We start from the raw sequence: 57162 nt of genomic DNA, 5'->3' as shown, positions 1-57162 counted from the left end.
ACGGGACCGGGGCGGTACCTCGGCTCCGCGCAGCGCCGCGACGATGTCCACCTTCGAGGCCCGCAGGGCCACGAGCGCGAAGACCACCGCGATGACGCCCACGCCGATGAGGTAGGCGGTGGCCATGGCCGCGGGGTCGAACTCGAACTCCAGGCGCGGCGGAGGCAGGGCCGGGTCCGCGACCCGATCGCTGAGCACACGCGACGCGCCCGCTCCGACCGCCCAGCCCAGGAGGGTTCCGGCCGTGGACGCCAGGATCGCGTACCCCAGTCCCTCCAGGGCCAGGACGAAGGCGAGCCGGCCGCGGTTCATGCCCATGGCCCGGAGGACGCCGAACTCCGCCTGGCGCTCGCCGGCCAGCATCATCACGACGAGGACGATGAGGAGCACGCCCGCCACCATGGACAGCTGGCCGAACAGCAGGAACAGGGTCGACAGGTCGGCCGCGAGCCGGTCCGCGCTCTCGTGCGCGAAGGCGCGCAGGGGGTCGGCCTCCCAGCCGTTGGCGCGGGCGAGGGAGGACAGTTCACCGTGGACGGGGTCCTCCCGCTCCTCCCAGGTGACTTCGCGGTCGTAGGCCAGGGTGACGATGTTGACCTGGCCGGGGAGGTCGGTGATCTCCTGGAGTTCGCGCAGGGACACGACCGCGGAGGCGGGAGGCGCCAGGGGGGCGCCGGTCTCGTACACGCCGACGACGCGCATGGCGCGGCCGGCGACGGTGAGGACGTCTCCCCGGTCCGCGCGCAGGTCGCGGGAGGCGGCCCCGCTGAGCAGGATGTCGTCCTCGCGGAGACCGTCGCGCGCCAGCGGTGCGCCCGACGAGTCCACGAGCCGGATCGCGTCGTCGTCGTTCGCGGCCCCGATCACGGTGAGCCCCGGTTCGCCGCGCTCGGTGCGCTCGTGCTCCACGGGGACGGGGAGGTTGAGCAGTGAGGAGACCGTGGTGCCGGGTTCGTCCAGGGCGTCCTCGATGGAGCGGACGTCGTCGGAGTCCAGGGCGGACGGCCCGGTGCCAGCGGCCTCCCCCGGCTCCTCCTGGTCGTCCGTCCCCACCGTGGTCACGACCGCGTCGACCCCGCCCAGGTCCGCGGTCTGCTGAGCCCGCATCGCCTGGTGGAGTGCGGCCTCCAGGGTGAAGGAGGCGGAGAACAGCAGGGCGGCGAGGGAGAGGCCCAACGCCACGAGAAGGGTCTGGGCCGGTCGGCGGAAGGCGTTGCGCATGGCGATGCGCACGCTCAGCCGGCCTCGCGGGGAGAGTGTCACCAGGGCGATCAGCAGCAGCGGAGAGGCCACCGCGACCGCGAGGGTGATTCCGTGGCTCATCCGTCATCCCCCGGCGAGGCGTCGGAGGGGTCGGAGGCCGGGCGCGCGGAGTTGTCCTCGACGCGGTCCACCCGGCCGTCGGCCATGTGGACCTCGCGGTCCCCGTAGGCGGCCACGTCGGGATCGTGCGTGACCATGATCAGCGTGAGGCCGTCGGCGTGGAGTCCGCGCAGCAGGCGCAGCACCTCCGAGGTCGAGGCGGAGTCCAGGGCGCCGGTCGGTTCGTCGGCCCACACGATGGCGGGATCGTGCACGATTCCGCGGGCGATCGCCACCCGCTGCTGCTGGCCGCCGCTCAGTTGGGAGGGGAGGTGGCGGGAGCGGTCGGCCAGGCCCACCCGCTCCAGGGCGGAGAGCGCTCTGGAACGCGCGTTGCCGGGGCGGGCGCCGCCGAGGAGGAGCGGCATCTCCACGTTCTCCAGTGCCGAGAGCACCGGGATCAGGTTGTACCCCTGGAAGACGAATCCCATCCGGCGCGCGCGCCGGACGGTCCGCTTGCGCTCGGAGAGGGCGTGGATGTCCTCGCCCTCGACGAGCACCGTGCCGCCGTCGATCCTGTCCAGGCCGGAGGCGCAGTTCAGCAACGTCGACTTCCCGCAACCGGAGGGTCCCATGATCGACACCCATTCGCCTTCGGTGACGGTCAGCGAGACGTTTCTGAGCGCGGAGGAGGAGGCCTGGCCCTCTCCGTACGTTTTCGTTATGTCCTTCACATGAATGACTGGGGTGGTCACAGATCGCCTCGCGGTCGTCGCGGTCGGTATGAGCATTGCCGTGGAAGGAATTGCTTTGTCGCGTGAATCATCGGCGCTCTCGCAGGTCTCAGGCTTCGTGGCAGGCGTACTTTGCTCTCCGTGACTTCTTGTATTCGTTTCGGTGGTCCTACTGTCAATGTGCTGTTACGGGCGTATTGATAATCAACTCCACTGTGCCATGATGGGCGGATGCCAAAAGTTGTGGACAAAGTGGGAAGACGCCGTCGGATCGTCGACGCGCTGTACCGGATCGCCGCCAAGGAGGGTTTGGAGGGGGTCAGTATTCGCGCTGTCGCAGCGGAGGCGCAGATATCGGCGGGTGCGGTCCAGAGAGAGTTCGGCACCAAGGAGGAGCTGCTCCACTTCGCTTTCCAGGTCGTCACGGACGAGATCACTGCATGCTTCGGGGTTTTCCAGGACGGGGTCGGGCGCCCCGCTTTTCCGGAGGTCCTGCGACAGGTGCTCGTGGATCTGCTGCCCACTGACGAACGGAGGCTGGCCCAGGTGCGGGCCTGGAGCGTCCTCTATGCGCGCGCCGCGGTCGATCCCGCGTTCGGGGAGATGCTCTCGGTGCTGGACGACAGGCTCCGCGCCGGATTCCTGCGGGCCCTGGAGCACGCGCACGACGAGGGTGAGCTGACCTCCGTGAAGGACCCGGAGGCCGTCGCCGAGCTGCTCCTGGTGGCCGTCGACGGGCTGTGGGCGGGGTGCGCGAGGCTGTCCGAGGGCGACCGTCCGGACCGCCAGCTGGCCGCGGTCGAGGCCGCGGTGTCCCTGCTGGCCCGGTGACGCCGCCGACCGTCCTCGGCGTGCGCGACCCCCGGGCGTCCTGAGGCGGGTCGGAGGTGGTGGGCGCCGAAGCGCGCCGGGGGGATGGCCTCCATCAGGGCAACTCCTTACTTTCTCCACGTGACCTGCGGCCGTGTGGACGGGCGCAGGGGACGCCGTGGTCTACCGCCTGTTCGCGAGCATGGAGCAATCTTCCAGCGGGGCCTTGCGTGTTCCTTGCGCGAACCTTGAACGGGGTTCGGTCGCGCGTTCCCCGGCCCCTCGCACCGCCTGGCCTGCCCTACCCGCCCCGGGCGGGCCCGTGCGGTCGGAGAGTGGGCGGAGAGCGCGCGGGGCGGGCCCACGTATTCGGCCCGGATGCCGGAGAACGTCCCCGAGAACGCGTACGGCGGCAGGGCGGTTTCATCCTTGGTGGGCAGTGACGTTCGTGCTGTTCGGGGAAGCCCGATCACATCCAGCGGGCGGGTGAACGCCTCATACGACACCCATCGGGTGGCCGCGTACGGTCCTGACCACCATCGTGGGCGAGGGTGCCAAGACCCTGGTCGAGGTCACCGTCCACACCGCCACGCAGATCGACGCCCACACCCTGGACGTGGGAGGCCTGCCGGACGGTCCGTCGCGCCCGGGGCCGGCGGTGCTGGGCGACGCGATCACCGCGACCGACGGTCACCCCTTCTGGGCGAGTGGGTCGACGCCGCCGACCTCGTCCCCGGGATGTGGTTCCTCTCCTCCGAGGACACCTTGGTCCAGGTCGCCGGCATGCGGGTCCGGACCGAGCCGGAACGGGTCCACAACCTCACCGTCCAGGACCTCCACACGCACCATGTGAGGGCGGGGGACGCGCCGGTACTCGTCCACAACTGCAGTGTGGCGCCAACGGATCACTATCTCCCCATGCCGGACGCAGCTCAGGCTTTTGGGCTCCGCTTGAGCCGACTCCGGCTATCCCGAGGACATGGGGGATTTGATATATCCAGAAGGCGGGATGCCTTCGCATCTAGATCCTGGAGCAGGGGATAAGGCCCTGGGGGAGTTTGTGGAAAGATGGCGGGAAAGTCTGGCTCGACGCCTGCCCAAGTGTCGGACTTCGGTCAACTGAGAGTGTTTCGTGCCGAGTGTGATGGAGACTCTGGTGTGTGCCGGGATCGCTTCCCGTCACTCCCATCGGGCATCAGAAAAGGGTGAGGCCGTCAGGGCCCGCATCACTCTCCGCCTCGGGGCGACAGAGCGGCCTCGGGCAGATCGTGTGCGCTTTCGAGACGCTGATGACCCCACCCGCCCGAGGACACAGGTCCAATCTGCTGCGGGTGGCCCGGGCGTCCCCTGCTGATCGCAAGGGGCTTGGCGTCGGTGAACGCCTCGTGCAAGGTCGTGCTACTCGGACCGCTGGTGCGTCTTCCACGCACGGTGGACTTCTCGCCGGCGCTCGTATTCCTTCTTCGCGCGGAGCCGCGGATCGTTTGCGGGGGTCTGGTCCGCCGGGCCCATCACCTGCAGGAGCGCGTAGTTGATGCGGAACCCCGTCCTGTACAGCAACGAGAACGAGTCTTTCCCACGCGGCTTGTCCATGGCCGTCCACCTCACTGTTCGCCGGGATCGCGGTCGCACGCCGCGAGAGTGCGATCGAGCAGAAAATCCATCGCCGTGAAATCCGCGGTCTTCCCCGCCAAGCAGCGTACTTGCCAGGTTTTCGCCGTCCCGGTCGGCCCGCCCTACACGAGCACGGCCACCGAACGGCTTCATGGTTCCAGAGCGCCGCAGCGTCCAGCCTGACTGGTCAACAGCCCAGTCAGCGCAGCTCAGGGCAGGCCCCTGAGACGTTTCGTTCCGGGTGCGAAGGAGGCTACCGCGCGTGCCGGGGCCGCCTCCCGGCACTCGTCTTCTCTGATCCTCAGGATGAGACTTGGGCCGGAGGTGGGGGAGGCCGGGGCCTGGTCGTACTGACCTGAGTGGTTAGGTACGCGGGAGGCAGGAGGGTCGACCGGGTTCGCCCTCAGCCCGGGGTGAGGACACAGAACTCGTTGCCCTCGGGGTCGGCCAGAACCGTCCACGGCACGTCACCCTGCCCCAGGTCGACGTCGGTGGCACCGAGGGACCGCAGCCGGTCCGCCTCCGCCGCCTGGTCGTCATCGGGGTAGGGCCTCAGGTCGAGGTGGGTGCGGTTCTTCACGGTCTTCACCTCGACGGAGCGGACGAACTCCAGGTACGGGCCGACCTTCTCCGAGGAACGCAGGAGCGCGTGTTCGTCTGTCACCTCGTGCACGGTCCAGTCCGTCGCATCGCTCCAGAAACGGGCCATGGCCCGTGGATTGGCGCAGTCGAGCAGCACTGCGGCCATCGGGCCGGTGTCCCGGTAGAGCGCTCGGGGCTCCAGCACGCGGAACTCGTTGCCCTCGGGGTCGGCCAAGGCGGCCCAAGGGACATCTGCCTGCCCCCGGTCGGCGGGGGTCGCGCCGAGATCCTTCAATCGCGCGACCAGCTCAGCCAGATGGGTCGTGGATGTGGTGGCGAGGTCCACGCGCACGCGGTTCCGCACCGTTTTGGGTTCGGGAACGCGAAGCACGTCGACACAGAGTGCGATGGGATCGGGGTAGGAGAAGCCCTCAGGTTCGAGGTTGGTGACGCCGGGCCCCTCGCTGGAGGCCTGCCAACCGAGTGCCTGTGCCCAGAAACGGCCGAGCGCGGCGTCATCCTGGGCGTTCATCGCGATCTGGACAAGTCGAGTGGCCATGGCGCCGATCGTAGGCCCACACGGGTCGGGCCGCCCAGCCCTTTCCGCCGGCTCAGAGCTCATCTCCTCTGGTGGGTCGGCGGTAGCGGATCAGTGTGCAGGCGATGCCGGCGAAGGCCAGGAAGCGGTCGGCTTTGCGCTCGTAGCGGCGGTGCGGGCGGCGGCATCCGGACAGCCAGGCCATGGTTCGCTCCACCTGCCACCGGTGTTGCCGCAGGTGGCGCGGAAGGCGGCGAGCCCCGCGCCTGGCATGAGCACGTGCTGTGCGTGATGTGTTGCCCGACGGGCTCTGAAGATCGTCCAGACCCTACTGCCTCCCGCACCGAAAACCGGCCGGCCCCGTGCGGACCCCAGAGCCGTGTTGACCACGGTGCTGTTCGTCCAGGCCTCGGACTGCTGTAGGGAGAAGGCCGACGGCTTGTTCGGAACCGCACGCGCTACCGCGCACCGCTGGTCTCAGACCTGGGCCCAGACGGGCCTGCGGCCCACGATCTACCAGGCCGTCCTTGACGAGTTGGGCAGAGGCGCCCTGTTGGACCGGTCCCGCGCCACCGCCGACTCCCCCTCGATCCGCGCGAGAGAGAAGGAGGACACGGGGCCAAACCCCGCTGACCAAGGCAAACTCGGCTCCAAGCTCCACCTGCTGTGCGACAACCAAGGGTTGCCGCTGATCCGCGCGATCTCCGCGGCCAACGTCAACGACGGCGAAGCACTCCCATTCCTAGGATGGGGTATCCCCGCGGTGCGGTCGCGACGATGCCCCGCAGGCGGCGTCCAGGCATGCTCCACGGTGACAAGGCCGACCACTTCCGAAACCAGCGCTGGTGGCTGCGCGAACGCGGCATCGGTGCGTGCCTGGCCCGTTCCGGCATCGAGTCCTCCCACGACTGGGACGGTACCGGTACAAGGTCGAGTGCTCGATCGCCTGGCCGGGCTCTTGCCGAAGGCTGAACGTGCGCTGGGAGCGCAAGGCCTCCACTTTCCCTACCATGCTCGGCATCGCCTGCATGCTCATCTGCTATAAACACCTGACCAAGCATGCTGATGGATTCTGAGATGAGCTCTAAGGATCACCCACACAATCCAGGCCCCATCTCGACTTCTACCCCTCTATCACTAAGAAGCTTGGCTAGAAGGTCGACCTCCACGCGCGTTCCCTCATATCCAGAGGAAGTCACGTTCTGACCAAATTCCTTGGCCTCGCTGATGGATGTGCCAAAAACTTCCCTGAAAACCTTTAGTAGCACACCTTTTCTTTGCACCTCCCCCACAACCTTCAAGCACTCCACGCCATGCCGCTCAATCAACAAGGCACGCACATGGGCAGGGGCAGGACCCCATACCCATTGGTGCGAGACCTGGGTTCCGGGGCACTCCCACTCGATCTCCCAACGGAGCTTGTCGTTTTTAGCCAGTTGAACCACCCAGCCTTCCCGAGCGCCACCGCACTCCTCACACGTGTCAGTCAAGCGAACAGCTTGCTCGACCATCACCACCCCCGCATACTCTGATACCTGTGTTTAGCCACCGCCATGGCCCAGATTCGGTTGAACATCAAGAACCCGAGCGGGCCTCAATCCAAGCGCGATCAAACTCTTCAGGGGCGATCTCCTCGGCAATAAATTCTGCCTTGCTAGAAATTTCTTCCAATGGGGGGAACGGTATTTCTGCGAGGCCGACGGTCGCGGTCTCGAAATCTTCACTCGCCCACTCGGGCCTCCCGTCTCGATATACTTGAACCTTCCGGGTTTCGCATCTGTCGTCATCAATCTCGCTGAAATAAAGTACAGGTTCATCGGAAGATTCATGAAACCACACAACCTTGACGTACATCATTTAATTCCTCTCAGGGTCCAGAATTGCATTAAACAGGGAAGCCAAGCTCTCGGTACCCCATTACTCGCCCGATCCCCATGAATTTACACCTCCCAGTTTTCCTGTCGACCTCGATGGGCACATTGCCGATCATGCGCTCCTCCCACTTTCCCTCTTTGAGGAAGGCGGCAGAATCCCAGGGTACGATGACGTAGTTCTCGTGGCAGAAAATGTCTCGCTCGGAGATTATTCCTTTTTGAATGATTGACTTGCTGATCGCATCCTCAAAGAATTCCCTGGCGAGATCGACGGCTTCTTCTCTTTTCATCACGGTGTATGTGTCCTTATTAAAATATAGTAGTGCCAGTTTGCCACATGGCCCGCTATCCTAAACCGTCCGTCCAAGAAGACCACACGTCCATGATCATTGATGGCATTGAAAACGTATCCTGTTCCCACCCTGGGATGGGGTATCCCCGCGGTGCGGTCGCGACGATGCCCCGCAGGCGGCGTCCAGGCATGCTCCACGGTGACAAGGCCGACCACTTCCGAAACCAGCGCTGGTGGCTGCGCGAACGCGGCATCGGTGTGTGCCTGGCCCGTTCCGGCATCGAGCCCTCCCACGACTGGGACGGTACCGGTACAAGGTCGATCGCTCGATCGCCTGGCCGGGCTCTTGCCGAAGGCTGAACGTGCGCTGGGAGCGCAAGGCCTCCACTTTCCCTACCATGCTCGGCATCGCCTGCATGCTCATCTGCTATAAACACCTGACCAAGCATGCTGATGGATTCTGAGATGAGTCCTAAATCGAGTACCCCATGTCCCTGTAGTCCAGGACCTTCATGATGTCGATGAAATCGCACGCTCCGTTCTCCAGGTCGACCTGGATGGGGACATTTCCCACGAGGCCATCCTCCACCTTCCCTGTCTTCAGGTAAGAAACGGTGTTGTAGGGGGCAATGAGATGCCCTTCATGTTGAAATGCCTCCTCGCGCATGACCTTCACATCATTGTGCTTCCATTCTCTTGATTCTGACTCAAGAAATTCCTCGGCCTTGGCGAGGGCGATTTCTCGATCTGCTTTCGACACCTAGTTCCCCCTGATGAGATAGTAGTAGCGCCACCTGTCGGCATGGTCGGCGACGCCTCGTTGTGCGTCAAGGAACACGACGTGGCCTTCGTTGTTCCTGACGTTGAAAGCGTGACCTGTCGTCCCCCACATTTGAAATGCTCCCTCTCATACGTGGAGTTGACGTGTTCGAAGGCCTGGTTCTTTGGAGAGCGGGCGCACCATATCCTCTTGAGCCCCAGCTCGTCGAAGCCGAGCCGGAGCAGGAGTTCGACGAGTTCGCTACCGAACCCCTGCCCCCACAGGTTCGGTCGCAGGGCGAAACCGACCTGTGCTCTGTGGGGCCGCTCGTCCACGGCCACGCGCGCGGCGCCGACAAGCTGGCCTTGCCGCGCGACAGCGAGCATGTAGACGCTTCTGTCCAGCCGCTCGGAACCGGTAATCGCGGCCTTGGCCACCGCCGCTCTCCTGTGCGGCACCCCGGTCCCGGTGAGTAGTCCCGTTCCAGCGCGGTAGCCGGATCGCCGAGCACACCAGGAGCTGTACGGCTCTGTTCGCCCCGGGCGATGAGCCGGTTGTACCAGTCTCTGGACTGGTGTTTTCTCGTTGTCGGCGAGGGTCGAACATCGGATCAAAGGTCCACTACTGAGTTTTTCGTTAGTTGTGTGGGGGTGAAGGGTGGATCTCCAGCCCGGCGTGGGCCAGGAAGGACCATGGGAACCGGTCATCTTCGCAGACCCGGTCGATACCGCGCTCGGCGGCATCGGCGACGTCGGCCGGGTGGTCACCGGCCACGTTGGCCGGCTCACGTGTCCTGATGGCCGGCCACAGCATCTCCACGGAGTTGAGCTCAGGGGCACCATCGGGCGCCGCGCCCGGCATCGGCGGCGTGGTAACCCGATGCGGCGGCCATTACGGCCCGCTTCCAGTGCCCGCAACGAACGGGTGAGATGACCAGCACGATCCGCGACCTTCAGCTACGAAAAAACGAACAAAAGGCACCCTTGTCTCCAATTCGGGCTCCAGGCCTGTCTCCGGGGGCAGATATTCACCCCGACTCGCCTTCTGTCCAAAGGCCGACGTCTTCTTTCGGTAGAAACTAAATCAGATCACCCGCCGTCGTCGCGTTTCATCCCTTCGAGCTCCGGGCAGAAAACGCTCATGGCACGCATAGAAATCAACGGATTCTCCTTCGACCCTGTGGCCCAGGCCGAGCAGGTCGGCCTGGCCTCCCGGGAGGCCCCCGACGCCTCCCAGTCCAACTACGTATTGGTTCAGGCGCAGGAGCCTCTGTCCGAGGAACAGAGGTCGCAACTGGCCGCGCTGGGTGCCGAAATTCACGAATATGTTCCCGATAACACGTATATGTGCGGCTACCAGCCCAGTGGCCTGGGGGAGATCCGCGCCCTGCCGTTCGTGGTGTGGGCCGATGTCTACTTTCCAGGGCTGAAGATTCCGCCATCGCTGCGCCCCGAAGCGGCCGAACCTGTATTCACGGAATCGTTGGCTTCGGTTTTCGTGCCGCCCTCCAACACCCTCCGGGAAGTCGATGTGGTCCTCCACCAGGACGTCAGCCCCGGAACGGAGGGGGTCAGAGAGCACATAGCTGCCGTTTCCCACCAGGACGCGAGCGATCTTCGGTTGGGAAACCACAAGGTACGGATCACGGTCGAGGAGGGGAAGCTCGGTGACCTCGCGGCCCTCGACGAAGTCCGCAACATCGAGGAGGTTCCCCAGTGGAAACTGTTCAACAATGTGGCGTCCAAGATCCTCGAAGCCGACGTCAGCATCGACGGAACGCCTTACAAGGGCGAGGGAGAGGTCGTCGCGGTCGCTGATACCGGATTCGACAAGGGGTCCACCACGGACGCGCATCCGGCGTTCCACGGGAGGGTGGCCAAACTGTACGCCCTGGGGCGTCCACAGCAGAACAAATCCGACGATCCGCAGGGGCACGGCACGCACGTGGCGGGATCGGTCCTGGGAGACTGCGAATCCGCCACGATGGGCGGAAGTATCCGGGGGACCGCGCCGGAGGCCAGGCTGGTTCTGCAGTCCCTGTGGGGTTCGGATTTCCTGGGGCGTGTTGGACTCGTCGGCATCCCCGCCGACCTGAACGACCTGTTCCTGCCGCCTTACCGCGACGACGGTGCCCGGATCCACACGAACTCCTGGGGTGACAGCACGCCGGGGAGGCCCTACAACGCGAGCGCGCACGAGATCGATGAATTCGTGTGGAACCATCCCGATATGGTGATCTGTTTCGCCGCTGGAAACAGCGGAAATGATCTCAACGCGAACGGGGTCGTCGACGCCGGTTCGATCGGATCACAGGCAGCGGCCAAGAACTGCATCACGGTGGGTGCCAGCGAGAGCGACCGCCCGAATTTCCAGCCGAAATACGGCGATTTCTGGCCTGCCGATTTTCCCGCTGACCCGCTCAAGTCCGACCAGCAGGCCGATTCCCCCGCAGGGCTGGCGGCCTTCAGTAGTCGTGGGCCGACGAAGGAGGGACGGATCAAGCCTGACGTCGTGGCACCGGGGACGTGTATCCTTTCGGCGCTTTCACGCGCTGTTACCAGAGTGGATGGGACATTCGGTTCGTCCAGGGACCCGAAACTGTTCTTCAGCAGCGGTACGAGCATGGCCACCCCGCTCGTCGCCGGGTGTGTCGCCGTCCTGCGCGAGACCCTGGTGAAGAACGGCGTCACCGATCCCAGCGCGGCGCTGATCAAGGCACTGCTCATCAACGGTGCCGCGGAGCTGGCCGGACAGTACTCGCCTTCCGAGAGCGGGACTTCTCCCAACAACAACTCCGGCTTCGGACGTGTCAACCTCGCGGACTCGATCATCATCCCGGGCGCCGATGCCAGTGCCGGATGCGAGCAGGGGCAGCCGCTGGAGCAGGGAGAGGAGCACACCGTCACGATCCGGGTGCCCCGGCCCGCCACCAACGGCGGTACCTCGCTCAGGGCCACACTGGTGTGGACCGACCCGCCGGGCGCCGCCTTGCAGAACGACCTCGACCTGATCGTGCGGTCCTCCGACGGCGAGGAACGGCACGGGAACATGGGTACCTCGGAGGGTTTCGACCGCTCGAACAACATCGAGCAGGTGGTGTGGACCGACCTTCCCCCAGGAGAGGTGATGATCACCGTTCGGGCTCATCGCATCACCCGCTTTCCCCAGCCCTACGCCTACACGTGGCGGATCAGCTGACGGTGGGGCATCGAGGCTCCCACACGCTGGTGCGTCGGGAACAGCACGTGATCTGACGACTTGCTGGTACTCAGCCTGAACTCGTGGTGTCCGCCGGCTGGTGACGTGTCGTGATCCTCGCGGTATCGAGGACCTAGGAGATACGCGCAAGGGGGCGGATTGACGCCCAGAGAGCAGGTACAGCGGGAGCGGCCGCGTTTGGAGGCGGCTGGGCGGTTCGCGCGCGGTGAGAAGACCGAGGCCACCACGAGGGAGCTGCGGGTGACGCCGGGGTCGGTGCGACGCCGGTGGCGCGTGTGGGAACAGGGCGGCACGGACGCGCTGCGCTCGAAGGGCCCGGTCTCGGCCGAACGGCTGAGATCGGGACAGCGGGAGCGCCTGGGAAGGGAACTCGGGAGCGGTCCGCCTGCGCGCGGCTGGAGCGATGAGTCCCAGGGGTGGACGCTCACACGGGTCAAGCTGTTGGATCCGGCCGGGGGGTCTGGCCGCTGCTCAAGCGGTATCTGGTCGACGGCTGTCTCCTGCCCATCGGCCTGGCCATGGAACCCGGCACGCTCACGCCATCGGACACCACGAGTTCAAGCTGAGCAGTCCCGTACACCTTCGCCGGGCCACGCGTGGTGTATCCGCTGAATCACCCAGTCATCCATGAGCCGGTCGCCAGGCTCGGGGCAGGTGTCCGGCTTGGCGACTCCCCAGTCGCGGCGAAGCTGTTCCTCAACGAGCTTGTCGAACTTGGAACTTCCCCGGAGGCAACGTAGATCGGGGTCGACTATCAAGAGCTCGGAAGGACGATAGTGTTCACACACCGAGGGGTGCAGGGCATCGCGCATGACGTCCACCACTTTGGAGATCGCGGCCTCCTTGTCCCCGGTCATGGTCACACCGCTGTCGCAGAACGGTTCGACTTCCCGTACAGCACACAGGCATGCTTGGTTGTACAGCTCGTTTCCTTGCGGTGGTGGCTTCTTCCAGAGCTCTTTGGCTGCAGATCCGCACGGCTCCGGAACGCGGCCGAGCGCCAGATCGATGCGCGCGTCTATGCCCTGCTTCAGTACCTCGATGCTTCGTCTCATGATCTTGTTCCTGGCCACCATTTTTTCGTTGTGGTAGCTCTCGGCATTGAGTGTCCCGTGCCGCCTCCTTTCCTTGTTGAGTATGCCCTCATAAACCATTTTCGGCCAAGATTGATGTTTCTCGGCTCCAAGGGCTTCTGATCTCGCAACATGCAGCAGCACCAGCCGAATCCGACGCACATGATCTCCGGATGGATCACCCCCGGGATCCGCGACGAACTCCTGTTCGTTGGGGAACTCAGCAGTGGAGTTCGACACAGGCACAGGCAATGTCCCTTCCATCGGATAGATTCCTGCCCTCCTGAGGGCGTGGAAAATATCCTGCCGATCCGCCTCTGTCGTCCTCTCCCACACGTTCGCAAAATCGTAGTTCGCGATCATTTTGAGTAGAACCACCATGCGGTACTGGCTCCGTTCGAACGGCTCCTGCCGGAACTGAGCACGGTTCAGGGCGTGCAGGCGTAATGCCTTGACGTGTTCTCCCTCAAGCTCGTACAGAGATGCCAGTTCATAGCGGACCACACCCGCGACACGCCGTGAGGACGCGACTCTTTCGAGGCGCTCAATGCACCTGCGGCGTTCTTCACGGATCGGATCGTAGTCGTGAGCGTAGTCGCGATCTTCGCCGTCTCGACACCTCCAGCAGCTGAAGGGAGACTTCACGGTCAGGTAGGCAGATAGATCCTCGCCGTCGAACCTCGCCCTGGCCCACTCGCGGGTCGATGGATCGTTCAGAAAGATACGGGAAGCAACGAAACCTGCTACCCGTGTGGCTGCCGAGTCCGCACGAAGGGGCGGCAGCGTGATCTGGTGTTCGCTCTTGCCGGTGATGTTCTCGTACACATCGACGGTAACCGATATCAGGCGCTCCCTGCTCGATGCCGGTGTGTCCTTGTCCGGCCCGGGTTCGGTACTTTCGTGCGCCCGCACACGCACCGTGTAGGACGGTATGATCACTATCCTGGCGAACAGTCTGGTCAAGGCCGAGACCAGTTTGTTGCCCTTGATGTCACTGCTCTCGACGATGGTCGCGACGGCTTCTCCCGGTTCTCCTCCTGGTTTCCACGCGGGCGTGACCACCTCGATCGCCGGAAGCAGTAATCGTAGTTCGTTGAGAACCAACTTGGTTGCTTCGTTGTCTTCGGCGTCCGTTTCGGCGACATGTACGTTTGGCCCCTTTGACGCGATGCGTTCCAGCCACAGATAACCCAAGGCGAGTGTGATCAATGTGGCGGCGGCCCAACCCCCTTGAGGGGTTCCATCGAGCCATGTGGGATCTCCCCTGGGCCACGACGGCCAAAATACCCACAAGCCACCCACCGCGAATATGAAGAAGGCAGAGATACGCAGGCAACGCCGACCGAAGGCTTCCGATACTCCCAATAAGAGGAGAAATGCTGCCACCAGCAGGCCGCCAACGAGGAAACGTCCGGCCCATACCCCGGGTACGGGCCACAACAGCAAAGCGAGGGCAAATGACACTATCCAAACCGGCGGGATGGTCAGGGCGACAAAACTCTTTCTGCCAGTTTCCTGAAATATTTCTGGGATGACGGCCCAGGAGGTCAGTAGAATCAGAATGCTGAGCAGGGCAGCGACGATCAGGGTGGTTTCCATCGTCTCCCCCAGGGACGGCTGCTGATCTCAAGGCCATGGAAACGTAAAGACACTACCGACTTCCAGGTCATGAGGGCTGGCGGCCCTCACTGATCCCTGGTCCAATCGTAACGACCTTCGGTGGACCACTCAAGCCAATTGCCCAATAATATGCGTCCTTGGTGGAAACTATTGTTTTGCTTTTATATATGTTTTTGAGAACCGAGAACAGTGTCACGTCTGGTTGGTGAAACCGCTTGACCCGCGGATGCGATGGTGGGCGTACGGATGCTGCGGTGGTGGCCACCGTGACGTCAGCCGCCAAAGAAGTGCCGGATCCGGTAACCAACAGCGTCCGGGGATACGTCCGCCCTTGCGGCCATGACGGACGTCGCCGAGCGGGGCCCTGGAGGAGACGGCGCTCATGCCGTCCGCCGACGCCGAGGAAGAGGGTCACGATCCCCTCTGGTTCCCCGTGACACCAGGCGATCTAGGTGTGGGAGTAGGACACCACGGCGGTGATCACCGCTGACATCGACCCGGCGGAGATGATTACCCAGCAGGACCAACGGGAAGAACCCGGTGCAGGTCAGCACCCATCCAGAGCGAAGAACGCGGACGGGGCGACGGCATGTGCCAGAAGCTCGTCCCACCCTCCTACGAGGGTGGAGGCCATGGGGGACCTCAGCCGTCACCACACGCAGTGTGAGCCGTGTCTGCAGCGGTTCGTTGTGACAAGGTCTACCGCTCATTACTGACGCCGGACCCAAATGTATGCCGCGTGCGGAATGCACGGTGCGGGCCCGACAGCGGTAAACCCCGCCCATCCCGCTTTCCATGACCGAGCAACGTAAGATATCGGTTCCGCGGGGAGAAGAGGGAGAACTTTTCCATGGCCACCGAGAAGCAGAACGCCTCCTCCAAGGACACCAGCTCCGGGCAGAGCGAACTCCTCACCTCCTTGCGCACGTTCGTACGCACCCGCGGGGCAGACTATTTGCGGGACCCCAACGTCTCGTCCGTCGGTATCGGCTACAAGGAAAAGGACGGCCGGCAACAAGGGGAGATCGCACTCCAGTTCACCGTCGATCACAAGGCCCAACCCGAAGCCCTGGAGGCCCTGGGAACCACGATGCTGCCGGAGTCGGTGGTGGTGGACGGCGTCGAGGTGCCCACCGACGTGATCGAGCGCAGCTACGAGTCGCAGTTCAGGGTCGTGGCCCAAGCGCAGAGCCCGCTGCGCAAGAGGCGCCTGGACCCGATCCAGCCGGGTGTGAGCGTCGGACACGTCAACGTCTCAGCGGGCACGATCGGCTGTATGGTCTTCGACCAGCACGACGCCACCCCCTACATCCTGAGCAACTGGCACGTGCTGCACGGCCCCGACGGCGACCTGGGCGAGGACATCGTCCAGCCCGGCCCTCACGATGACAACCGCACCGCCCACAACCGCTTGGGTACGCTGAAGCGCTCCCACCTGGGGGTGGCGGGCGACTGCGCGGTGGCCACGGTCGAGGGCCGCCAGTCCATCCCGCAGCTCGCCGAGCTCGACGTCGTCCCGCAGGAGTTGGGCGAGCCCGGGCTCGGGGACAAGGTCATCAAGAGCGGCCGCACCACCGGCATCACACACGGCGTGGTCCGGCGTATCGACACCCTCGTCAAGCTTGCCTACGGCGGGGATGTGGGTGAGCAGATCATCGGCTGCTTCGAGATCGGCCTGGACCCGGCCCACCTGCCTCATGACGGGGAAGTCAGCCGCGGAGGCGACTCCGGTGCGGTGTGGATGTTCGCCTCCGCCGACGGCCGGCCGGGCACGGTCCTGGCGGGCCTGCACTTCGCCGGCGAGGGCCCGGGCAACCCGGACGAGCACGCACTGGCCTGCCTGGCGAGCTCGGTCTTCGAAAAGCTTCAGATCAGCCTGCAGCCGCCCACGACCGAAGAGGTGGAGGTCCTGGCGGGGTACGACCCCCGCTTCCTGGGCCAACGGGTTGAGACCCCGCAGCTGACCCCCACCATCGATGGCGATGCGGTCCGACTGGACGGGTCGGAGATCATCCCCTACACGCATTTCTCGCTGGCGTTGAGCACATCGCGCCGCTTCGCCCGCTGGGTGGCCTGGAACATCGACGGCGGCTCACTCAAGCGGCTCAGCCGCAGCGGCATTCCCTTCGTCAAAGATGAGCGGCTCCCGGATGGGGTCCAGGTCGGCAACGAGGTGTACAAGGCCAACCGGCTCGACAGGGGGCATATCGCCCGCAGAGCTGACCTGCTCTGGGATGGTCCGGCCGAGGCCAAAAAGGCCAATGTGGATTCGTTCTACTACACCAACATCATGCCGCAGATCGAGGACTTCAACCAGAGCAGCAAGGGCGGGCTGTGGGGGCGGCTTGAGGACGCGGTGTTCGCTGAGGTGGAGGTCGACGACCTCAGGGTGAGTGTGTTCGGCGGGCCGGTCTTCCAAGATGACGACCGGCTGTACCGGGGGGTGCAGATCCCGCGTGAGTACTGGAAGGTCATCGTCTTCTGTGAGCAGGGCGAGCTCAAGAGCACGGCATTCGTGCTGACACAGAACCTCAACCAGATCGAGGCTTTGGAGTTGGATGAGTTCCACGTCTTCCAGGTGATGCTGAGCGAGATCGAGGAGCGCGTGCATCTGCGGTTCCCGGCCGGGTTGCGCCAGGCGGAGACGCTGGTGGTTTCCGAGGCGTTGGGAGAGCGGGAACCGTTGGGGAGCTTGTCCGAGATCCGGTGGAGTTGACCGGGTAGGCAGCAGGGCGGCGTGTGCTCGATGGTGGTGCTCTGCTGAGAGCTCATCTCAAAAGCCGTCAGCATGCTTGGTCAGGTGCTTGTAGTAGATGAGGACGCAGGCGATATCGAGCATGGCCAGGAAGGTGGAGGCCTTGCGCTCCCGCATGTTCAACCTTCGGTAGGAGCCCAGCCAGGTGATGGAGCTCTCGACCTTGTACCGGTGTCGCCCCAGGCGTTGGGAGGACTCGATTCCGGGGCGATGCGCACCCCGATGCCACGTTCGTGCAGCCAGCGGCACCGCTCTCCGGAGTGGTAGGCCTTGCCGCCGTGGAGTTTGGCCGGGCGCCGCCGTGGGCCTCACCGTTTCACGACCGACGTACTCGCGCACCTGCTCGGAGGCGACGGTTCGGAGCGGTCCCTGCGCGTCGCGGCCGCTGAACTCCGTATCGCGCTGAGCCGGCACCCCGACGACGCCTACCTCCGTGCCCTGCTCGCCGGACTCACCGCGACCAGCCAGAGTTTCCGCGACCGTTGGGAGGAGGGGGAGGTCAGCGCTTCGAGGTCCGCGATCAAACAGATGCACCACCCGACCTACGGGTGGACCCGCTTCGAGATCGAGGTGCTCCACGACCCTGAGCGGGACCACTGGATCATGCTCGACACACCTCATGACGACGAGTCGTCAGCCCTCCGCGCCGGACAGGCCGGTGGGCCCGCGCACGTATCGCCGGGCGGTCGTGGTGCCCCTATCGAAACCGGCCGGGCCCCGGGCGGGCGGCTCGCCCTCACTCAGGCGTTCGTCTCATGCCGGAGCCCGGGGGTTACGCGTCTCACCGTGCCGCCGCTCCACACCGCGGGCGCACGGACACCTCCGGTCCCGGGTCAGCGGAGTGTCTGAGCGCCGATGACCGACAGCACCTGGAGCTTCTCGTAGCCCTCGGTGCCGGGGAGGGCGGTGTAGACCCTCAGATGGTGGGCCTGGCCGGGGTCGACCAGCCGCTGGCAGTTCAGCTCCAGCGCGCCGACCTCGGGGTGGACGAAGTGCTTGACCTCGTGGGGACGTATCCCGATCTCCTGGTCGTCCCACCCCCGCTGGAACTCCTTGCGCCGCAGCCCGTCGGTCCTGCGATGCTGCCCGCGCGGCAGGCCGACGTCCTCCGGTTGCAGTGCCTGACGCCGGTCGCTGAGGAACTCCGCCAGCCCGGTGCGATCGATCACGACGCCCCTTTCGAGTGCTGCCTCGTTTGCGCTGCCTTGTCTACCGCTTGCGGACGGGAGTGGCCACGACCCGCCGATCTCCCGATACGGAGCGCCGGGGCGGCCTGGCGAGCCTGTGATCGGGAGGTCCTGGATAGGTCCGTGCCGTCCAACGAGGATTGACGCCAAGGCCCGAGCGGGACCAGGGGAGGCACGGGGGCGTGTCGTCGCCGACCGCCCCGGACCGATGGTGGGCGACCGCGATCGACGCCTTCGACGGTCTCGGCATCGCGGTCGCCCGCACCGGAGCCACCCGCGCGGTCGGAGGGTTCCGCGTCTCCCCGGCGACGAGAGCACGCCGGCGCAGCCACAGCCACCAGATGAAGGAGCAGGACCATGCCACGTGGACCCATCGACATCACCGTGCCGGATCTGACCGGAAAACGCGCCGTCGTCACCGGCGCGAGCGACGGGATGGGGCTGGGGATAGCCAGGCGGCTGGCCGAAGCGGGCGCCGAGGTGATCATCCCCGTGCGCAACCTGCGCAAGGGCGAGGCCGCGATCGCCAAGATCCGGCACGCGGCACCCGGCGCGGACGTCTCGCTGCGCAGCCTCGACCTGTCCTCCCTCGACTCGGTCGCGGCCCTGGGCGACGCCCTGCGTGAGGAGGGCAGGCCGATCCACCTTTTGATCAACAACGCCGGCGTGATGAGGCCACCGAACCGGCAGACCACGGCCGACGGTTACGAGATCCAGTTCGGCACCAACCATCTCGGCCACTTCGCCCTGGTGGGCCGCCTCCTCCCGCTGCTGCGCGCCGGCCGGGCACGGGTGACCTCGCAGATCAGCATCGCCGCGCGCCGTGGCGCCATCAACTGGGACGACCTGAACTGGGAGCGCTCCTACCACGTGATGCGCGCCTACGGCCAGTCCAAGATCGCGTTCGGGCTCTTCGGCCTCGAACTGGAACGGCGCAGCAAGGCTCACGGGTGGGGCATCACCAGCAACCTGTCCCACCCCGGGGTGGCTCCGACCAACCTCCTGGCCGCCCGCCCCGAGATCGGCCGCAGCGAGGACACCCCCTACATCCGCCGGATCCGCGCCCTGTCGGCCCGCGGGATCCTGGCGGGCACAGTCGAGACGGCGAAGCTGCCCGCGCTGATGGCCGCGACCGACCCTGACGCCAAGCAGGGAGCGCTCTACAGCCCCAGCGGTTTCGGGAGGCTGGGCGGTCCGCCGTCCGAACAGCGGCTGTACCCGCCGCTGCGCGGCGAGGAGGAGGCCGCGCGCGTCTGGCGGGCCTCGGAACAACTGACCAAGGTCTCCTTCCCCGCCTCCTGACCGTCGCCCGCACGACCACCTCACAACTGACGGAGACCGCATGAGTGCTGCCGCCCCCGCCCGTCCAGACCCAGGAACCCCTGGTGGGTGGTCGTCGGCAGCGGTACCGCCAACGCCGTCGGCCCCCCGATGTACCTGGCCACCATCGGCCTGTTCGTACTGCCGATCGTCGAGGAGACCGGATTCAGCCGCACGACCGTCACCGGGCCGTCACAGGCCCGGAGACCACGGCCCCACCCCGTGCCCCAGGCCGGACCCTGTGGGCACACCTCTGAGCCGAGCGGACGGCCATCACCAGTCCACCAGCCCTCCGAGGAGAGACCTCATGATCGAGCAGAACCCGTGGCCGACGGAACGGGCGGGACGGTCGACCGTCCTGGCCCAGTTCGGCCAGGCCCGAACCGACCTGATGCGGTGGGCCCTGATCACCGGCGACGTGCTCGCCGACGCGGTCGTCGCCGAGATGCACCAGATCGGGATGAAGCAGGCCAGACCAGTGCTGAGTAGAGGCATTCGGGAGGGCCTGGACTCCCTCACCGGTCGGCCGATCAGGCGCACCGGCACCGAGTAGCGGTTGGTGCGGACGCTGATCTGGCTGTGCCGGTCCACCCGTAGCGAGAAGCAGCGTCCGGTCTCGAAGGGCTCGTCGGGCAGCGGGCTGAGCAGCGGACGTTCGATGGCGAAATGCTCACCAATGGTGCGGGTGCGCGAGCGGATCCGGCGGGCCTCGTCTTCTTCGTCCCAGAGCTCCACCATCTGGTTCAGCTCGGCCAGGGAGGCGACCTCGGGCACCGGGACGAAGTGGTTACGGCGAAACCATCCGATCTGGCCCTCCACTCCGCCCTTCTCGTGGGCGCCCTTGATCCCTGGGCGGCAGTAGAAGCTCTCGATGCCGTAGTGGGAGCGAAACGCCGTCCACCGCTCGGTCTCCACCCGTTGGCGGGCGAACCCCAGAATCCGGGCGACCGCGGCCTTGAGGTTGTCGTAGCGGATCTTGCCGAAGGGCACCCCGCCCAGCACATCGAACGCGTGGGCATGGCCTTCGAAGAACGCCTCTTGGCCGCAGGAGAGGAAGACGCGATGCACTGCCTTCTCTGCGCCGGGGAGGTGGGTCTGGGTGATGAACGCTTCCACTGGTCCGCGACCGGCTTCGATGCGGATCTGCGGGCGCCGTTCGGCGACGTAGCGGCGCACGATCCCGTAGGACAGGTCGGTGGCCTCGTGTTCGTCGAGGAGGCGGTCGAAGATCCTTTGACAGGTGTGGTGCTGCTTGCGGTGGGCGTCCAGGTCCGCGCGCAGCATCGCGTCGATCAGCGGCTTGTAGGTGTCGAGCCGGGTCGGGCGCGGGGGCAGTTTCTTACTTCGGGCGGGCTCATGATCCATCCCGCCACCTTGCGTGTTCGAGGCGGCTTGGAGCCGGCGGGTTGGGCGAGGGTGCGTTTGGTGTGCAGGTACGCGCGCACCATCCCGTACCCGCCGGGGTAGCCGTGTTCGCGAACCTCCTCGAACAGCTTCCAGGCGTTGGTGCATCCCTCATCCCACCGTTGATCGAGGTAGGGCTTGAAGGGGTCCACCTTGCTGGGCCGGTTCTGCCACTGGCCGCGAAACAGCTCCTCCGGTCTCTTGGCATGGGTGTAGCGGACCACGGTGCTGGTGCCCATGCCCAGGTGGCGGCAGATCGAGCGGATGCTGTGACCCTTGGCCCGCAGATCGTGGATAGCGGCGTGGGTCTCCCGAACCCGGTCGGCGAACCGGTGACCGGTGGGCCAAGGCGAGACGGGAGCGGCCTCAGGGTCCGCCTCCTCCTCGACGGGATCGGGCTCCTGCTCGGGTTGTGTCGGGGTGGAGTGCAGGCAGGTGCGGTGAGCGGACACGCAGCGCTCGACGGCCTGGCCGAGGTTGTGCCACAGGTGCCACCAGTCGGCGACCTGCACCGCTTGGGGTGCCCCTTGATCGGCGGCCTCGGCGTAGAAAGTGGCCCGGTCCCGGCAGAGGACCTTGATGCCCGGGTGTTGGCGCAGCCAGGCGGCGACCGTGTGTCTCCTTCTCGGGGAGCAGGTCCACGGGGCGGTGGGTTTCGACATTGATCAGTACTGTGCCGTAGACACTCCCCTTACGCAGGGCGAACTCGTCCACCCCGACCACGCGCACCTGAGGTGGGGCAGGGTCAGGCAGCGCGGAGACCCGTCGCAGGATGGTGCTGCGGCTGGCGGGGACGGCCAGGTGAGAGCCCAACAGGCGTGCGGCGGCGCGTCCGGCCAGGGCCAGCCCGGTCGAGGCCAGCAGGGTCCTGAGTCGTTCGGTCCAGCGGCTGTGGCGGCGTGTCAGGCCGGGTACCTGCTCAACGAAGGTTCGCCGAGCGCACTCCGTGGTCGGGCACAGGAACCGGCGCACGAGCAACCGCAGCCGCACCGCCAGCCCTGCGGTGGGCAGGTCGGCGGGGTGGCGCCAGTAGGTGCCGTGAACGCGCGGCGAGAAGTGGGAGCAGCCGGGGCAGTGGGCCCCGTCGCCGAGCGTTCTCGCCTCGATCGACATCGAGTTTTCCGTGGTCTCCACGTTGGTGACCGTGATGTCGACGGTTTCGGGGAACAGTGCCTGGGTGAGCCAGGAGCAGACCTTGTCCATGAGGTTCGAGGTTGTCGGCCCGGCACCGGCGGTGTGGTGAATTCCAGCAAATCACCACCAACGGTCACGTTGTGTGACTGCTCCACTGAAACTGAGCCAGAACCGCTAGACACGAACAGAACCATCCACCACCACCAGCAACGGGGCCCTGGTGTCCTGGAGCAGTTTCAGTTCGTCGGCGGTGGCGCTGCCGGTGAGCCACAGGGTGGCCCAGCGGCGCACTTGGCTGTCGGGACGAGTCAGGCGTGTGGTGAGTTCGTGAGCCAGGTGGGCGAGCTCGACCGGCTCCAACACCCGGGACACGCCGTGCTCGGCCAGCATTGCCCGGAAGGCGGTGTCGTGGTGCAGCACGTAGGCGGGAACGACCTCCAGGGCGGCGTGGTCGCGGTGTTCGAGGTCGGCGGCCACCACACCCACCAGCAGCTCACCGTCGCCGCATCGCATCACGGCCCCGGACAGGCCCGCCCACAGCGAACGCCGCCGCCCGGCCTGCTCCCTGATCTCGTGGGGTTGCCAGCGGGGCGGGTGGGCGCTCAGGTCCATCACGTGCCGGTGGTTGACGAAGTGGCTACCCGGGGCCACCGTGCCCACCAACTGTGCGGTCTCCGCGGCCCGACCTGGCCGTTGCACCAAGTCGGGAAACCCCCACACCTCACACGGGGTACCGGGGGTCGTGGTGACCAACCGCCCCCACATGGTGGCCACCGCACGCTCGACCCAGCCGTGATCGGTGACGTGGACCAGAGCGGCGTCGTCGTGCCCTTTCGGGGTGCCATGCCAGATGACCTGGCCGGTATAGGGCCGGTGGTCGGTAGCGGTGCTTACTTCCACCTGGCCACCCATCTCGGGGGCCAGGTGGGCGCTGATCAGCACCAGGCGTGGGGCGATGAGGTACCCCGACCCGCAGCTGTGTGGGGTGGTGATGCGTTGGGCGGTGTCCAACATGTACTCCGGTCACTGACACAGAACCAACACCCCAGAGGGGATGAGGGTGTCCTAACGGGTGAAGGCCGGGGGAGGGGCGTCCTCACCGGTGCCGGGGCGGGTGCTGTTGATGGCCACGTCGCCGCCGGGGTGGGCGGCGTTGTGCGGGGTAAGGGTGAAGGCGACCTTGTGGGTGCTGGTGCGCCCGCCCCCGGCTTCGACATCGCCGGTGGTGATCCAGGCTGAGAAGCCGCCTTTGGCCTTGGCGTCGGCGCGGAACTGGACCTCGAATTCCATCTGGATGGGGCCGACCTTGAATGTCAAGTCCTGGTCTTTGGCCTGTTCAGTGGCCTGGGTGAATTTGTTGCGCAGGGTCTGGACGGCGTCGGCAAGGCGTAGTTCCGCACGTACTCCTCGAAAAGGGGGTGGGTTGTATCGGCTGCGGGGTCTTCACGATCGCAGAGCCGGTACAGGGCCTTGGGTGGTCACACGTGGGTTTGACCGTATGTGGCCATACCGTAGCTCTTGGTCTGCCACCATCGGGGGTGTGGGGCTGAAGATGGCACAGGAGGCAGTGGAACGAATGGTGCGGCTGCTGCTTCTCGACGTTGGAGGGGTTCACTTTCACGTGAGGAGAGAGCTGGTTGTGGGGTCTGGTGTTGATCCCACCTCGGTCTCCCCCTGGACCCATCGGCAAGACGACTCGGCCAGGTCACACCCGGCACAAGACACATCAATCACGAACGCTGCGTAGACCCAGCCGGCAAAGGTGCGGATATAGGTGATGTCGGCGAGCCACAACCGGTTGGGCACATCAGCCGCGAAGGAGCGTTTCACCAGGGCCGGGCGGGTACCGGGAGCTGATCCAGGCACGGGGTGGTGCGGGGCCCCGAACAAAGAGTGGAACGCCGCGGCCGCGATTACCCGATCCTTGCGGGATCCGGTGCAAAAAGACTGCCAGTCGTAGCAGTTCCCGATCGATCCCATCGAGGGCACCAGCCCGGACTCCTTGGACCGCCGGCTGAAGGCCCACGACCCGAACCGCGTGAGTTCAACCAGTCGGTGCCACTAGGTATCGGACATCACGATCTCAAGCTGGATAGGGGGTGACTCCATCGCGGTGTGCAGGGGACTACGGGTATCCGCGCAGGGACCGAAACGGATCCAGGCCAGCTCCTGCGCCCGGCGCCGGTCGAGTGCGAGCAGACTGCGCACGCCCGGCGCGAATGCCGTCGGCCCTTGCTGGGTGGCCGAGCGCAGCCGTCGCCAGCGCCGCGAATGCGCTCGGTGGCTGCGCTCGGTCACTCGCCGCCCCCGGGCGTTCTGCCCGTTCCGGGCCTCCTGCGGAGTGGCGTCGATCATCACCACATGCATCTCGTACCGGCGGAGTCGGCAGAGCAGGGCGAGCAGCACGCGGACCGGGCTCCGAGTCCCGCACTCGTGCAGCACCACCGGGCCGCCGCGCAGCGCCGCGGCCATCCGGGCCAGGTGCAGTACGTGCACCACCCAGCGCCACAGTGGGTAGGGGATCCAACCGAGCAATGGTCCCAGCTGGTACCGCGACTGTAGCGAGTCGATCACCCGCACACCCTCCGCGGTGAGCACGGTCCGCTCCTCGTTTTCGCGGAGCCCGAACAACCGCCGCAGCAGGGTGCTCTTCCCGGCCCCGGGTACCCCGGCGACCAGGACCAGGGACCGCCGGGGGTAGATCATGCCGTGCACTGTCGCGTCATTCACCGTGGGCACATACCGCGCCGGCCCTTGGAACATCTTCGGTAGCTCCTCAACGCCGACCTTCGCGCCGGTGAGGCGCGGCTCTACAGTGGCCGCGTCACCAATGTCATGACGCTACCGGGCATCGACGACTCCGAAAAACGCAGGACACGCCAAACCCGGCACGAAACACGGCACGAAACAATCGCCGTCAGACCAGTGGGCAGTACAGGAGCGGTTCGGGCGGTGGTGGTACGACGTACCAGGGCCGGCAGGGTCCGTCGCGGGCTTATCTGGATGCCCAGCGGGAGAAGGAGGAAGCCCAGCAGAAGCTGATCGCGGCCGCGGCGGGGTTGGCGAAGCTGGTCGCCGACGAGTTGGGGATCACGGCCGGCCTGGAGTGCTTCACCACGGGTGATCTGGGGGCGTGCGGGGAGACGGCGCTGAACGTCGCGTCGATGTTCGTGGGTGGTCTGGCCGGCAAGATCGCCATCAAGTACGGGTTGCGGTGGGGCAAGGCAGCGGAGTTGGGTTGTCGGATCGCTGCGCTCGGCGGTGAGCTGATCGACGGTGTCGACGGTCTGATCAAGGCCAACCGCAAGGTCGACAACCTCTGTAACAGCTTCGTTCCGGGGACCAGGGTGGTGATGGCCGACGGGTCGACCAAACCCATTGAGGAGGTCGATGTCGGGGAGAAGGTGTTGGCGACCGATCCGGAGACGGGTGAACAGAGCGCGCGGACGGTACTGGCGACGATCATCGGCTCGGGCAGCAAGCACCTGGTGGAGATCACGGTGGGCCCGGCCACCGAACGTGAGGCGGCCGGGGAGGACGCAGGTTCCGAAGCTGAAGGTGAGCAGGCCGAGCAAGCGGGGATCCCGGGGCCGGTCACGGCCGGGGACGTGATCATCGCGACCGATGAGCACCCGTTCTGGGTACCGGATCTGGGGTTGTGGGTTGACGCGGTCGACCTGGCGCCGGGGACGTGGTTGCAGACTTCGTCGGGTACGTGGGTGCAGGTTTCCGCGGTTCAGGCCTGGACGCAGCCGGCGAGGGTCCATAACCTGACCGTGCAGGGCGTCCACACCTACCACGTCGGTACGCGTTCGCTGGACGTCCTCAACCATAACTGTGATTGGACCAGCAGGTCGAACTTGGATAACCATTTCGATAAGCATGGCAGTGACATGGATTATGAATCCAAGGCGGAGTACCAGTACGCTGCTGAAGGCCTTGTTTGTGATTGTGATGGGTTGCGTCCTGGGGTTCGTTCAAAGCGCGACGAAAATACCTCTTATTGCCTGGATGAAGATAGTGGCGAATTCGGCGCCAAAAGCGACAGGGGTATCATTACTTACTTCGGCCCAGATGATCCTGTGGGGTACTATAATAGGCAGCCTGGTACTTGAAATGAGGTCTAATGGTAAGTTTATTTCCCTGCCCATGCTGTGGCTTCAGTGTGCACGAAAATCCCCCTGGCTCCCACGGGGTGTGTCCTGTCTGCTTTTGGGAAGATGATGCTGTGCAACTCCGGTGGCCTAAATTTTCCGGGGGTGCGAATAAGAACTCGCTCTATGATGCTCAGCGTAAGTATGTAGAAATAAAAGCGTCTGACCACAGGTTTGTTGATAAAGTAATAAGTGATTTTTCTTGTCAAGAAAAAGAACCCGGCTGGCGCTTGATTGATTTTTCTATTGATAATTTCGAAGAGTCGAACCGTGGAGGGGAATGGCCGGTTGACAGCGTGAGCCTTTATTGGTGGAGGGATTCTTTTTTGAGGTCATATCGAGATGACTGCTGATTTTTGTTAATGTGGTTGACAAGAATGGTGAGGGTTGCAAGCTCACCGAGTCGATGACCCCGCAGTAGGTGGTGCGTTTGTGTACCAGAAGCAGATGCGCGTTGATCACCTGCTCCAACTCCTCCAGGCTCCAGAGTAAGCGGCTTTCGGATGAGTCGGCCTGGAACGCGGTTCCGGTGTTTCCGCCAGCCCGTTTCTCCAGGTCGCTCTGGTGTGTCCTGGGTTTGGTGGAGCCGTGTGTCGGGATCGCCTCCCGTCACTCACAGGAGCGGGCCGCCGCTGAACCTGGAGCAGCAGGCAACCAGTCGGAGTAGTGACCTGTTGCTGCTCGCACAGGAGACGACTGGCTTGGTCTTCGTGACTGACGCCGCGGGGCGCCGACAGAGCCTGCTGGCACGAAACAAGGCATGGATGGAAGACCTGCTCCCATCGCGGTCCCACCCAGGACCCACCGGCAGGACGACCCTGCTGGACCCTGATCCACTGAGGATCTGAACTGCGGTTTTGTGGCGCACCCGGCAGGATTCGAACCTGTGACCATCGGATTAGAAAAGCTATTTTTTCCGCCTTGCGGGCTCCGTGGAAGATGGTCCCGGTCTCGGAGACTGAAATGCCGCTGCAGTGCCGGCCACCGTCGCTCCTGGAAGAGGCGCGGAGATAGTGATGATTCGTAAAAAGCCCGTAGCCGGTGGAAGTGCGATTACTCATCCAAAAATGACGACCATGAGGAGTCCCTTATTTCTCCTAGCAGGCGGCGAGACCTGTCTCTCACCACTTCCCACTTTTCTGCGGAAAGCATGGACTCAGGGCTCCATAGTTCGGGGTCGGCGTCAATCAGTCTCGTGAAGAGGTCAAGGATCTCCTCGACTCCCTTTTCAAGGAACTCAGGGAATTCTTCTTCCTCGTCATACGTGACACGACTTTTCACAGCGATGTAGAAGTCTTCCAATTGCAGTACTATCTCGTCCTCTGCGAATCCCGTGCGTCTGATCCACTCGAGTTGGCGTTCCCCGCTCCAGGAGGCCAGCTTGATCGAGAACATGAGGCTTTTCATATTCGGTGTTTTCTCGATCACCGGAACTCCGGGGGAAGGTCATTCCAGTCTGGCCTGCTGTCCACGTATTTCACCCTCCAGTAGGGAACATTTCCATGATGCGCACTCCCGGGATACCAGCAGATCATCGTACCCGACTGAGCCCCATTGGGGCGGTACTCGCGGTAAGTCCAGCCCCGTCCTTCGTTTCGCCCGCGCCCCAAGCCTCCATGGCCCCAGTTTGGGTTTGATTCCATCGCGGACCTAACCCGGTCCACATCAGCGCCCCTGATGATTTCAGGATCGCGCAGAATATCATCCACCTTCTGGATCGAACCGACAGGATCTGCCTCGTTGCGCAGTGCTTCACGCAGGCGTGCGCCGTTGGCGGCGCTGGATGCCCCGCCGGGTCCAACGGCTTGCGGGTCTGCTTCACGAAGGACGGCACTCGGAGCACTGCGGAGCTGCCCAAAACGACTCCAGAGCAGGCTTCCAGCTCCACCCCCCAAGGCTCCAAAGAGTAGGTCCGCTGGTCCGGTGGTCCGGTGGGGCGGCACTGGATGGTGTTTCGTGCCGGGTGTGATGGAGGCTCTCAAACCTGGGAAGGATGTCAGACATGCCAGCACCGAGGAAATACCCCGATGAGCTGCGGCAACGTGCTACCCGCATGGCCGTGGACGCCCGCCGGAACCCGGCCAGCCGCAGCGGCGCCATCGCCCGTATCGCCGATCAGCTGGGCATCAACCGCGAGACCCTACGCAACTGGGTCACCCAGGCCGAGGTGGATGCCGGAGAGCGCCCCGGCACCACCACCGACCAGGCCCAACGCCTGGCCGAGCTCGAACGCGAAGTGCACGAGCTGCGGCGGGCCAACGCCATCCGCAAGTCCGCATCGGCTTTTTTCGCGGCGGAGCTCGACCGCCCACACATCAGGTAAGAGCGTTCATCGACATCCACCAGCAGGAGTTCGGGGTCGAGCCGATCTGTCGCACGCTGCAGGTCGCCCCGTCCACCTACTACGCCACCAAGAGCCGGGCCCCGTCGCTGCGCGCGCACCGATGAGGTCACCACCGCCAAAATCCACCAGGTACACGCTGACAACTACGCCGTGTACGGGGCGCGTAAGGTACGCCGAACTGAACCGCCAAGGCCACCGGGTGGCCCGCTGCACGGACCAACGGCTCATGAAACGGGCCGGGCTACGCGGCATCTCCCGCACCAAGGGGCCCCGCAACACGATGGGATCCCCAGGCCCGGGCACCCGGCCGGACCTGGTGGAGCGAGTGTTCACCGCTGATGCGCCCAACCAGTTGTGGGTCGCTGACATCACCTACATCCGCACCTTCTCCGGTTGGGTCTACGCCGCGTTCGTCATCGACGTGCACTCGCGCCGAGTGGTGGGCTGGCAGGTGGCACGGTCGCTGCGCACCAGCCTGGCGCTGGACGCGTTGGAAATGGCGGTCTGGAACCGGTCCCATGTCGGCCGCCGCATCGATGGTCTGGTCCACCACTCCGACCGAGGAGTGCAGTACCTGGCGGTGCGCTATACCCAACGCCTGGCCGAGGCGGGGGCGGTGGCCTCGGTCGGTACTACCGGCGATTCCTACGACAACGCCCTGGCCGAGGCGTTCAACTCGCTGTTCAAGGCCGAGCTGATCCGTAACCGAGGGCCCTGGAAGGGGTTGGACGAGGTCGAGATCGCGGTGGCTGAGTACATCGACTGGTTCAACCACCGCCGCCCGCACGGCGAGATCGGACTGGTTCCGCCAGCGGAGTTCGAAGACAACTTCTACCGGCAAGAATCCGTGTCAGCACACGACGAAGCGTTGGTTCCGAGCCTCTAAAGAACCCGGCACGAAACAGATGCCGACACCCTGGACCTGTTGGCACTGCCCACGGAGCGGCATCGGTTTCCGGTCCGATCGGCATCAGGATCCCTATCGTGAACCCGACCCTGGTCGATGAACTCCCCCGGCTTCTGGCACGGCGTACGTACGGGTGCGTCTCCTTCGGACAGGAGAACAGACCCGCAGAGGGGCTGTCGAATTGCCCTGACGAGGCTTACTCTGAACCTTCGACGCGCGGCCTAGAAGTGCTGACGAGAAGGGCTTCCTGTGACAAACGAGTATGGCGACGACCCGGTGGTGAGCTCCGTTCCGGGCGCCAGCAGGGGCGCGGCGATCGGCGCGCTCATCGCCAACGTCATCGGCCTGTGCCTGTGCTTCGTTTTCACGATCCCCGGGATCATCCTGGCGACCATCGCGATCGCCCAGGCCGACAACAATCCAAAGGGCTCACGGATCTGTACCCGTGCCGCCTGGATTCTGTTCGCACTCGCCATCCTCGGTTGGCCCGTGCTGTGGTTCGTGGTGTTCGCTCCAGAATCAACGGCCGAGTCGCTGAACGAGTTCTTCAACTTCTTCAACACGCTGCTGTCTTAAGATGCCGAGCCGGTAGGACTCGTCGTCGAGGCGGGGCAGCACGTTGAGGGTCTTGCACAGGCGCCCGAGGTGGGGGATCGCGGACCCGAGCGGGGTGGGGCCGCCATCTCGGAAGAGCACGCGGATGCACGAGCCGGGCACCGGCGTTCTGGTGTTCGGCGCTGGCGCGATGGCCAGGGTCCTTGTCGGCTTTGTCCTGCTCCTGTTCGGCCTTGCCCATGCCACCGATTGTGGTGGGGAAGTCGGGGCTTAACCCCGAATGTTGGACACGAGAGTGGTTGATTACGCCGCTGTCGCCAGCATAAACGCCCGAGATACCTCGAAGTCGTTCGGAGACACGTTGCCGCACCACGAGTGACGACGACGAGTGTTGTAGCGGTGCGCCCACCGGGACACCGTCCGTCGTAGCGTCGCCTCGTTCGCGTAAGTGAGGGCTCCAGCGAGGGTCTCGCGCCTGAGCGTGGCGTTGAAGCTCTCCGCGGCGGCGTTGTCCGCGCTGGAGCCGATCGCCCCCATCGACTGCCCCACCCCGAGTCCAGCGCACAGATCCCCCTAGGTCGTGTTTTTTGGAAGTGGGAGCGGAGCAGGGTCTGCCCTGGCAGGCTTGGTGAACGTGCCTGGACGTCATGAAGTCACCGATGCCGAGTGGGCCCTGCTCGCCCCGCTCATGCCCGACGATGCGCCCAAGGGCAAGAAGTGGGCCGACCACCGCAAGGTCATCAACGCGATCCTGTTCCGTGCCCGCACCGGGATCCCCTGGCGTGACCTGCCAGAACGGTACGGCCCCTGGGAGACCGCCGCTGGCCGCCACCGCCGCTGGTCCCTGGACGGCACCTGGCAGAGGATCGCCGACCGGCTGCGCATCGACGCGGCCACCGGTGAAGAACTCATCGCGAGCGTGGACTCCACCACGGTCCGAGCCCACCAGCACGCCGCCGGGGCAGCGAAAAGGGGGACACAGCGCGGGACGAACCGGACGGACGCGAAGCACTCGGGCGCTCCCGGGGCGGGCTGACCACCAAGATCCACCTGATCGCCGATCAGCACAGGCGTCCCCTGGTGCTGGCCACTACCCCGGGCCAGCGCGGGGACAGCCCCATGTTCGAGCCACTGATGGGATCGTTGCGGCTGCCCCGCAGTACCGGCCGGCCGCGCACCCGCCCCGACCGGGTCCTGGGTGACAAGGCCTACTCCAGCCGCGCCAACCGGGACCACCTGCGCAAGCGCAAGATCAAAGCGACCATCGCCCAGCCCCGTGACCAGCGCGAGCACCGCCGACGCAAAGGGTCGGCGGGCGGTAGGCCACCGGCTTTCGACCAGGTCGCCTACCGCGAGCGCAACACCGTGGAGCGGGCGATCAACCTGCTCAAGCAGAACCGGGCGGTCGCGACCCGCTATGACAAGCGGGCCGCGATCTTCGACGGGACCGTCCAGGTGGCCTCGATCCGGATCTGGCTCCGAGATCTGACCCGTTCAAAAAACAGTGCCTAGTCGTGGGATAGCAGAACTGGCGAGCACACCAGGAGCGAGTCCATACCCCATGCCCCAGGCCAGCGCACGGGTTCACCCCGTCCGGCCTGGGGTTTTCTCGCTTTCACGACCGAGAACCAATCGGATCAAAGGTCCCCTGGCAGAGTCCCGGGCGCACCGGCGCAGCCACGGAGGAGGCCGTTCGGTTCCGATGCACGTTCACTGTGCGATATTGCCGAACGACAAGTGTTGTCGCAGGGGTGGCCGGAACCGGCCCCGCTCTCCCAAGGCTGACGCGCCCTGGCCATCGGCGGCCCTCAGCCCGCCTTACAGGGAAAACCGTGCCGACCAACGGTGCTGGTCATCCTGTCCACCACACCCTGCGGCGTGGGCGGTGTTCGCGCAAACCTTCCGAAAGCCCCTTTCACCCAGGGTCACATTCCTCACCCTGGGCTCATGGTGCCCGTGGTGTCGCTGAACTTAGCGTGAGCGTGCCTGAACCACTCCAGACAGCCCACACCCCACCCGGGGCCCGCCCTGTCTGGGTACACAGCCACACACCCCCACTTTTGGGAGCGTTCCCCCTCGTGAAAAGACCCATCCCCCTGGCCCTGGCTGCCTCCACGGCCGCCGCGACCCTCGCCTTGGGGTTGCTGTCCGCGCCCCCGGCTTTGGCCGAGACTGATCCCCACTCGCCTCGCGATCGCACCGTCCCGGCCTCCGACACGTGGGAGCCCGGCGAGGCCAACACCGAACCTGAGGGTGAGAACCCACCCGAGGAGCCCTGGACCCCGCCCGGCACCGACCCCGAGGACGCAGCCGCAGCCCAGGAAGATCCCGAAACCCGGGTCGGGACCTGCGACGACGGCACCAACCGGGGCATCCAGGCCTGGTACCCGCTGGAGCGCCACCAGATCAGCGACCGCATGGAACTAGCGGTCAACACCGAAAACGGCAACGCGATCCTGCGCCACCGGGACCTGACCGTGGCCGGAACCGGCCTGGACCTGTCGGTGTCCAGCTTCTACAACTCCGCACCCACCTATGACGGATGGACCCTGTCGCACGGCCAGGACGTGGGCCTGAGCATCTACAGCAACAGCGTCATCTTCCGCGGCCCCTCCGGGTACTGCGAGAGGTTCGCGGTGGAACAGGACGGCTCGTTCACCTCACCGTCCGGGCTCAACGCCGACCTGGCCGAACTCTCCAACGGCCACTACGCGCTGACCTTCCTGCGGGGCGAGTACGCCGACCAGGTATGGACCTTCACCGCTGACGGGTGGCTGTACTCCCAAGCCGACCGCAATGGGAACACCCATCGGATGCGCTATGACTCCGAGGGCGAGCTGGCCTCGATCGTGGACACCCAGGACCGGGTGACCACCGTCGACTGGGCGCAGGACACCTGGGACCAGCCCCAGCAGATCACCGACCCGGTAGGGGAGACCGCGACCTCCTTCGCCTGGGAGGGCGACGAACTGGTCACCCTGACCGACCGGGCGGGCCAGGACCTGGAGTTCGGCTACACCGACGAGGGGCTGCTCAACTCGGTCACCGACCCCACCGGGGCAGTGTGGACACTGTCCTATAACGACGACGACCAGGTCAGCTCGCTTACCGTCCCCGACGGGTCCGAGGGCGGAGCCACCTCCTCCTACGCCTACGGCGACGCACAGAGCACCGTGACCGACCCCAACGGGGGCGAGTCGACCCTGAACTTCGACGACCAGGGGCGCCAGACCTCGGCCACCGACCAGGTCGACAACACCCGCTCCCAGACCTGGACGGCCAACTCCGACGTGGCCACCACCACCGACGCTCTGGAAGCGTCGGTGACCTACAGCCACGACGAGTTCAACAACCTCATCGGCACCGACCTGCCCACCGGGGCGAGCACGTCGGTCGGGTTCACCGACACTGCCAACCCCGCCAAACCCACCAGCGTGACCACCCCCGACGGTGACACGTTGGACATGTCCTACGACGACGCGGGCAACCTCACCTCCGCGACCCAGGAGGACATGGACATCGATGTATCCCGGATCTCCTACGCCACCAATGGGTTGCCTACGAAGGTCACCGACGCGAACGGTAACGAGACGACGTACTCCTACGACCGGGCCGGGAACCTGACCTCGATGGTCGAGCCCGCACCGATGGGCACCACGACCTACGCCTACGACTCCCTGTCCCGCATCACAGAGGCGACCGACGGCAACGGCACCACGCTGACCTACGGCTACGACCGCTTGGACCGGATCGTGTCCATCTCCCACGACGGCGAGGTGCTCCAGTCCATCGAATACGACGGCAACGGCCGCCAAAGGGCGACCCACACCGACCAAGCGAGCGTGGAGCACACCTACAACGGGCGCGGTGACCTGCTCGAGAGCGAGCGCAGCGACTCAGCCGGGTCGGAGACCACTAGCTACGCCTACGACAAGGCCGCAAACGTCACCGCGTTCACCGAACACGGCGAGACCACTAGCTACGGCTACGACGCGGCGTTCCGGCTCACCTCGCTCACCGACCACACCGGCGCCGAGACCACGTTTGCCAACGACGACAACAACCAGCGCACCACCATCACCCACCCCGACGGGGCCACCGAGGAGCGCAGCTACGACGACTCCGCGCGCCTGACCGGTATCACCACCACCGGGGCCGCCGACCAGACGTTGGTCGAGGCGTCCTACTCCTACGACAGGGACGGCTCCGACAGCGACCAGCTCCAGACCCGCACCGTCAACGGCGACACCGAGGACTTCACCTACGACGGCCTGGACCGGGTCACCAGCAACGGCGAGATCGACTACACCTACGACGACGCCGGGAACCTGCTCACCGCAGGGGACGAGGAGTTCGCCTACAACGACGCCGACCAGGTCACCTCCGCCCGGGGCCAGGACGTGGCCCACGACGAGGCCGGGAACATGGTCGAGCGTGGGAACCGCACGCTGGAGTACAGCCCCACCCAGCAGATGCTCCAGGCGGATGAGGACAGCGATCTGGCCACGAGCCTGAGCTATGACACCACCGACCAGACCCAGATGCGCGGCATCACCGACGTGCACGAAGACAACAGGGTCGAACGCCAGCTGTCCAACACCGCGTTGGGCGTGACCAACATCGCCTCCGACGGGGACCGCACCAGTTTCGTGCGCGACCCCGACGGCCAGTTGGTCTCCATGGTGGCCTGGGGCGGCGACGAGCGCTTCCACTACACCACCGATCAGCAGAACACCGTTCTCGCGGTCACGGCCGAGGGTTCGGAGGCTGAGGAGCCGGACGCGGTGTATGAGTACAGCCCCTACGGCGAGCAGACCTCTGCCACCCTGGAAGGGTCCCGGGCGGCCGATTTGAGCCCGTTCGGGTACACGGGCGCCTACCAGTTCCAGGACGGCACGGTGCACCTGGCCCACCGGTTCTACGACACGACCACCCTCAACTTCACCCAACCCGACCCCTCCCGGCAAGAGTTGAACAACTACGCCTATGCGCAGTGCGACCCGATCAACAAAACCGACCCCACCGGGCTCGACACTCTGGGCTCTTCGATTCGCGATTCGTCAGGTACAGGTGCTGCGGTCTTTAGTGCTGGCGGATGCATCGGAGGCGGAATTATTGGTGCCATCACCGGAGCCCCCGCACTGGGCCTCGGATCAATCGGTGGTGCAGCCGTCGGATGTGTTGGAGGGTTCGCCCTAGGGGGTGCAGTCGGTGGCACGCTGGGAACAATCTGGGGGGCCGGTTCCTATCTCCTAGGCTGATCCAAAACTGGCTAATCGGCCCCTAGAACCTAAATTCCGCTAGTGGGGCCCGTCGCGATCCGGCGGACCCCACTGGCCCGTTGAGAGAAGATTCCTTGTCTAGTTTCTATGAAGCTCAAGAAAAAATTTCCCTTGATGTTTCCGGGAAAGAATTCATTGATAAAACGGAGCGCGCTATCAGGGAAGCCGGATGGAAACATATTGCGAAGGGTGATCATTGCATGAGTGCATCTCACGGATCGCCTCGCTTGTTTCGCTATCTCGGCGTTTTCCTGTTTGGCTCACTCACGCTACCGGCAACTCTGGAGATTGAAGTCATAGATTCTGAAAAATCGGCCAGAGTGAAGTACTCATCCAACGAGGGGTCTTACTATTACAGGACAATTATTGGACCGGCTAAGCGTGCCTATGATTCTCATTGGAAAGAAACTAAGAGGATATTGATTTCAGTAGGATGAGGTGCGACTCAGAAAAAATGAAGTCAGCCTAAGAGCTCATCTCAAAAGCCATCAGCATGCTTGGCCAGGTGCTTGTAGCAGATGAGGATGCAGGCGATGCCGAGCATGGCCAGGAAGGTGGAGACCGTGCAGGCCTCCGGTGGTGGTGCGGACGCGGGTGGGGTGGGCGTGCTCTACGGCGGCCCTGAGTGGCTGGATGGGCGTGAGCAGTCCTTGACCCAGGACTCGGAAAATGTTGCGGGGGTTTCCGAGGCCGGGGACGAGATGGGTGCGGAAGTGACGCTGATCGATGTGAACGGTGACGGGTATCTGGATCTGGTGGCGGGGGTGCCGGGGGAGAACGAGGGCAGCGGCGCCATCACCCTGCTCTATGCGAGCGGGGGCGGGGTGAGCGGGGTGGGTTCGTTGACGTTTGGTGGAGCGACCCTGGGTCTGGAGGGGTCCGGGGCCGAGTTCGGCCGGGGCCTGTCCCGGTAGAGGCCTGCCACGATTCGTGTGCAGGGTGAGCCGTGGCCCGACTGTGCGGGCCACGGCTCGCCTGTGTGAGAGCGGTAAGTGGACGGTGGAACTTCGCCAGGATGGCCAGCGCGTCATTCGGGTAGCCCCGTTCCCGGACACCTGTGGATGTTTGGTCTGGTCAGCGCAGAACAGGGATGCCGTTGTCGGCCCCTGGGGTGGAACAGCGAGCTCGGTCCTGAATGTGAACCTTCAGGGTGTGTGCCGGTGCCGGTGCCGGTGTGGGGGCGTGTGGTCGGCTGGCGCCCGGGTTGGCCCTGTGTGGGCGGGGGCGGGGTGTCGGGGGCGGACGTGTACAGGGTGGTTGTGGGGCGCTGGTGGGCGGACGCGGGCCGTCCCGTCCCCCGGGGTCCCCGTCGCAGGGTCACGGGATGGCAAAATGCTCCGTGAGATGGGTGCCCACCTGTACTGGACCTTGCACTGGGGAGCACACACGGAGCATTTCAGGGCCCCAAACACGACGAGGACCTCTTCTGAGATCCTCGCGCACCCCGTCTGACCTGGGGTTTTGTGGTGCACCCGGCAGGATTCGAACCTGCGGCCATCGGATTAGAAGTCCGGTGCTCTATCCACTGAGCTACGGGTGCTCGATTCAATTGTCGCCCGCCAGGCAAGGTCGAGACCACGTCGTGACCCGTGGTTCCGCTGGGGTGCTGCGTGCCGGGGCGAGGGCGAGAACGCCCGTTGCACCTACGGTCGAGCTGGGCCCGTGCCGTGGCGTCGATGGCGTCCTGGGCAGACATTCTAGGGTATTCGTGCGATGTCGCCCACACCTGGTCAAAGTCTGACCAACTACGGTGATTCGTAGTTGCTTCTCGTTACCACGCGGGCTCCACCAAATCGGTCTGTTTGGGCTTCCCGCACCACGTTACCGGTGATTAACTCCAGTGGGGGTGCTGCGCCGCTGGCGTTTCGTGAAGTCCTGTCGGGTGTGTGCCACATGCGGTGCGGCTGCGGCGGTTCAGAAGATCCACCACTGGCCCAGAAGGATCGCCAGCGACACCCATCCGACGAGCACCCTGGTCTCCCTCGCCGTCGACTGTATGGGGCTCTAGGTGTATGGGCGAATGCAATGCGTAACAAACTCAGCTTTGCATCGGTTTGGTGTCCGTTGGGGTTGCTGTTGACGCAGTTAACGTGGTCGGGTGCGATCTCTGGGACTGACAGCGGGATTCCTGCTGGACATGGTGGTGCCCGACCCGCGGCGGGGGCATCCGGTGGCCCTGTACGGGCGGGCGGTGGGGCGATGGGAACGGGCGGTCTACCGGGACTCGGTTGCCGCGGGCGCCCTGTTCGCGGCCGGGGCGGTCCTGCCCGTGGCGGGTGCGGGGCTCCTCGTGAGGGGTGCGCCGGCGACGGCGGCCGCGACCTGGGCGGCTCTCGGTGGCAGCATGCTGTGCCGGGAGGCGGAGCGGATCGCTGCGGCTCTGGAGGGCGGGGACCTGGAGCGCGCGCGTGAGCTCCTGCCGAACCTGTGCGGGCGGGACCCCTCCGGACTCGACGCGGCGGGGATCGCGAGGGCGGTCGTCGAATCGGTCGCCGAGAACACCTCCGACGCGGTCGTGGGGCCCCTGGTGTGGGGCGCACTGGGCGGGGTCGCCGGAGTGGCGGGTTTTCGGGCGATCAACACCCTCGATGCCATGGTCGGCCACCGGAATGCCCGCTACGGGCGGTTCGGTACGGCTTCGGCGCGCCTGGACGACGTTGCCGGGTGGGGGCCGGCGAGACTGACCGCGGTGCTGGCCGTCCTGGCGGCGCCCGTGGTCGGCGGTGGTGTGCGCGAGGCGTGGCGGGTGTGGCGGCGCGACGGCCACCGGCACCCCAGTCCCAACGCCGGGCAGTGCGAGGCCGCTTTCGCGGGGGCGCTGGGAAGGACTCTGGGCGGCGCCAACGTCTACTCCGGCCGCGAGGACCGGCGGCCCACGATGGGTGAGGGCCCGGTTGCGGGGGTCGAGGACATCCGAAGGGCGGTCCGACTCGCGAGGGCGGTCGGCGTGGGTGCGCTCGCGGTGGCGGCCGCGACCGCGACCGCGGTCACAACGGACCAACCCTCGCCTTCTCGCCGTCCCTCCACCTCCAACCGGCCTCCTGTCGGCGTCTCGGCGGAAGCGGCGCGGTGAACGCCCTGCTGGTCGTCGGAACCACCTCCGGTGCGGGGAGCGGAGCCGGCACGCGCCACCCTTCCGGAGCGGCGCCCCCACCCGTCGCCCGCAGGCCACCGGTGCGGACGGCCGGACACCCCGGACATCCGGGCCCCTCGTGCCGGTCGGGGCGACGGGCCGCAGGTCAGGCCAGGTTGCGGGCGTAGTTCACCTGCTGGTGGATCTGGCCCACCATCCCCGGGTGGGTCACCATGATCGAGGTCGTGTAGTGCTTGTTGTGCCCCTGCACGCTCACCTGGACGTGACCGGTGGTCTTCTGCTCCTTGACGAGGAGGAAGAGCAGGCCCAGCAGGCAGGTCCACCAGAACACGAGGATCGCCACGATGACCGCCCAGGTGGGGGTGGTCCGCTCGGTGCGGCTCATGTCGTTCACCGTCCACACCGTCCCCTGGATGGGGAAGCGGCCCACCGGGGTGATCACGGTGGACTGGGAGAACGCGATCTCGCCGATGGTGCCGAGCGGGACGTCGCCGCCCGTCGGGGGTTGGGGCCCCATGGGGTGGTAGCCACCGGTCGGCGCGCCGTACGGCTCGATCGCCCCGCCGTGGTGCTGTTCGGGGGGAAAGCCCCACCCGGGGGTCTCTCCGCTGGGCTGGTGCCAGGGCTCACCCGGGTTGGGGTTGGGGTAGTGGTTCATGCGGCGATTCTGTCAAAGCCGTCGGAGGGCGAGAACAGGCTCGGCGAATCCGGTGTGCTTCTGTTTCCCGCCTTCTCGCGACCGGCCCCGGTGGGCGCGGAAAATCGTGGCGGAACGTGGCCGGTTGTGGCCACCCCGTAGCGGCTGCTCCGGGCTTCCCGCGGGGTTCGTCCCGGGGTTCGCCCTGCGTGTGGTGCCGTCCTTCGCAAACCCGCAGCGTGTCCCGGAGCGCCGTTCCGGGCGGCCGTAAAATATGAAACTCTTTCGCGATTTCCTTACCCGTGCGTAACATTTCGCTGATCCATCGCCGCACCCCCAGGTGGTGACAGCTCTTGTTCCCCTCACTCCGCCGACGGCTACGCACCGGTGCCTCGGGTATCGCGCTGGCGGTGACGGCCGCCACCGTCGCCGCACTCCCCGCCGCCCCCGCCCTCGCCGAACCCGAACCCCTCGCCGACCACTGCGCGCCCCAGGGATGCCGCGACATCCTTCCCCCCGGTCAGAACGGCAACGCCACCCTGGTCGAGATCCTCGGCCACCAGGTCTTCGGCACCAGGCCCAAGCACTCCTCCAGCCAGCTGGACATGTACGACAACCTCGTCCACCACTACGACGGACTCACCGAGGAGGGGTTGGACGACTTCTTCGTCGACGCCACCTTCGGGGTCGCCCCCGGTGACGTCGGCCGCCGGTACCAGCCGCGCCAGGACGTCACCATCACCCGCGACAAGGGCCACGGGATCCCCCACGTCCAGGGCACCACCCGTGAGGGCACCATGTACGGCGCCGGGTACGCCGCCGCCGAGGACCGGCTCTTCCTCATGGACGTGCTGCGCAGGGTCGGCCGGGGCGAGCTGACCTCCTTCGCGGGCGGGGCCGAGGGCAACCGCGGACTCGAACAGGACCTGTGGCGCACCGCTCCCTACACCGAGGAGGACAAGCAGCTCCAGATCGACCGGGTCGCCGCCGACGGCGAACACGGCGAGCAGGCGCTCGCCGACGTCGACGCCTACCTCGAAGGCGTCAACGCCTACATCGACGAGGCCGACAGCGGCCGCTACTTCCCCGGCGAGTACGTCCTGACCGGGCACAAGGACGCCATCACCAACGCCGGTGAGATCGAGCCCTTCACCTCCACCGACGTGGTCGGCATCGCCGCCATGGTCGGCGGCATCTTCGGTGGCGGTGGCGGCGGCGAGGTCCAGGCGGCCGTCGTCCTCGCCAACTTCCAGGACCGCTACGGAGCCGAGGAGGGCGCCGAGCTCTGGCGGGCCTGGCGGATGGAGAACGACCCCGAGGCCGTGGTCAGCGTCGATGGGGAGTTCCCGTACACCGGGACCCCCGACTCCCCGGTCGGCGAGGTCGCTCCGGACCCTGGATCCGTCGAGCCCTACGACATCGTCCACGACGAGCACGGATCCGCGGCGAGTGACGAGACCGCGGAGGCACCCGCGCCGCTCGCGAGCACCGCCGGGGAGCCCGAGGACGGCGCCGAGGCCCCCACCGTCGAGGACCTGCCCCGGGAACAGCGGGACGAACTGGAGCAGATGGTCGAGGACGGCGACCTGTCGGCCGCCGAGGGCCTCTTCGACGAGGGCGTGCTCCCCGAGGGCTTCATGGACCCGCGCGGCATGTCCAACGCCCTGCTGGTCTCGGGGGAGCACACCGAGAGCGGCAACCCCGTGGCCGTGATGGGACCCCAGACCGGCTACTTCTCCCCGCAGCTCCTCATGCTGCAGGAACTCCAGGGGCCGGGCATCAGCGCGCGCGGCGCCTCGTTCGCGGGCGTGAGTTTCTACGTCCAGATGGGGCGGGGCGCCGACTACGCCTGGAGCGCCACATCGGCGGGCCAGGACATCACCGACACGTTCGCGGTCGAGCTCTGCGAGACGGACGGGTCCGCGCCGAGCACCGCCTCGCGCGCCTACGTGGACACCTCGGGCGAGTGCACCGCCTTCGAGGAGCTGAGCGTCACCAACGAGTGGTCCCCCACCGTCGCCGACGGCACCCCGGCGGGCGGCTACACGATGACCTCCCTGCGCTCGGAGTACGGCCTGGTGCAGTCGTTCGCGACCGTGGACGGCGCTCCCGTGGCGTTCACGTCCCTGCGCTCCACGTACATGCGCGAGGTCGACTCCATCATCGGGTTCCAGCGGTTCAACGACCCCGGGGAGGTCACCTCGGCGGAGACCTTCACGGAGGCCGCGGGCGACATCGGCTACGCCTTCAACTGGCACTACGTCGACGACGAGGACATCGCGTTCATCAACTCCGGTGCGAACCCGGTGCGTGCCGACGGGACCAACCCCAACCTGCCCATCGACGCCTACTCGGACGCGGGCTGGTCGGGCTGGGACCCGGTCACGAACAGCGCCGACTACCACCCCCAGGAGGACCACCCGCAGGCCGTCAACCCGGACTACGTCGTCAGCTGGAACAACAAGCCCGCGCAGGGCTACACGTCCGGCTGGTCCACCGGTTCGGTGCACCGCGGCGACCTGCTCGACAGCAGGGTCTCGGCACTGGTCGGCAGCGGGCACGAGTTCACCACCGCCTCCCTCACCAGCGTCATGATGGAGGCCGGTGTGGCCGACCTGCGCGCCCAGGAGGTCCTTCCGCTGATGCTGGAGGTCATCGACTCGGCACCGGTGGAGGACCCCGAGCTGGCCTCCGCCGTGGAGGAGCTGCGGCTGTGGCACGAGGCCGGCTCGCTGCGCCGCGAACCCCACCGCGACGCCGGGTACTACTCCTACGCCGACTCCATCCGCACACTCGACGCGTGGTGGCCGCTGCTGGTCCGGGCGCAGTTCGAACCGGAGCTGGGCGAGGACCTGTACACGCAGCTGACCAGGGCCTCCCAGACCGACGAGTCCCCCTCGGGCGCCACCGGTGGAGGGACCCCTGGAAGCGTCAACCAGGGGCAGCCGCACAAGGGCTCCTCGTTCCAGTACGGCTGGTGGTCCTACGTCGACAAGGACCTGCGGACCGTTCTCGGCCAGGACGTCGAGGGTTCGCTCGGCGGCGCCTACTGCGGCGGCGGCGACCTGGACGCCTGCCGGACGGTTCTGCTGGACACCCTGGCCCAGGCCGCGGCGGTTCCGGCGGGGGACGTCTACCCGGGCGACGAGCACTGCCCGGTGGGCGGCCAGCTCTGCGCCGACACGGTGATCCACCAGGCGGTGGGCGGCATCGGCATGTGGCCGATCGCCTGGCAGAACCGGCCGACGTACCAGCTCGTCTACCAGTTCTCCGGCGGACGGTAGGACAGGCGGAGCACACGCGGCCCGCGGTGACCCGAGCGGGTGTCACCGGGGGCCGCGCGCGTGCGTGCGGCCCGGGGTCACGGCCCGGGGTCACGGCCCGGGATCACTGCCCGGGATCACTGCCCCGGAACACGTGCTTCGCCGGGCTTGTGTGGGTAGCGTAAGGAATACCCGGAACGGAGCGGGAGGGCCTCAGGAATGGATGCCTGGTTGATCTGGCTCATTCTCGCTGTCGGCCTGGGAATCGTCGAGATCTTCACACTCACCTTCGTCCTGGGACTCCTGGCGGTCGCGGCTCTGGTCGCGGCCCTCCTCGGAGCCGTCGGCCTTCCGCTGGCCGTGCAGATCATCGGGTTCACCGCGACCGCGGCGGCCGGAATCTACCTCGTGCGGCCACTCGTGCAACGGCAGTTGCGCCGGGGGCCGGACGCGCGGTCGGGCGCCGCGGCCCTCGTCGGGCGTTCCGCCGTCGTCCTCCAGGAGGTCGACGGGGACAGGGGCAGGATCAAGCTCTCCGGAGAGGAGTGGTCGGCACGGTGCATCGACGAGGACCTGGTGATCCCGGTCGGCGCCCACGTCGACGTCATGGAGATCGACGGAGCCACAGCCGTGGTCTACCCGCGCGAGGCCCTGCCAGGGGGCACAACCGAGCACACGTCCTGAACGACAGCCACGACCCCGAGGTCAGGTGCTGACATGATCGATCCGGCCATACCCCTCATCATTCTCGCGGTCCTGTTCGTCGTGATCGCCCTGGCGGCGATCCGTATCGTCCCGCAGGCGAGGGCGTACAACATCGAACGCTTCGGCCGCTACATCCGCACCCTCGGCCCCGGCCTGAACTTCATCGTCCCGGGCGTCGACCGCGTCAACTCCAAGTTCGACCTGCGCGAGCACGTGTTCACGTCGCGCCCCCAACCGGTGATCACCCAGGACAACCTGGTCGTCAACATCGACACCGTTCTGTACTACCAGGTCACCGCGCCCAAGGCCGCGGCGTACGAGGTCGCCAACTACATCCAGGCCATCGACCAGTTGACGGTCACCACCCTGCGCAACGTCATCGGCTCGATGGACCTGGAGCAGACCCTCACCTCCCGTGAGGAGATCAACACCCGCCTGCGCGGCGTCCTGGACGACACCACCGGCAAGTGGGGTATCCGCGTCAACAGGGTCGAGATCAAAGCGATCGACCCGCCGCCCACCATCAAGGAGGCGATGGAGAAGCAGATGCGGGCCGACCGCGACAAGCGCGCGGCCATCCTGCACGCCGAGGGTGAGCGCCAGTCCCGGATCCTGAAGGCGGAGGGCGCCCGTCAGCAGGTCATCCTGGAGGCCCAGGGCGACCAGCAGGCCGCCATCCTGCGGGCGGACGGCGAGGCCAAGGCGATCGAGCGCGTGTTCCAGGCGGTGCACGCCAACAACGCCGACGCCAAACTGCTCGCCTACAAGTACCTGGAGACCCTGCCGAGCCTGGCACAGGGTGAGGGGAACACGTTCTGGGTCATCCCCGGTGAGCTCACCGAGGCGGTCAAGAACGTCAGCCACGCCTTCGCCGGCGACGCCGCGGAGCGCAGCCCGTCCACCGAGAAGAGCGGTGACGAGCGGGAGAGCGGCCCGGCCCAGATCGCGGGGCCGGGCCTGGCCCCGTCCTCGTCGGCGCAGGCCGCGATGGACGCGGCGGAGGCCGCGGAGCGGGCCGTGGCGGATGCCCGCGACGACGTGCGCCGGGCCGGGGAGGGCATCGGGGGTTCGCCTCCGGGGCCGCGCGAGGGGGCCTGAACCCGGGCCCCGGCCGGTCCGGACGTGGACGGGGAGGGCTGGGCCGGTGACGTACCGCGCCCTTCCCGTGCTCCTACGGCCGGTCCCGCGCCTCCTCGTCGAGGGCGGGGCAGGGCCGGCATCCGGCGAAGTCGGTGCTCTCGACGAGGGTGCGGTCGCCGTTCACCTCGCTCATCCGGCGGATCTCCGCGCGCTCGCCGTCGTAGCGCAGGAGGGCCTCGTAGCGGGTGCGTTCGTCCTCACCGTCGTTGTCCCAGCACTGCACGCCGAACGTTCGAGGGCTTGAGGTCGCGGTGGACGACCCCGGACCAGTGGATGGCGGTGAGGGCCGCGGCCACGCCCATCGCGAGGCTGTCCAGTGTGCCGCCCCGCACGGGGCCGTCCGCGCGGATCGCCTCGTCCAGGTTCGGCCCCGGCACGTACTCGGACACGATGAAGAGGGGGTCGCCCTCCAACCGGGCGTCGATCACCGCGGCGGCGGAGAAGCGGGCGTCGCGGCGGGCGGACTCGACCTCGCGGGCGAAGCGGAGGCGGAAGGGCTCGTCGTCGGCCAGACCGGTGTTGATGAGCTTGACGGCGACGAGCCGGCCGTCGGCGCCCTCGGCGGGGTAGAGGGCCCCATGCCCCCGTGGCCCAGTCGGCTCACGATGCGGTAGCCGTCAAGTTCGCGCGGGTCCCCCGCACGCAGGGGTCTTCCGCTCTCGTGGCCGTTCGACGTCACAGCGGGGGTCCCTCGTATGGCTCGTGTGATGCGCGCACAACAGCGTACCGATGCCGACACGCCGACATGCTCCGGACCGGATCGGCGCGCGGCTGCTCGGGGGCGGGTGGGCCGCTCAGCGGTACCGATCCTCGTGCAGCGGGGTACGGGGCTGCGGCGCCGTCGTGCGTGAGGGGACGCGGAAGTCCCCGAAACAGTTCCGCGGGGGCGCCGATTTCGCTAGTCTTAGAACACATGTTCGATAGCCTGTTCGCGTCTTCCCCACGGGCGGGTGTCCCGGCGGCGTGCATTGGGACTCAGGAGGCGGATGATGCTGAGGGGAAGTGTCGTGGGACGGTACTACGGGGCGGAGGTCACCGTCGTCGAGGACGACGGGCGCCCGGCCCGGTTCACGTGGAACGGAAGGGTGCACGGCGTGCGCAGGATCCTCGACCACTGGGTCACCCTGCGCATGGACTGGACCCCGGTGAGCGGGTCCCAGGTGCCCGAGCGCAGGCACTGGAGGGTGGAGGCCGGAACGCCCCGGGGCGTGTACGAACTGCGCCACGACACGGCCAGCGAAACCTGGCTGCTCTCCCGGGTGTGGGGTTAGGTCGTGTTTCTTGCCTCCTTCCGGGCTCGCGTCCACCGGGCTTCCTCCCGCCGCGCCTCCGCGCTCGTGGAGCACCACCAGGCCGAACGTCGCACCTCGCCCTGCGAGAGATCGCCCGGACGGCCGCTCACCGGCCCGAGAACCTTCAAAAAACACTCCCTGGGCACGGGGGCCGTTCCGTGCCGACGCCCCGCCTCAGACCGGGTCGGACGGAAGGAGGCTGTACACGGCCAGGTCCGTCCGGCCCTCGTGCAGCGGCATCGCGCTCCGCTCGACCCCCTCCGGGGTGAAACCTGCCCGCTCGGCGACCCTGCGCGAGCCGGTGTTCCCGGTACCCGCCTTGATCTCCACGCGCAGGAACCCCTGGTCGATCGCCCACCGGGAGACGGCCACGGCCGCCTCGGTCGCGTACCCGCGGCCGCGCCCCCAGGGGGACACCCAGTAGCCGACCTCGGTGTTCATGGCGGGCCACAGGGTACGGACCAGGCCGATGGCGCCCACGAGGCGGCCCGACTCCCTCTCCACCATGGCCCACTGCTGGCCCTCGCCGCCGGTGCGCATCCCCGGTGCGATCTCCCGGCACCACCGCTCGGCGTCCTCGCGGGTGTAGTGCGCACCGGGCCGGGGGATCGGGATCCACCGCTGGAGCTCGCCGTCGGTGCAGCTCGCGTGCACGTCGTCGATGTCGGCCTCGACGAACGCGCGCAGGCGCAGGCGCTCCGTTTCCAGGATCACGGAAGGCAGCATGGGTACCTGCCGGCTCGTGGACATGCCGCTGTCTCCCCCAGGTCGTGTTTTTGGGTTCCTCCGGGCTCGCGTCCACCGGGCTGCCTCCCGCCGCGCCTCTGCGCCCGTGGAGCACCACCAGGCCGAACGTCGCACCTCGCCTTGCGAGGGAAGGCCCGGACGGCCGCTCGCCGACCCGAAAGTTCTTCCACAAGACACTCCCTGGTCAACGGTGCGGAGTGCGCTCACGATACGCGCACGGACCGGTCACCCGGTACCGGCCCACCCCTGAGGGCCGCCCCGCCCGAACAGCTCCCAACCCTGCCCGCCCGGGCAGGGCGACCTCTCGCGAAAGGTGTGCAGAAATGACCGGGAAAGAACCGACCACCGTCCTCCTCCGGTACCTCCAAGGGGCCAGGGAGACCATGCTGTGGAAGCTGGACGGCCTGTCGGAGTACGACGTCCGACGGCCGATGACACCGACCGGAACCAGCCTTCTGGGCCTGGTCAAGCACCTGGTCGGTGTCGAGTCGGACTACCTGGGATCGGTGTTCGGGCGCCCCTTCGGTGAACCGGTGCCCTGGGCCGACCCCGATGTGGCGCCCAACACGGACATGTGGGCCACCCCCGACGAGTCGCGCGAGTACGTCGTGGGCCTGTACCGGCGGGTGTGGGCCCACGGGGACACCACGGTCGCCGAGCTGGGGCCGGACGGTACCGGCCGTGTGGGGTGGTGGCCGGAGGAGCGGGCCGAGGTGACCGTGTTCCAGGTCCTGGTGCACCTGATCGCCGAGACCGACCGGCACGCGGGACACGCCGACGTCGTCCGGGAGCTCATCGACGGAGCCGCGGGTCTGGGGCCGGGCAACGACAACCTGCCCGCCGTGGAACAGCACTGGTGGGAGCAGTACCGGGGCCGCCTGGAGCGCGCGGCGCGCGAGGCCGGCGCCGCGGCCGGAGAGGCCGGCGCGCCGCAGCGGTGAGGGCGGCGCGCGGTGCTCCCCGGAACGCTCCGGGGGCACCGCGGCCGGGCCGGTCCCCGCTCGGCACCTTGCCCGACCCGGCCGCCGGGTTCTCCTCCGCGCGCTCAGAGGGTTCCTGGTCGGACGAACGACCCGGAAGGGGCCTGGCCGAAACCGGCCCGACATGCTCCGACCCGGCATTCAGGGGCGAGGGGTGTCCGTACCCCCCGCGTGCCCGGGCGGTCTCTGGCACAGTTGGTGGTGACTTGGGGACCCCGGCGACGGAGCCGGGGCCGACTGGCCGGGGTCCGGGGGCGCGTACGGGCGGTGCGCACACCGCGGGCTACGCTTACCGGTCTGTGCCGCAGTAGGCGGAACGGGCAGTCGACACACCTCTCTCGGGGAGCGATCATGACCAACGATGACCGCGGGGACGCCCGGAGCGGCGGGGACGGCGAACACGAGCCGCCCCGCTGGAGGAGCGGAAAACCCGTTCCAGGGCCCGGTTCCCGCCTCGGCGGCCTGCTGGACGGGCTCCCCGAGAGCGGACGCGGAACCCAGACGCGGGAACCGCGCGGCGCGACGGGTCCGGCCAACCCGTTCCGCACGAGGGACCCCGCGCCCCCGCCCGAACCCGCGGCAGCGGACGAACCGGTGTCGCAGGAGGCCCCTCCGGCCGTGCCCGGGCCCGAGGACGCCCCGACCGGCGACGCCCGGTCCCCGGGCGCCCCCTCGGCGTCCGGGACCACAACGGATGGGGTCGCCCCGGGCACTTCGCCGGATCCCGCCGCCGCGAGCGCGTCCTCCGCGGTCGCACCCCCGCCCCCGCAACCCCCGCTCCGAACCAAGGTGATCCCCTTCCGCGGCGACCGCGCCCCAGCGGCCGTCACCGGGCCCCGCCCGCCCGCCGCGCCGACCACGAACCACGGACACGCGGACCAGCACCCCGCGACCACCGAGCCGGAACAGAGCATGCACGCACACGAAGCAGCCGCGCCCCCTTCCGGGCCGCAGCACCCCGGGCCGTCACGGCCCGCCCCCCGTCCCGACCGGGCCGAACCCGACCCTGCGGCCCCCGCCGGGACCGACGGTCGGCCGGGCCACGCCTTCGACGAGGCCGAGCGCGCCGCCGTCTACCGGGCCATCCGCGAACGGCGCGACGTCCTGACGGGCTTTCGCCCCGACCCCGTTCCGCACGACGTGCTCACGCGGGTCCTCGAGGCGGCCCACCAGGCACCGAGCGCCGGCCACTCCCAGCCCTGGGACTTCGTCGTCGTCCAGGATCCCGTCCTGCGCTCCCGGGTCCGCGACCTCGCCCTCACGGAGCGCGGGGAGCACGCGCACGGACCGACCGGAACAGGCGCCGGCGCACTCTCGGAGCCCGGGGCCGTCCTCGACGCGCCGATCAACATCGCCGTGACGGTCGACCCCACCCGGGGCGGCCGGCACGCAGCGGGTCGCCACGCCAAGCCCATGAGCGCGTCCTACGCGGCGGCGCTCGCCGTGGAGAACCTCTGGATCGCCGCCCGGGCCGAGGGGCTCGGTGTCGGCTGGGTGGGCCACGTCGACGAACCCGACATCGCCCGCGCCCTCGAACTCCCCTCGTACCTCGACGTGGTCGCGTACCTGTGCGTCGGCCTCGTCGAGGAGTTCCCCACCGAGCCCGAGCCCGGCCCCTCCGGCCGGGGCGAGGGACGCCCCCTGTCCTGGGCGGTGCACCACGACCGCTACGGCCGCCGAGGTCTGCCCGGCCAGGAGCCGACGACCCTGCTGGAGGAGACCATCACCGCCATCGGAGCGCTGGACACCCGCGCGGTGGAGGAGGCCCGGGAACGGCAGAACCGGATGACCAAGCCGCCGGGCTCCCTCGGGATCCTGGAGGACGTCTCGGTACAGCTCGCCGGCCTCACCGGGGAGTGCCCCCCGCCGATTCCCGCACCCGCCGCCGTCGCCGTGTTCGCGGGCGACCACGGGGTGCACGCCCAGGGGGTGACCCCCTGGCCCCAGGAGGTCACCGCCCAGATGGTGCACAACTTCCTGGAGGGCGGGGCCGTCGTCAACGCCTTCGCCCGACAGGTGGGCGCCGAGGTCACCGTGGTGGACGTCGGCGTGGTCGGCGACCTTCCCCGCGCGGCCGGGCTGCTGTCCCGCAAGGTCGCGCGCGGCACCGCGGACTTCACCCAGGGGCCCGCGATGACCCGCGAACAGGCCCTCCAGGCCCTGGAGGGCGGCATCGAGATCGCCCGCGACCTGGTGTCGGCGGGCAACAGGTGCCTGGTCACCGGGGACATGGGGATCGCCAACACCACTCCGGCGGCGGCCCTGGTCTGCGCCTTCACCGGAGCGGATCCTGCACAGGCCACGGGCCGGGGCACCGGTGTGGACGACGCCACGTACGAGCACAAGGTCGACGTGGTGCGGCGCGCCCTGGCCGCGAACCCGGTCGACCCCGCGGACCCCATCGGCACCCTCGCCGCGCTGGGCGGTCTGGAGCACGCCGCCCTGACCGGTTTCGTCCTGGGCGGCGCCGCGCTGCGCGTCCCGGTCCTCCTGGACGGGGTCATCGCGGGATCGGCGGCGCTCGCCGCCGCGGCCATCTCCCCGGACGCGCTCAGCGCCTGCTTCGCCGGACACCGGTCGAGCGAGCCCGGCCACTCCCTGACCCTGGAACACCTGGGGCTGTACCCCCTCGTCGACCTGGAGCTGCGCCTGGGCGAGGGCTCCGGCGCGCTGCTGGCGCTGCCCCTGATCCAGGCTGCCGCGCGGGTGCTGCGCGACGTCGCCACCTTCGACGAGGCGGGGGTCTCCACCGCCCACCCGTAGGACGGTCCCCGGGGACGCCGCCCACCGGCGGCGGCCCCGGGTCCCCCCGGGGGCGAGCCGTGCCGACGACCAGCGTGCGGCGGCGACCCACGCCGTGCGGGACGCGGCTTCAAAGTCTGCGCCGATTTCTTGTGCCGGTCCACAGGCGACGCACGGCCCGCCCACCGATACGTTTCCACTGGCAGCGAGTACATCCAGCCAGGGAGACGTCATGAACCTGCTCATCACCGGCATCACCACCCAGTCCTCGATCGCCTACGCGATCACGGAGGAGGCCATGCGGCAGGGGCACTCGGTGATCCTCACCAACCCGCCGGGACGGCCCCTGTCCATCCTGGAGCGGGTCGCCAAGCGCCTGCCCGCCGAGCCCGTCGACATCCTGCCCATGGACGTCACCGACCCCGACCAGATCGGTGCCACCGCCAAGGCCGTGGCCGAGCACTGGGACCACGTGGACGGTGTCCTGCACGCCATCGCGTACGCCCCCGAGGCCGCGCTGGGCGGCAACTTCCTCAACACCGCCTGGGAGGACGTCGCCACCGCCGTCCACGTCTCCGGCTTCTCGCTCAAGGCCCTCGCCGTCGGGTTCCGCGACCTGATGGCGGCCGCCCCCGAAGGTTCCGGCGTGGTCTCCCTCACCTTCGACGCGAGCGTCGCCTGGCCCGTCTACGACTGGATGGGCTCCGCCAAGGCCGTCCTGGAGAACAGCACGAAGTACCTGGCCCGCGACCTCGGGGGCGACGGCATCCGGGTCAACGCCATCTCGGCGGGGCCGATCAAGTCCCTGGCCGGCGGCTCCATCCCCGGGTTCTCCCAGATCGCCGACTCCTGGGGCGAGAACGCCCCGCTGGGCTGGGACACCAAGGACGCCTCCGTGGTCGCCGGCCCCGCACTGTTCCTCATGTCCCCGGCCTCGCGCGGCATCACCGGGTCGATCGTCCACGTCGACGGCGGGTACCACGCCATGGGCGCGCCCCTCGCCTGAGTGCCGGGGCGGCGCGGACGGCCCCGGTGCGTGGCGGCTCACACCCTCCGAGCGCGCGCGTTTACCAAGGCGTAACACCGCTTTGACAAGGTGATTCGAAGTAATCGCCGCACATCGCCGGCGGCTGGCGCACCTTTCCGCCAGCACCCCGCCGTCGTAGCCGGGGGCCGGTACGGACGACCGAAGGGGCGCGATCCGTGACCTATCTCCTTGGTTTGCGCATGCGAGGCCGTGACGTGCTCGTCGTCGGCGGTGGCAGAGTCGCCCAACGCCGGGTTCCCGTGCTGCTCGAAGCGGGTGCGCGGGTCACCCTTGTGGCCCCCGCCGTGTCCGCGGCGCTGGAGGACCTGGCCGCCGCCGGACACCTCACCTGGCTCCGGCGGGTCTACGCCCCGGGCGACGTCGCCGGGCCGGAGGCCCCCGCGTACTGGCTCGTCCACGCCGCCACCGACGACCCGGCCGCCAACGCCGCCGTCGCGGAGGAGGCGGAGGGCGCCCGTGTGTGGTGCGTGCGCGCCGACGACCGCCACGCCTCCTCCGCATGGACCCCCGCCAGCGGCACCGCGAACGGCATCACGGTCGGTGTCGTCGCCTCGGGCGACCCCCGCAGGTCCGCCGGACTGCGCGACGCCATCACCGAGGGCCTCACCGACGGCACCCTCGACGCCCGGCGCGGACGCGAGCGCCTCCGCGGCGTCGCACTGGTCGGCGGAGGGCCGGGGGATCCCGGTCTGATCACGGTTCGGGGACAACAACTGCTCTCCCAGGCCGACGTCGTGGTCGTCGACCGGCTCGCCCCGACCTCCCTCCTGGACCGTCTGCCCGCCGACGTCGAGATCGTCGACGCCTCCAAGATCCCCTACGGCCGTTCCATGACGCAGGAGGACATCAACGAGGTCCTGGTCGACCGGGCCGCGCGGGGGCTGTTCGTGGTCCGGCTCAAGGGGGGCGACTCCTTCCTGTTCGGCCGGGGAGGGGAGGAGGCCGCCGCCTGCGCGGCGGCCGGGGTCCCCGTCATCGCCGTGCCCGGGGTGACCAGCGCGCTCGCCGCCCCGGCGAGCGCGGGGATCCCCGCCACCCACCGCGGCGTCGCCCAGGACCTGCACATCGTCTCCGCGCACGTCCCCCCGGGTGACAGCCGGTCGACGGTGGACTGGGCCGGGCTCGCCGCCGCGGGTGGCACCGTCATCGTCCTCATGGGAGTCGAGCGCATCGAGGCGATCACACAGGCCCTCGTCTCCCACGGACGCTCCGCCGACACGCCCGTGGCCGTGGTACAAGAGGCCACACTGCCGGGGCAGCGAACGGTGACGGGTACGCTGGCCACCATCGCCGCCGCGGTCCGTTCGGCCCACGTGCGGCCGCCCGCGGTGGTGATCATCGGAGAAGTGGTCAAAACAGCGCGGGATCTTGACATACTGCACACGGGAACCCAGTTCGAGCACCACCGACTGGCGACCGGGCGCGATCCCCAGTAGGTCCTCGCCGTCGGCGCCCGTCGCCCGCCCGGTGGGGGCCCGCCAGTACCGATGAGGAGGGCATACCGATCATGACCCGGCCGTCGGCCGCACCGGGCACCACGGGTGACGGTGCCTCGGACCGGTTCGGAACCGGACCGGCCGCCACCTCAGACCAGACCGCAGAGGGTTCCGACGCCGTCCCCGGCACGGACCCCCAGGGCATCGCCGAGGCCCGCCGCGGCCCCACGGTCCCTGTTGCCGCGGGGCCGGCCAAGCACCGCGCCCCCGCACCGGACGACACGCGTTTCGACCAGGTCCTCGAAACACTGCGCAAGCACATCCGCGACCTGGAGTTCGCCGAGGGGCTGCCCCACGCCGAGGAGGGCCGCACCCTCCAGGCCGACGTTCTCGCCCAGCTGTCCGACTACGTCCTGCCACGGGTCCGCCGCCCCGACATCCCCCTGCTGATCGCGGTCGCGGGGTCCACGGGTGCGGGCAAGTCCACCCTGGTCAACAGCCTCGTCGGCGAACAGGTCACCACCACCGGCGTGCGCCGCCCCACCACCAACAGCCCCGTCCTCGCCTGCAACCCCGCCGACGTCGACTGGTTCAGCGAGGCCTCGTTCATCCCCTCCCTGCCGCGTGTGCGCCAGCAGGGCCTGGCGATGCCGGGCAAGGACGGCATGCTGGTGCTCGCCGCCACCGAGGCCATGCCCCCGGGCGTGGCCCTGCTCGACACCCCGGACGTCGACTCCGCCGTCGCCGCCCACCACGAGTTCGCGGCCAAGTTCCTGGACGCCGCGGACCTGTGGGTGTTCGTCACCACCAGTACCCGCTACGCCGACGCCCGCGTGTGGGAGTTCCTCCAGGTGGCGCGCGACCGCGACACGTCGCTGGCCGTCGTGCTCTCCCGGGTGCCCCGCCGCGGCCGCCGCATGCTCCTCGACCACTTCGGGGCGATGCTCGAGGCCAACGGGCTGGGCGGCGCCGCCAGGTTCGCCATCCCCGAGACCGACCAGGTCCGGGGGGAGCGCTTCACCGCCAACGTGGCGGACCACATCCGCGACTACCTCGCGGACGTGGCGGGCGAGGCCGAGCACCGGGACAAGGTCTCCCGGCGCACCTTCATCGGCGTCATCGACAGCTTCCGCACACGCGTGCCCGAACTCGCACGCCAGGTGGAGGCCCAGATCGAGACCGGGCGCACGCTCTCCACCGCTGTGGACGACTCCTACGAGGGCGTCCGCCGCCGCGTGGACACGAGCCTGGTCGACGGCTCCCTCCTGCGCGGGTCGCTGCTGGCGCGCTGGCAGGAGGTCGCCGCGAGCGGCGAGCTCGCCAAGAGCCTGCGCATGCGCGGCAGTCGCGCCCGCCGGGGCGGCCGCGCCGAACAGGCCGAACGGGGGCAGCGGGTGAGTGCCCTGGAGCGGGCTGTCCGCGACGCGCTGGAGGCCATGGTGGTCTCCGCCTGCGAACACGCCTCCGACGAGATCGAACAGAAGTGGCGCGAGGTGCCCGGAGGCGGGGACCTCGCGGCCAAGGCCCTCGACCAGCCCGGCACCGGCCTGCTGCCACAGCAGATCCGCCAGGAGATCGCCGAGTGGCAGAACGACATCGCCGAGATGACCACGGTCAGCGGCGCCACCAAGCGCTCCGTCGCCCGGTTCGTCACCTTCGACCGCGACATCGTCGCCCTGGTCCTGATCATCGACCTGCTCGGCTACGAGCGGTCCCGATCCGGAGGCGGCGCACACGCGGCCGACACCTCCGGCCCCTCTCCGCAGCGCCTGCTCAAGGGGCTGTTCGGCGCCCAGTCACTGCGAAGCATTGGCGAAACCGCACGGGACAACCTGCGCCAACGCGTCCTCGGGCTGCTCGATCGCGAGCGCGTGCCCTTCGACAGCGCACTGGCGACGGCCGGAATCCCGTCCGAGGACAGCGCCGTCCAGCTCTATCAGGCCACGTACAACCTTGAGATAGCACGATGACGACTCAGTGGAACCCCGCGCAGACGCAAGGGGCCTACGGCGCGGCCGACGGCCGCGCCGAGACCGATGACCGCGAGAGCGGGAGGTCCGGGCCACCCGCCCGCGGCGGGCACATCCCGCACGACGAACCGGTGCGGTCCGAAGGCGGACCGTGGCGCGGGTACACCGTGCCCGTTCCCGAGCACCCCGACCACGCCGACGCGTCGGAGGACGGCCCGGAGGAACCCTCCTACGACGGCATCACCGGCTACCCGGACCCGTCCGGCGCCGCCGTGCCCCGGGAGGCCCCCGAAGGTGCCGGGAACGCGCCGGGAGAGGGGTCGGGTGCTCCAGGTGGGACCGAGCCCCCGGACGGGCCCCCACGCCGCTCCGGGCGGCACGCGCGGTACCCCGCGCGGCCCGAGGGGGGCGGAGCCCGCCGCGTCGGCCGCTCCGCCCGTGCGGACGGTCCCGACGGCACGGAGGGGGACGCCCCCGCCGCAGACCCGGACGACATCACTCCGGAGGACCCCGACGGGCTCGCCGGGTGGGTGGGAAGCCTCGCCGAGGCGGCTGACGACACCCGTATCGCCGGACGCACCACCGGCGCGTTCCCGATCGTGGGCCAGCGCGGCGACGCCGCCGAGCCCCCGGGCCGCGGCTCCGCGCCGGACGGCCCCCCAGGCCCCGCCTCCCGCGCAGACGGGGCGGAGGGCGACCCCCAGGACGGCGGGCCGGCCTCCGAGGGCGCGTCCGACACCGGGTCCGGGACCGCGGACGCCGAGCCGGACGGCCCCGAACCGCTGCCCCGCCGGGTCCCCGGACCCTCGGCGGTCTCCGGCGCCTTCCGCGCGATCGGCCCCGACACCGTCGCGGCCGCCGCCGGCCCCGGGGAGACGGCCGGTGACGCCGATGAGGAGAACGACGAGGAGTACCGCCCCACCACCCACGACGGGTGGGAGACCACCCCGTCGACGAGCAGGGCCGAGCTCATCGAGCGCCTCGACGCCCTGTCCACGCTGACCGAGCTGGGCCAAGGCGACCTGCCCGCGGAGCTCACCGCCCGGGCCACCCAGCTGCTCGACCACGCGGGAGCCCGGCTGCGGCTGTCCGCCGAGCACACCGTGGTCGCGCTCGCCGGTGGCACCGGCAGCGGCAAGTCCTCCCTGTTCAACGCCCTGTGCGGGCTTGAGCTCTCCCAGACCGGGGTCACCCGGCCCACCACGTCCAAGGCGCACGCCTGCGTGTGGGGGCACGAGGGGGCCGACGCGCTCCTGAGCTGGCTGGGCGTCCCCAACCGCTACCGGCACTCGCGCACCAGCGTCCTGGACGCCGGCAACTCCGAGCTGACCGGGCTGGTCCTGCTCGACCTGCCCGACCACGACTCCGTGCGCAGCATGCACACCGCCGAGGCCGACCGGCTGATCGGTTCGGTCGACCTCCTCGTGTGGGTCCTGGACCCGCAGAAGTACGCGGACGCGGCCGTGCACCACCGCTACCTGGCCAAGATGGCCGGACACGGGGCGGTGACGGTCGCCGTCCTCAACCAGGTCGACAAGGTGCAGCCCGACGAGCTGGAGGAGCTGCTCACCGACCTGCGCCGCCTGCTGGAGTCGGAGTCCGGCGTGCATCCGCGCGTCATCACCACGTCCACGGTGACCGATCAGGGCATCCGTGACGTACGCGGGTTCCTCGCCGAGACGGTGCGCGAACGCCGCGCCCTGGTGGACCGGCTCGTCGCCGACCTCGACCAGGTCGTCGAGCCCTTCGCGGAGTTCCACGGCGAGGGCGACATCCCCGAGGCGGTGCCCGCCGACGTGCGCACCCGGATCCAGGACGGACTGGCCGGCGCGGCGGGGGTGACCGCCGTCGCCGACGTCACCGAGACCAACGACGTCAGGCGCGGCAAACGCAAGGTGGGCTGGCCGGTGGCCCGACGCGCGGCCAGGCTCCGCAAGGACCCCCTGGCCGCGGTACAGCTCGACTTCCTGCGCCGTGACAGCGAGAACGGCGTCAGCGGCCCGGTGGACGCGCACGTGGCCGAGTTGGAGACCGTCCTCGGTGAGGCCGCGGACACGGTGTCGAAGGGCATGCCGGCGCCCTGGCGGCGCCGGATGCGCACCGCCGCGCGCAGCGGGGTGCCCGAACTCCCCGCAGAACTGGGTGAGGCCGTCTCGGCGGCCGTCGGCGACCCCGAGCAGAGCCCCGCGTGGTGGAAGCTCGCCCGCACCGCGCAGTACGGCCTGCTCGCCGTTGCCGGTATCGCCCTGGCATGGGCGGTCGTCTCGGTGCTCAGCTGGCTCGGCGGCGGCATCACCGGTCTGGTGGTGTTCGACGCCCCGGTCTTCGCCGCCTACGCGGGTGCGGTGGTGGTCGCGGCGCTGCTGGTCGGCTGGCTGACCGGGGTGGGCTGCGGCAACCTCGTGGAGGTCGCCGCCGTCCAGCGCCGTGAGGACGTGGAGCGCAAGGCCCAGATCAGGGTCCGGGAGATCACCGGGCTCAGGGCGGTGGAGCCGATGGAGGCGGAACTGGCGAGGTACCGGGCGTTCCGGTCCGCCTACGAGGTGGCCGTGGCGGCGGACACAACCTGAGCGGGGGACCGGTGCGGAGGATCCGGTCGAGCAGGCTCGGCTCCTGCTCCCCGTACAGGGGGTCGCTCAACTCCTCGA

The 57162-nt window shown here is 67.8% G+C and carries 45 protein-coding genes, 1 tRNA gene, 9 pseudogenes and 1 other annotated feature (1 of these 56 only partly in view); of the genes and pseudogenes, 28 read left to right on the top strand and 27 right to left on the bottom strand.

Annotated features, from left to right (window positions below):
- Positions 1-1323 carry the 5' end (the start) of an ABC transporter permease gene (locus ACFWTE_RS05035; protein WP_378778027.1) on the bottom strand. 1614 nt of this gene lie to the left of the window's left edge, so 1323 of the gene's 2937 nt are visible here — the first part of the coding sequence; the start codon lies at positions 1321-1323; the stop codon falls past the left edge of the window.
- Positions 1320-2093 carry an ABC transporter ATP-binding protein gene (locus tag ACFWTE_RS05030; protein ID WP_378778026.1) on the bottom strand — a complete coding sequence of 258 codons (774 nt, stop codon included), beginning with the start codon at positions 2091-2093 and terminating at the stop codon, positions 1320-1322. The genes ACFWTE_RS05035 and ACFWTE_RS05030 overlap by 4 nt, the downstream gene beginning before the upstream one ends.
- A gap of 174 nt (positions 2094-2267) precedes the next feature.
- Between ACFWTE_RS05030 and ACFWTE_RS05025 the strand changes: the two genes are divergently transcribed.
- Together ACFWTE_RS05025 and ACFWTE_RS05020 are read left to right on the top strand one after the other, a co-directional pair.
- Positions 2268-2867 carry a TetR/AcrR family transcriptional regulator gene (locus ACFWTE_RS05025; RefSeq protein ID WP_378778025.1) on the top strand — a complete coding sequence of 200 codons (600 nt, stop codon included), beginning with the start codon at positions 2268-2270 and terminating at the stop codon, positions 2865-2867.
- Positions 2868-3224: 357 nt separating this feature from the next.
- Positions 3225-3890 carry a polymorphic toxin-type HINT domain-containing protein gene (locus ACFWTE_RS05020; RefSeq protein ID WP_378778024.1) on the top strand — a complete coding sequence of 222 codons (666 nt, stop codon included), beginning with the start codon at positions 3225-3227 and terminating at the stop codon, positions 3888-3890.
- Positions 3891-4863: 973 nt separating this feature from the next.
- Here the strand turns inward: ACFWTE_RS05020 and ACFWTE_RS05015 are convergent.
- Both ACFWTE_RS05015 and ACFWTE_RS05010 read right to left on the bottom strand, forming a co-directional pair.
- Positions 4864-5601: a VOC family protein gene (locus ACFWTE_RS05015; RefSeq protein WP_378778023.1), complete on the bottom strand. Its 738-nt coding sequence runs from the start codon at positions 5599-5601 to the stop codon at positions 4864-4866.
- Between the two features lie 52 nt (positions 5602-5653).
- Positions 5654-5863, bottom strand: a pseudogene (locus tag ACFWTE_RS05010) (transposase); the annotation flags it as partial.
- 518 nt (positions 5864-6381) lie between these two features.
- On the opposite strand from ACFWTE_RS05010, the gene ACFWTE_RS05005 reads away from it, so the two are divergent.
- A complete protein-coding gene (locus ACFWTE_RS05005) occupies positions 6382-6552 on the top strand; it encodes a hypothetical protein (protein WP_378778022.1) in 171 nt (56 codons plus the stop codon).
- Between the two features lie 119 nt (positions 6553-6671).
- On the opposite strand, the gene ACFWTE_RS05000 is transcribed toward ACFWTE_RS05005, so the two are convergent.
- From ACFWTE_RS05000 to ACFWTE_RS04990, 3 genes are read right to left on the bottom strand one after another with little or no spacing between them, the layout of a single operon-like run.
- On the bottom strand, positions 6672-7097 hold the full coding sequence (locus ACFWTE_RS05000) for a hypothetical protein (RefSeq protein WP_378778021.1): 426 nt from the start codon (positions 7095-7097) through the stop codon (positions 6672-6674).
- A 58-nt stretch (positions 7098-7155) separates the two neighbouring features.
- Positions 7156-7437 carry a DUF6881 domain-containing protein gene (locus ACFWTE_RS04995; protein WP_378778020.1) on the bottom strand — a complete coding sequence of 94 codons (282 nt, stop codon included), beginning with the start codon at positions 7435-7437 and terminating at the stop codon, positions 7156-7158.
- Positions 7438-7465: 28 nt separating this feature from the next.
- On the bottom strand, positions 7466-7747 hold the full coding sequence (locus ACFWTE_RS04990; protein WP_378778019.1) for a hypothetical protein: 282 nt from the start codon (positions 7745-7747) through the stop codon (positions 7466-7468).
- Between the two features lie 188 nt (positions 7748-7935).
- On the opposite strand from ACFWTE_RS04990, the gene ACFWTE_RS04985 reads away from it, so the two are divergent.
- A complete protein-coding gene (locus ACFWTE_RS04985; protein WP_378778018.1) occupies positions 7936-8106 on the top strand; it encodes a hypothetical protein in 171 nt (56 codons plus the stop codon).
- Between the two features lie 235 nt (positions 8107-8341).
- Here ACFWTE_RS04985 and ACFWTE_RS04980 read toward each other — a convergent pair.
- The 4 genes and pseudogenes from ACFWTE_RS04980 to ACFWTE_RS04965 all read right to left on the bottom strand — a co-directional run.
- A pseudogene (locus tag ACFWTE_RS04980) lies at positions 8342-8422 on the bottom strand (hypothetical protein); the annotation flags it as partial.
- A gap of 84 nt (positions 8423-8506) precedes the next feature.
- Positions 8507-8638 (bottom strand): toxin glutamine deamidase domain-containing protein, encoded by a 132-nt coding sequence (locus ACFWTE_RS04975; protein ID WP_378778017.1) that lies wholly within the window; start codon positions 8636-8638, stop codon positions 8507-8509.
- A gap of 44 nt (positions 8639-8682) precedes the next feature.
- A pseudogene (locus ACFWTE_RS04970) lies at positions 8683-9213 on the bottom strand (GNAT family N-acetyltransferase); the annotation flags it as partial.
- Complete coding sequence (locus ACFWTE_RS04965) at positions 9143-9367, bottom strand: hypothetical protein (RefSeq protein WP_378778016.1); 225 nt, start codon at positions 9365-9367, stop codon at positions 9143-9145. The pseudogene ACFWTE_RS04970 and the gene ACFWTE_RS04965, both read right to left, overlap by 71 nt.
- Positions 9368-9646: 279 nt before the next feature.
- Between ACFWTE_RS04965 and ACFWTE_RS04960 the strand changes: the two genes are divergently transcribed.
- Together ACFWTE_RS04960 and ACFWTE_RS04955 are read left to right on the top strand one after the other, a co-directional pair.
- Positions 9647-11704 (top strand): S8 family serine peptidase, encoded by a 2058-nt coding sequence (locus ACFWTE_RS04960; protein WP_378778015.1) that lies wholly within the window; start codon positions 9647-9649, stop codon positions 11702-11704.
- A 159-nt stretch (positions 11705-11863) separates the two neighbouring features.
- On the top strand, positions 11864-12337 hold the full coding sequence (locus ACFWTE_RS04955; protein ID WP_378778014.1) for a helix-turn-helix domain-containing protein: 474 nt from the start codon (positions 11864-11866) through the stop codon (positions 12335-12337).
- On the opposite strand, the gene ACFWTE_RS04950 is transcribed toward ACFWTE_RS04955, so the two are convergent.
- Complete coding sequence (locus ACFWTE_RS04950; RefSeq protein WP_378778013.1) at positions 12283-14397, bottom strand: hypothetical protein; 2115 nt, start codon at positions 14395-14397, stop codon at positions 12283-12285. The genes ACFWTE_RS04955 and ACFWTE_RS04950 overlap by 55 nt on opposite strands.
- A gap of 871 nt (positions 14398-15268) precedes the next feature.
- Between ACFWTE_RS04950 and ACFWTE_RS04945 the strand changes: the two genes are divergently transcribed.
- Positions 15269-17134 carry a DNA/RNA non-specific endonuclease gene (locus ACFWTE_RS04945; RefSeq protein ID WP_378778012.1) on the top strand — a complete coding sequence of 622 codons (1866 nt, stop codon included), beginning with the start codon at positions 15269-15271 and terminating at the stop codon, positions 17132-17134.
- Positions 17135-17191: 57 nt separating this feature from the next.
- Here ACFWTE_RS04945 and ACFWTE_RS04940 read toward each other — a convergent pair.
- Positions 17192-17481, bottom strand: a pseudogene (locus ACFWTE_RS04940) (IS5/IS1182 family transposase); the annotation flags it as partial.
- On the opposite strand from ACFWTE_RS04940, the gene ACFWTE_RS04935 reads away from it, so the two are divergent.
- Positions 17444-18022, top strand: a complete 579-nt coding sequence (locus ACFWTE_RS04935) for a hypothetical protein (RefSeq protein WP_378778011.1) — start codon at positions 17444-17446, stop codon at positions 18020-18022. The pseudogene ACFWTE_RS04940 and the gene ACFWTE_RS04935 overlap by 38 nt on opposite strands.
- Here the strand turns inward: ACFWTE_RS04935 and ACFWTE_RS04930 are convergent.
- Positions 18007-18342 carry a hypothetical protein gene (locus ACFWTE_RS04930; RefSeq protein WP_378778010.1) on the bottom strand — a complete coding sequence of 112 codons (336 nt, stop codon included), beginning with the start codon at positions 18340-18342 and terminating at the stop codon, positions 18007-18009. The two genes, ACFWTE_RS04935 and ACFWTE_RS04930, sit on opposite strands and share 16 nt — an antisense overlap.
- Before the next feature lie 375 nt (positions 18343-18717).
- Here ACFWTE_RS04930 and ACFWTE_RS04925 point away from each other — a divergent pair, with 375 nt between their 5' ends.
- Positions 18718-19662, top strand: a complete 945-nt coding sequence (locus ACFWTE_RS04925; RefSeq protein WP_378778009.1) for an SDR family oxidoreductase — start codon at positions 18718-18720, stop codon at positions 19660-19662.
- A gap of 291 nt (positions 19663-19953) precedes the next feature.
- Here the strand turns inward: ACFWTE_RS04925 and ACFWTE_RS04920 are convergent, their stop codons facing one another.
- The 6 genes and pseudogenes from ACFWTE_RS04920 to ACFWTE_RS04895 all read right to left on the bottom strand — a co-directional run bounded on the left by ACFWTE_RS04920 (position 19954) and on the right by ACFWTE_RS04895 (position 24981).
- Entirely contained in the window at positions 19954-21045 is a 1092-nt protein-coding gene (locus ACFWTE_RS04920) for a hypothetical protein (protein ID WP_378778008.1), read from the bottom strand.
- Positions 20973-21746, bottom strand: a complete 774-nt coding sequence (locus ACFWTE_RS04915; RefSeq protein WP_378778007.1) for a transposase — start codon at positions 21744-21746, stop codon at positions 20973-20975. Before ACFWTE_RS04915 ends, ACFWTE_RS04920 begins: the two co-directional genes overlap by 73 nt.
- A 346-nt stretch (positions 21747-22092) precedes the next feature.
- Positions 22093-22197, bottom strand: a pseudogene (locus ACFWTE_RS04910) (hypothetical protein); the annotation flags it as partial.
- Positions 22198-22392: 195 nt separating this feature from the next.
- Complete coding sequence (locus ACFWTE_RS04905; protein ID WP_378778006.1) at positions 22393-23232, bottom strand: hypothetical protein; 840 nt, start codon at positions 23230-23232, stop codon at positions 22393-22395.
- Positions 23233-23283: 51 nt separating this feature from the next.
- Positions 23284-23583 carry a trypco2 family protein gene (locus ACFWTE_RS04900; RefSeq protein WP_378778064.1) on the bottom strand — a complete coding sequence of 100 codons (300 nt, stop codon included), beginning with the start codon at positions 23581-23583 and terminating at the stop codon, positions 23284-23286.
- 696 nt (positions 23584-24279) lie between these two features.
- Positions 24280-24981 (bottom strand): AAA family ATPase, encoded by a 702-nt coding sequence (locus ACFWTE_RS04895; RefSeq protein WP_378778005.1) that lies wholly within the window; start codon positions 24979-24981, stop codon positions 24280-24282.
- A 296-nt stretch (positions 24982-25277) separates the two neighbouring features.
- Between ACFWTE_RS04895 and ACFWTE_RS04890 the strand changes: the two genes are divergently transcribed.
- Positions 25278-26333: a polymorphic toxin-type HINT domain-containing protein gene (locus tag ACFWTE_RS04890; protein ID WP_378778004.1), complete on the top strand. Its 1056-nt coding sequence runs from the start codon at positions 25278-25280 to the stop codon at positions 26331-26333.
- A gap of 11 nt (positions 26334-26344) precedes the next feature.
- The gene (locus tag ACFWTE_RS04885; protein WP_378778003.1) at positions 26345-26725 is read left to right on the top strand and encodes a CPCC family cysteine-rich protein; all 381 of its coding nucleotides are present in this window, start codon (positions 26345-26347) and stop codon (positions 26723-26725) included.
- A gap of 700 nt (positions 26726-27425) precedes the next feature.
- Here ACFWTE_RS04885 and ACFWTE_RS04880 read toward each other — a convergent pair.
- Positions 27426-27800: a hypothetical protein gene (locus ACFWTE_RS04880; RefSeq protein ID WP_378778002.1), complete on the bottom strand. Its 375-nt coding sequence runs from the start codon at positions 27798-27800 to the stop codon at positions 27426-27428.
- 574 nt (positions 27801-28374) lie between these two features.
- On the opposite strand from ACFWTE_RS04880, the pseudogene ACFWTE_RS04875 reads away from it, so the two are divergent.
- Together ACFWTE_RS04875 and ACFWTE_RS04870 are read left to right on the top strand one after the other, a co-directional pair.
- Positions 28375-29602, top strand: a pseudogene (locus ACFWTE_RS04875) (IS3 family transposase).
- Positions 28653-28766: a sequence feature (AL1L pseudoknot), on the top strand. Its footprint overlaps the pseudogene before it by 114 nt.
- A 270-nt stretch (positions 29603-29872) precedes the next feature.
- On the top strand, positions 29873-30199 hold the full coding sequence (locus ACFWTE_RS04870; RefSeq protein WP_378778001.1) for a hypothetical protein: 327 nt from the start codon (positions 29873-29875) through the stop codon (positions 30197-30199).
- A 282-nt stretch (positions 30200-30481) separates the two neighbouring features.
- Here the strand turns inward: ACFWTE_RS04870 and ACFWTE_RS04865 are convergent.
- Positions 30482-30745, bottom strand: a pseudogene (locus tag ACFWTE_RS04865) (integrase core domain-containing protein); the annotation flags it as partial.
- A gap of 121 nt (positions 30746-30866) precedes the next feature.
- Here ACFWTE_RS04865 and ACFWTE_RS04860 point away from each other — a divergent pair.
- The 4 genes and pseudogenes from ACFWTE_RS04860 to ACFWTE_RS04845 all read left to right on the top strand — a co-directional run bounded on the left by ACFWTE_RS04860 (position 30867) and on the right by ACFWTE_RS04845 (position 36374).
- A pseudogene (locus ACFWTE_RS04860) lies at positions 30867-31690 on the top strand (IS5 family transposase).
- Between the two features lie 566 nt (positions 31691-32256).
- Positions 32257-35439, top strand: coding sequence for an RHS repeat-associated core domain-containing protein (locus ACFWTE_RS04855; protein WP_378778000.1), 3183 nt, complete (start codon positions 32257-32259; stop codon positions 35437-35439).
- 95 nt (positions 35440-35534) lie between these two features.
- Positions 35535-35897, top strand: coding sequence for a hypothetical protein (locus ACFWTE_RS04850; protein ID WP_378777999.1), 363 nt, complete (start codon positions 35535-35537; stop codon positions 35895-35897).
- An 81-nt stretch (positions 35898-35978) separates the two neighbouring features.
- Positions 35979-36374 carry an FG-GAP repeat protein gene (locus ACFWTE_RS04845; RefSeq protein WP_378777998.1) on the top strand — a complete coding sequence of 132 codons (396 nt, stop codon included), beginning with the start codon at positions 35979-35981 and terminating at the stop codon, positions 36372-36374.
- A 550-nt stretch (positions 36375-36924) separates the two neighbouring features.
- Here the strand turns inward: ACFWTE_RS04845 and ACFWTE_RS04840 are convergent.
- Positions 36925-37000: transfer RNA gene (locus ACFWTE_RS04840), tRNA-Arg, on the bottom strand.
- A gap of 558 nt (positions 37001-37558) precedes the next feature.
- Between ACFWTE_RS04840 and ACFWTE_RS04835 the strand changes: the two genes are divergently transcribed.
- Positions 37559-38533, top strand: a complete 975-nt coding sequence (locus ACFWTE_RS04835; RefSeq protein ID WP_378777997.1) for a cobalamin biosynthesis protein — start codon at positions 37559-37561, stop codon at positions 38531-38533.
- A 166-nt stretch (positions 38534-38699) separates the two neighbouring features.
- Here the strand turns inward: ACFWTE_RS04835 and ACFWTE_RS04830 are convergent, their stop codons facing one another.
- Positions 38700-39212 (bottom strand): hypothetical protein, encoded by a 513-nt coding sequence (locus ACFWTE_RS04830; protein ID WP_378777996.1) that lies wholly within the window; start codon positions 39210-39212, stop codon positions 38700-38702.
- A gap of 332 nt (positions 39213-39544) precedes the next feature.
- Between ACFWTE_RS04830 and ACFWTE_RS04825 the strand changes: the two genes are divergently transcribed.
- The 3 genes from ACFWTE_RS04825 (at position 39545) to ACFWTE_RS04815 (ending at position 44257) form a co-directional block, all read left to right on the top strand.
- On the top strand, positions 39545-42475 hold the full coding sequence (locus ACFWTE_RS04825; RefSeq protein WP_378777995.1) for a penicillin acylase family protein: 2931 nt from the start codon (positions 39545-39547) through the stop codon (positions 42473-42475).
- A 198-nt stretch (positions 42476-42673) separates the two neighbouring features.
- Complete coding sequence (locus tag ACFWTE_RS04820; protein ID WP_378777994.1) at positions 42674-43138, top strand: NfeD family protein; 465 nt, start codon at positions 42674-42676, stop codon at positions 43136-43138.
- Between the two features lie 36 nt (positions 43139-43174).
- A complete protein-coding gene (locus ACFWTE_RS04815) occupies positions 43175-44257 on the top strand; it encodes an SPFH domain-containing protein (protein ID WP_378778063.1) in 1083 nt (360 codons plus the stop codon).
- Between the two features lie 73 nt (positions 44258-44330).
- On the opposite strand, the gene ACFWTE_RS04810 is transcribed toward ACFWTE_RS04815, so the two are convergent.
- Complete coding sequence (locus ACFWTE_RS04810; RefSeq protein WP_378777993.1) at positions 44331-44522, bottom strand: hypothetical protein; 192 nt, start codon at positions 44520-44522, stop codon at positions 44331-44333.
- Positions 44503-44978: pseudogene (locus tag ACFWTE_RS04805) on the bottom strand (protein kinase); the annotation flags it as partial. The gene ACFWTE_RS04810 and the pseudogene ACFWTE_RS04805, both read right to left, overlap by 20 nt.
- A gap of 307 nt (positions 44979-45285) precedes the next feature.
- On the opposite strand from ACFWTE_RS04805, the gene ACFWTE_RS04800 reads away from it, so the two are divergent.
- A complete protein-coding gene (locus ACFWTE_RS04800; RefSeq protein WP_378777992.1) occupies positions 45286-45570 on the top strand; it encodes a DUF6504 family protein in 285 nt (94 codons plus the stop codon).
- A gap of 195 nt (positions 45571-45765) precedes the next feature.
- On the opposite strand, the gene ACFWTE_RS04795 is transcribed toward ACFWTE_RS04800, so the two are convergent.
- Positions 45766-46341, bottom strand: a complete 576-nt coding sequence (locus ACFWTE_RS04795) for a GNAT family N-acetyltransferase (RefSeq protein WP_378777991.1) — start codon at positions 46339-46341, stop codon at positions 45766-45768.
- Between the two features lie 320 nt (positions 46342-46661).
- On the opposite strand from ACFWTE_RS04795, the gene ACFWTE_RS04790 reads away from it, so the two are divergent.
- The 6 genes from ACFWTE_RS04790 (at position 46662) to ACFWTE_RS04765 (ending at position 57084) form a co-directional block, all read left to right on the top strand.
- Positions 46662-47279 (top strand): DinB family protein, encoded by a 618-nt coding sequence (locus ACFWTE_RS04790; protein WP_378777990.1) that lies wholly within the window; start codon positions 46662-46664, stop codon positions 47277-47279.
- Between the two features lie 390 nt (positions 47280-47669).
- Positions 47670-50081, top strand: coding sequence for a nicotinate-nucleotide--dimethylbenzimidazole phosphoribosyltransferase (cobT, locus tag ACFWTE_RS04785; protein WP_378777989.1), 2412 nt, complete (start codon positions 47670-47672; stop codon positions 50079-50081).
- Positions 50082-50292: 211 nt separating this feature from the next.
- A complete protein-coding gene (gene fabI / locus ACFWTE_RS04780; RefSeq protein WP_378777988.1) occupies positions 50293-51066 on the top strand; it encodes an enoyl-ACP reductase FabI in 774 nt (257 codons plus the stop codon).
- 221 nt (positions 51067-51287) lie between these two features.
- Entirely contained in the window at positions 51288-52544 is a 1257-nt protein-coding gene (gene cobA, locus ACFWTE_RS04775) for a uroporphyrinogen-III C-methyltransferase (RefSeq protein WP_378777987.1), read from the top strand.
- 71 nt (positions 52545-52615) lie between these two features.
- Positions 52616-54514, top strand: a complete 1899-nt coding sequence (locus ACFWTE_RS04770; RefSeq protein ID WP_378777986.1) for a dynamin family protein — start codon at positions 52616-52618, stop codon at positions 54512-54514.
- Positions 54511-57084, top strand: a complete 2574-nt coding sequence (locus ACFWTE_RS04765; protein WP_378777985.1) for a GTPase — start codon at positions 54511-54513, stop codon at positions 57082-57084. Before ACFWTE_RS04770 ends, ACFWTE_RS04765 begins: the two co-directional genes overlap by 4 nt.
- The last annotated feature ends 78 nt before the right edge of the window (positions 57085-57162 follow it).

This window comes from Nocardiopsis sp. NPDC058631 (assembly GCF_042716955.1).
Classification (GTDB): Bacteria; Actinomycetota; Actinomycetes; order Streptosporangiales; family Streptosporangiaceae; genus Nocardiopsis.
Note: the sequence above shows the minus strand (reverse complement) of the source record. Positions and strands in the feature narration are given on the sequence as shown.

What these genes read in the sequence shown, in the direction of transcription:
- ACFWTE_RS05030 (WP_378778026.1), bottom strand. Translation starts at nt 2,093, where the DNA reads ATGCTCATACCGACCGCGACGACCGCGAGGCGATCTGTGACCACCCCA.
- ACFWTE_RS05025 (WP_378778025.1), top strand. Translation starts at nt 2,268, where the DNA reads ATGCCAAAAGTTGTGGACAAAGTGGGAAGACGCCGTCGGATCGTCGAC.
- ACFWTE_RS05020 (WP_378778024.1), top strand. Translation starts at nt 3,225, where the DNA reads ATGCCGGAGAACGTCCCCGAGAACGCGTACGGCGGCAGGGCGGTTTCA.
- ACFWTE_RS05015 (WP_378778023.1), bottom strand. Translation starts at nt 5,601, where the DNA reads ATGGCCACTCGACTTGTCCAGATCGCGATGAACGCCCAGGATGACGCC.
- ACFWTE_RS05005 (WP_378778022.1), top strand. Translation starts at nt 6,382, where the DNA reads ATGCTCCACGGTGACAAGGCCGACCACTTCCGAAACCAGCGCTGGTGG.
- ACFWTE_RS04995 (WP_378778020.1), bottom strand. Translation starts at nt 7,437, where the DNA reads ATGATGTACGTCAAGGTTGTGTGGTTTCATGAATCTTCCGATGAACCT.
- ACFWTE_RS04985 (WP_378778018.1), top strand. Translation starts at nt 7,936, where the DNA reads ATGCTCCACGGTGACAAGGCCGACCACTTCCGAAACCAGCGCTGGTGG.
- ACFWTE_RS04975 (WP_378778017.1), bottom strand. Translation starts at nt 8,638, where the DNA reads ATGTGGGGGACGACAGGTCACGCTTTCAACGTCAGGAACAACGAAGGC.
- ACFWTE_RS04965 (WP_378778016.1), bottom strand. Translation starts at nt 9,367, where the DNA reads ATGCCGGGCGCGGCGCCCGATGGTGCCCCTGAGCTCAACTCCGTGGAG.
- ACFWTE_RS04960 (WP_378778015.1), top strand. Translation starts at nt 9,647, where the DNA reads ATGGCACGCATAGAAATCAACGGATTCTCCTTCGACCCTGTGGCCCAG.
- ACFWTE_RS04950 (WP_378778013.1), bottom strand. Translation starts at nt 14,397, where the DNA reads ATGGAAACCACCCTGATCGTCGCTGCCCTGCTCAGCATTCTGATTCTA.
- ACFWTE_RS04945 (WP_378778012.1), top strand. Translation starts at nt 15,269, where the DNA reads ATGGCCACCGAGAAGCAGAACGCCTCCTCCAAGGACACCAGCTCCGGG.
- ACFWTE_RS04925 (WP_378778009.1), top strand. Translation starts at nt 18,718, where the DNA reads ATGCCACGTGGACCCATCGACATCACCGTGCCGGATCTGACCGGAAAA.
- ACFWTE_RS04920 (WP_378778008.1), bottom strand. Translation starts at nt 21,045, where the DNA reads ATGGATCATGAGCCCGCCCGAAGTAAGAAACTGCCCCCGCGCCCGACC.
- ACFWTE_RS04915 (WP_378778007.1), bottom strand. Translation starts at nt 21,746, where the DNA reads ATGTCGAAACCCACCGCCCCGTGGACCTGCTCCCCGAGAAGGAGACAC.
- ACFWTE_RS04905 (WP_378778006.1), bottom strand. Translation starts at nt 23,232, where the DNA reads ATGTTGGACACCGCCCAACGCATCACCACCCCACACAGCTGCGGGTCG.
- ACFWTE_RS04895 (WP_378778005.1), bottom strand. Translation starts at nt 24,981, where the DNA reads ATGTTCCAAGGGCCGGCGCGGTATGTGCCCACGGTGAATGACGCGACA.
- ACFWTE_RS04885 (WP_378778003.1), top strand. Translation starts at nt 26,345, where the DNA reads ATGGTAAGTTTATTTCCCTGCCCATGCTGTGGCTTCAGTGTGCACGAA.
- ACFWTE_RS04845 (WP_378777998.1), top strand. Translation starts at nt 35,979, where the DNA reads ATGAGGATGCAGGCGATGCCGAGCATGGCCAGGAAGGTGGAGACCGTG.
- ACFWTE_RS04830 (WP_378777996.1), bottom strand. Translation starts at nt 39,212, where the DNA reads ATGAACCACTACCCCAACCCCAACCCGGGTGAGCCCTGGCACCAGCCC.
- ACFWTE_RS04820 (WP_378777994.1), top strand. Translation starts at nt 42,674, where the DNA reads ATGGATGCCTGGTTGATCTGGCTCATTCTCGCTGTCGGCCTGGGAATC.
- ACFWTE_RS04800 (WP_378777992.1), top strand. Translation starts at nt 45,286, where the DNA reads ATGATGCTGAGGGGAAGTGTCGTGGGACGGTACTACGGGGCGGAGGTC.
- ACFWTE_RS04795 (WP_378777991.1), bottom strand. Translation starts at nt 46,341, where the DNA reads ATGTCCACGAGCCGGCAGGTACCCATGCTGCCTTCCGTGATCCTGGAA.
- ACFWTE_RS04790 (WP_378777990.1), top strand. Translation starts at nt 46,662, where the DNA reads ATGACCGGGAAAGAACCGACCACCGTCCTCCTCCGGTACCTCCAAGGG.
- cobT (WP_378777989.1), top strand. Translation starts at nt 47,670, where the DNA reads ATGACCAACGATGACCGCGGGGACGCCCGGAGCGGCGGGGACGGCGAA.
- fabI (WP_378777988.1), top strand. Translation starts at nt 50,293, where the DNA reads ATGAACCTGCTCATCACCGGCATCACCACCCAGTCCTCGATCGCCTAC.
- cobA (WP_378777987.1), top strand. Translation starts at nt 51,288, where the DNA reads ATGCGAGGCCGTGACGTGCTCGTCGTCGGCGGTGGCAGAGTCGCCCAA.
- ACFWTE_RS04770 (WP_378777986.1), top strand. Translation starts at nt 52,616, where the DNA reads ATGACCCGGCCGTCGGCCGCACCGGGCACCACGGGTGACGGTGCCTCG.
- ACFWTE_RS04765 (WP_378777985.1), top strand. Translation starts at nt 54,511, where the DNA reads ATGACGACTCAGTGGAACCCCGCGCAGACGCAAGGGGCCTACGGCGCG.